The organism is Planococcus sp. ISL-109, assembly GCF_018613655.1.
GTDB lineage: Bacteria > Bacillota > Bacilli > Bacillales_A > Planococcaceae > Planococcus.
This window is the reverse complement of the sequence record NZ_JAGGPW010000014.1, coordinates 113353-169648: the sequence shown is the minus strand read 5'-3', so window position 1 is coordinate 169648 and position 56296 is coordinate 113353. Positions and strand designations below refer to the sequence as shown.

Genomic DNA, 56296 nt, shown 5'->3' with positions numbered 1-56296 from the left:
TGGACGAAGAAATGGAGCATCTCGTCATTTCGCTCGTTGTGGCGATTGACTGCGTAAAAGCGGACCAGGCCGCTGCGGGAAGTTGATGAAAAACTGATGTTTGTCCATATGGAGCCTGATTTCCCAAGCGGTTGCCGTTCATTCGGTGGGGGCTATTTTTTTATAGATATGTTTATTAAATTCCAGAAAATTGAAACTTACTCGCGGGCTCCTCGTATTAATAGTAAAGGAGGAGAGCGGGATGCGTGAACGAACAAACATAGTGAAAATGGTGGGCGCAGCGCTGGCTTTGCTCCTGGTGGCTGTCATCATTTCAGGGTGCATGAAAGCGCAGGCGGATGACCCGAACATGAAGACGATTGAAAGCGTATTGGCGCTTCAATTCAATGGACCGGATGCGGAGCTGATCGATGCGATGTGGAATCCGGCCAATAAAAAAATTGTCGATGGCGCGGAAGTGAACGAGACGTTCGACCGCTACGTGGAAGAAATCTACGGGCAGTATTTCACGGAAAATGAGTTGGACATATTCATGCGGGTATTCGGTACATATTTCATCAGCCTAGCGGACATTTATGGATATGATTTGAGCTTGGAAGACGTGGACATCGAACAAAGTGAGCAAGTCGATAACCGTTACTCGTTCACCGCGGAAGTCGCCTATCAACAAGCAGGCGGCAAGGAGCAGCATTCCAAAGTGGAAGGCGTCGTGCTCTTCTCTACGACTGAAGAAGGCAAGATCGGGAAGTTCACTTACACTAGTGACCAAGGCTTATCAGAGAACTTGAAGCAATAAGTGTTCCAAGATAGGGGAGCGAGATGTTCAACAACTCACCAATATGCAAGCGTATGCGGCTCGGAAATTGAAGGCGGCGTGCCGGTGCATTTGTATTTGCGCTATCCAAAGCGCAAAGGGTTTGCGGAGGTCCAAGCGTATTTGAAAAATGAAGCCGAGTTTACGTGCGATAACTGCTTTTCGCGGGACAAACAATGATCCAAGTTTCGCAGCTGTCGATTTAGCTGCAGAAGTAGTCATGATTCCGCAGAAAATAAGGGCAGCATAGGGGTAAGGGTGAGAAGAGCAGACTTCGATTCGAAGTTCATGCTCTTTTTTCAATGGGCTTCTAAACGGGACATGAAACATTTCAGACCAAAAGAAGCTTGCACAGTTCTCGGCACAGGTATTATGATATAAATCGTAATTATTACTTTTTGTCTTTTGTAATTCTAGAATAAGGAATGGTAAAAGCTGTCTGTACATAGAAAATCACCAGTGCCTTAATGGATAGGGCAAAAAAATTTTCCGTTTTCTAAATCGCAATGGTTACTTTTTATTATCTGCACAACATACCATCTTTGTTTAATTAACCTAAAAGGAGAGATTTTCATGAAAAAACGACCTTTCGTATTAACCATATTAGCCGCTATGGCTTTATTTTTAACTGCCTGCTCGGATCAATCAGTAGAGGAGGGGAGAAATGAAGCGAAACAAGTGAATTTGCTGTTCAATTTTGCGACCAGTTTGCTAGATCCCCACGTGGACACGAGCTATGTACCGGTAAGAGCGGGCATTACCGAAACTTTGGTCTACTTGAATGATGAAACCTTGGAGATCGAACCGTGGCTGGCGGAAAGCTGGTCGAGTGACGACGGCCAAAACTAGACGTTCAAGCTGCGCGAAGATGTGAAGTTTCAAAACGGTAAACTGATGGACGGCGCAGCGGTGAAAGCTTCTTTGGAGCGAGCGATGGCTGATAGCGTGGCGATCAATAATGCGCTGCGCATTGAGTCAATTGCCGTTGAGGGCTCTGAATTGAACATCAAAACGACTATGCCGTTTCCGGAATTTCCTTCCGAATTGGTTCACCCGAACACATCGATCATCGACGTCACTGAGACTAACTTCATCTACAAGCCGGTCGGGACCGGGCCATTCGCGGTCGCATCTTTCACTCCAGGAACAGCGGTAGATCTTGTGCGGTTCGAGGACTATTGGGATGGCGCTGCCAAGTTGGAAAAAGCGAGGTTCTCGTTTAACGAAGACGCCAATGCGCGATCGCTTGCGCTCGAATCTAAAGGAGCGGATATTGTGTTCCGGCCGGAAGTGGAAACAGTCGAGCAATTGGAAGCAATAGAAGGCGTGACGGTGGAGTCCACTTCGACGTTCCGCGTCCACCAGATGACCATGAACCTTCAGCGTGAAGCCTTGAAGGATGTCTACGTCCGACAAGCGATCGATGCGCTGATCGACCGGGAGATGATTGCTGAAACGATTTTAAATGGCCATGCGAAAGTGGCGACAGGCCCGTTCCCTTCTTCTTTCTCATTTGCGCCGGATTATCCGGAAAAGCAGCGCGGAATTGAAGAAACCCGCTCTCTATTAGAACAGGCAGGCTATACAGAAAAGAATGACGTGATGCAAAAAGACGGAGAACCGTTGACCTTGAAGCTGTTGACCTACAGCGCACGGGCGGACTTGCCATTGATTGCCCAAGTATTTCAGTCGGATGCCGGACAACTCGGAATCGATGTGACCATTGAGCAGATCGAAATACCGGAAGAGCATATGGCAGCCAACCGGGACTGGGATTTGACGACCTACAGCAACTTAACGGCACCCTCAATTTCAGTGGCACGGATGACGACGACCTGACGGCGATGATCGATAGGTTGAATGCGGCCGTTGACCAAGCGGAGCGTTCGGATATTGCAGAAGAAATCGCCAGTTATGTCGATGAACAAATGTACAACTCATTTGTCCTGCATCCGAATACACTTGTTGCCTATAATTCCGACAAAGTGAAAAACTGGACGACGACCAGAAGCGAATACTATATGCTGACGAACGAATTGGATGTGGAGTAAGTGATCCGGATTATCACGCGCCGCTTGGTCGAAGTGGCAGTCTTTCTGCTATTGATCACCTTTGTCAGCTTCCGGTTTGCGCGGCTGGCCCCAGGTGACCCGGTGCTGTCCATCCTGAAAGTGGATGATCTTTCGGTATCGAACGAACAAGTGGAAAAGCTGCGTGAAGATATGGGATTCAATGAGCCGCTCTTCGTCCAGTATGGGCAGTGGCTTGCGGATTTTGTCCGGCTCGATTTCGGGAACTCGTATAGTTCCAACCAACCGGTCATGGACATGTTATGGAGCGGGGTTCCGGCTACGTTGGAATTGACGCTCGGAGGGCTTCTCGTCATGGTGCTGATCGCGCTGCCGTTCGGCTCGCTCGCTGCTTTATACAGAGGACGCTGGATCGATCAAGTAAGCAGCGGTGTTTCGCTCGTAGGTGCGGCGGTTCCAAGTTTTTGGCTCGGACTAATATTGATCGATCTGGTCGGCGTGCGCTTAGGATGGCTGCCGACAATGGGGAGGGACGGCTTGCATTCTGCCGTCCTTCCTTCTATTACCTTGGGGCTCGCTAACTCCAGCGTCTATGTGCGCTTGTTGCGCTCGAGTTTGATCGATTCCTTGAACCAGGAATTTATCCGTGCTGCGCGCGCCAGGGGGATTTCTGACACGCGCATCTTCTTCAGCCATGTCCTGCGAGCCAGCTTGCCGCCGGTCATCACGGTATTTGGCGTGAGCCTCGGAAGCTTGATCGGCGGTGTGGTCGTCATCGAAGTGATTTTCGCTTATCCGGGTATCGGTAAAATGGTCGTCGATGCGATTCGGGGAAGGGATTATCCCGTCATCCAAGGCTATATGTTCATCATGGCCATCTTGGTTTTTGCGATCAATAGTGCAGTGGATTTGTCGTATCATTATTTGAATCCGGAACTGCGCTTAAAAGAAAAGGGGAAGGCTGGATGACCAATCGATTTAGTTTGCATAGAACCCGTTATAAAATGCTTTTTTTGATCGCCATCCTTCTTCTGATTGCAGGAGTCGCGTCATATGCATTGCTTTATTTAAAGCACGATCCATCGTTTGTGAACTTGAATGAACGCCTGCTACCGGCGAGCTGGCAACATCCTTTCGGCACCGACCATTTGGGCCGTGACATGCTGACCCGCATTCTGCTCGGATTTCAGCTGACGGTCGGTTATGGCTTTCTGGCGCTTCTCATGGCGGTAATCATCGGGGTACCGATCGGCGTCATCGCAGGATTCAAAGGCGGACTGGTGGACCGCGTGCTGATGCGTTTCTGGCATTTCCGGATACGGTGGTGGCGATTGTCCTCAGCGGTTTGCTCGGTGCAGGCATTGAGAACCTGCTGCTGGCGATTGTTTTGGTCAAATGGGTGAATTACGCCCGTCTTGCCCGCAGCACGGTCGTTGCGGAACGGCAGAAAGATTACATCACGATGGCCAAAGTCAACGGATTGAGCGAATGGCGCATCATGGGCAAGCATATGTTTCCCCATCTCATCGGCCATATTTTGGTGCCGGCAAGTCTTGATTTGGGGAAAATTATTTTATTGATTTCATCCTTGTCCTATATCGGCCTCGGTGCACAGCCGCCTGCTCCGGAATGGGGCGCGATGCTCAACGAAGCCCGGCCGTATTTCCAGTCGGTCCCGGCCTTAATGATTTATCCGGGACTCGCGATTGTGACTGTCGTGCTATTTTCCAATTTGCTCGGCGATTATTTGCGGGACAAATTTGATGTGAAAAAGGAAGTGGCGCAATGACCTTGCTCTCAGTGAATAATTTATCGGTTCAGACCGGGGGCCATTCCCTCGTGACAGACGTTTCGTTTGATATCCAAAAAGGCGAGTGGCTCGCCATCATCGGCCAAAGCGGCAGCGGAAAAAGTTCGCGGCGTCAGCAATCGGGTGGCTGCTCGCCCCGAACTTGAAAGCTGATGGAAAAGTTCTCTATGAAGGAGAGGATTTGCTGCAGCTCCACCCGAAAAAAATGCGCCGATTGCGCGGCACGTCCATTTCGGATGTGTTTCAGGATTATCAAGGTTCGTTTACTCCGTTTCATACAATCGGGCGCCATTTTGATGAATTTCTGAAGGCTCATTTCCGTTTGCCAAAAGCGCAGAGAAAGGACATGGCGGAAAGAGCGCTCGAGTTCGGTTGGGTTGCAGCCGGAGATGTATGGGCGCTATCCGTTCCAATTGAGCGGCGGGCAGCTCCAGCGCAGTTCGATCGCACTGGCTCTCCCCGCAAAACCGGATATCCTCATCGCGGATGAACCAACGGCCGCACTCGACAGCATTTCTGCTTTTAAAGTTTTGCGTTTGCTGGCCGATTTGCAACAAGAAACCGGCTGCGCGATGCTCTTCATTACACACGATCTGCGGCATGTACGGAAATATGCCGACCGCATCGTCGTCATGAAAGAAGGGGTCGTTGTGGAGCAGGGAGAAAAGCACACCATCCTTGAAAACCCGCAGCATCCTTATACGAAAGTATTGATCGCCGCGTCACCCGCCTTGGCGTCGGCAATCGATCTGCTCACCCGGGAGTCTGTCGGATGACCGTACTTGAACTGAAACATGTCCATAAATTTTATAAACAGGGAAATCCGGTGTTGAAAGACATCAATTTCACGTTGAACAACAAGGAGTGCCTCGGGTTGGTCGGCGAGAGCGGCTGCGGAAAAAGCACGCTGGCCCGCTGCATCTTGCAGTTGGAGCAGCTCGACGGGGGAGAAATCATCTTTGAAGGGGCGCCCTTGCACAATAAAACAGAGCGCCCAGTCCGTCCGTACCGGCGCCACCTCCAAACCGTCATGCAAAATCCGGCCTCTTCACTCAACCCGAAACTGAAAATCCGCCACTCTTTAATGGAACCGTTTCGCCAATACGGGGAACAGGCAGCTTTAAAGCAGTTCCAGCACGCTACAGAACAACAAGTGGCGCATCAATGGTTGGAAGCGGTGGAACTTCCGTGTGAACTGCTGTCGCGCTATCCCCATGAATTGAGCGGCGGACAAAAGCAGCGGATTTCCATTGCGCGCGCCATCAGCCTCGAGCCTTCACTCATCGTTCTCGATGAACCGACATCAAGCTTGGATGTGTTGACGCAAGTGGCGATCTTGAAGCTGCTGGACAATCTCCGCCATGAACTCGACTTGTCCTATCTATTCATCTCCCATGACCTATCCGCGATACAAGCCTTGAGCCAGCGAGTCATGGTGATGAAAGACGGTGAGATCGTCGACCGCTTCGACAAAGCGCAACTGTTTTCCGAAGCGCGGCATCCGTATACGAAACAACTGGTTTCGTTATTCGGCTGAATAGGAGCCTATTATGAACCATAAAAAATACTTAGCCTTGGCTTTGCCTTTAACGTTTTCTACCGTGACGACGCCGTTACTCGGGGCAGTGGATACAGCGGTAGTCGGACAGCTGTATCCACTGCCTATCTTGGGGGCGTCGCGATCGGGACAGTGATTTTCAATACGATGTACTGGCTGTTCGGCTTTTTGCGCGTCAGCACTTCAGGGTTTGCGGCGCAGGCACTCGGGGCAAAAGATGAGCTGCAGGAAACCCTGTCGTTTATCCGGCCGTTCTTCATCGCCTTGGCGATCGGGCTCATTTTTTTGGTCGCCCAAAACTCGATCGCATAAGCCGCCATGACATTGTTCAACCCGGCGGCGGACGTGGAAGCCTTGGCGCTGGATTATTTCCATATCCGCGTCTGGGGAGTACCGGTGACATTCATCAATTACGTCATCCTCGGCTGGCTTATGGGCATGTCGCGCATCAAGTTGGCCGTTACTATCCAAATCGCCATGAACCTGTTGAACATTGCGCTCGATCTGCTGTTTGTCGTGGTGTTTTCCTGGGGCGTGGCGGGGGTAGCGTCAGCGACTTTGATCGCCGAAGTGAGTGCGATGCTGCTCGGTGTTTATTTTCTGGTAAAAAGAACACAATTTACCGTGAAGCTGTTGCCGGCGAAACAGATCTTCGAAGCAGCTGCTTTGAAAAAAATGGTATCCGTCAATCAGGATCTCTTTATCCGCACCGTCTGCCTGCTGTTGGTCTTTAATATTTTTACCTACAAAAGCGCTTCGTTCGGCACTGAAACGCTGGCGGCCAACGCGGTGTTGATCCAGATCCATTATTTGATGGGATACTTTTTTGACGGTTTTTCGAACGCCTCGAGCATTTTATCGGGCAAAGCGGTCGGTTCCAAAGATTCCCGCTTGTATAAAAAGACGCTCGCTTTATCAAGCCAGTGGGCGCTTATGACGGCAGCATTTTTGACGCTAGCGTATTGGCTGTTCAGCGAACCGGTCATCCGGCTGTTTACGGGTATTCCGGAAGTCATCGATATCGCAACAACCTATAGCGTATGGCTGTTGTTGTTCCCGATGGCCACGAGCATCGGCATCATTTTCTACGGCATTTTCACAGGCGCGACCGACACTGCCCCCGTCCGAAAATCAATGTTTCTCGCTTTGCTATTGTTTTTGACCGTTTATTTTCTCGCGGTCCCGGTCTTTGGCAATCACGGGCTGTGGCTAGCATTCATCGCGTTCAGCGCAGGACGGTCGATTTTCCTATCTTTGTATATTCCGAAGTTGAACCGGCATTTTTCCACTTGAGGAAATTTTGTTTGAAGGGTGCCAAATATATGGATGAAAATTGCCATTAAGCGTTTCTTTGGTATACCAGTAATGGTAGTATGTAAAAAATGGGAATTTAATACAATAGGGGATGGATAGAAAGGGGCAACCATGGTGAAGGTGTGGACACTAGTTATGCTCCTCCTCGTTATAACAATGGGCGGCTATAGCTTATGGCCGAAAGCGCATGTTAAAGCGCCGGTGGTAGTTTCGGCGCAAGTGGATGAGGAAGCGGGAACTATGACGGTGTCATATATTACAACGAAACGCGACAAGACTTTCTTGACGGATGTCATGGTCGAGGGCAGTGGATTTTATCCAGACGAAACCGCTGTGACACAAGAACTTGCCGAGCAAAATGGCTATCAGCTGAGAGAAGACGAGATTGAACTCTCTGAAGAGGATCTCGCTTTTTTCTACGGATTTTCCGGCTACGCAATACCTGTAAGTATTTCTTATGAAAACCATGCACCTAACGAAACTTTGCTCATCGTCTTAAGCGGTGAAGAAGCAGTTGAAGGGACGATGGAAGAAGATCTCACCTTACGTTATAGTTTCACGGCACCTGAAGAGATGGCTGTGGCAAGTGTCGGCCATTACGATTCTTCTGCCAGCCTCTCTTATGAGCAGAATGGGAAAGTGCCGAAGCTTCCGCTCGAAATGAAAAAAGGCGACAGGTTGGATATCCTGCTCCACGAAACGGTGAAACTGGGCTCTGATGACCGTGTGCTCGTGGAAATCCAGACAACTGAAGATACGTATTACAAAATGCACCTGAAAGAAACTGTGCCGCTCCCGGAAGCTTATTTAAAGCGCCTAGTGAAAGATTTTCAATGAAACCCGTTGAGCATGAGGGGGAATATATGGCTACGCAAGCTGTGGCTTGCGTTTGAAAGGAGGCGGGATATGCTGAAAATCATCCGGATCGTCTTGCAAATAAGTATTGTCGGAGTTGCGGGCTATGTATTATTGACCCAAAACACGGTGTTGACTCCGCTTGTTATGCTGCTGTTAGGTATTTTTATGCTCGTCGCCGGATTCGAGCGGATCGAGAAAAACCGGAAAGAATTTTGGGGATATGCCTTTGTCGTGATTTCGTTATTGCTATTCATGGTATCGTGGCAGGACTTTTTCCTAGGTGCATAAGCTATACATAGCAACTTGCAAAAAGGGGAGACCGGGATGTCGAATATGGAAATGTTCGGAGCGGGAAGTTGGATGGGGATTGTTTGGGTACTGCTATTTGTTGCGAGCTTCTACTTCACGTTGCCGGTTGTTTACCAGTTGTATTTCATCAATGAGATGATGAGATGAGCGGTTGCATTTGGTGGGCATCAAAAAAGTATATTCAAAAAAACTAAATAAAAATAAATATTTTTAACTGTAAAATCAAATGTTATTTGATTCTACACAAAAAGAGAAAGAAACCTTTGCACCATCAAGGGTTTCTTTCTCTTTTTGTTTTACTAGAAAATTTTTCGAAGCAATAAGTTTGTCTTTTAACTTCCTTTTCTTCTGGAAAAAACAACATATTTGTTTAAAGTGTGTTTGACAACTCTGAATTTTCGATATATTCTGTCGTTAGTTATCTTTTGACAATAACCGTTACGCTATATCGGTAAAAGGAGTGGGTAAGATGAGGCAGCTTCAACTTCCAGCGTATGAATTTAACGAGGAAGAAAATCAGTTTCGAAAAGAAGTGCGAGCATTTCTTCATGAAGAAAGAGAAAAAGGAACTTTTAAAACTCATGCAGACTCGTGGCTAAGTGGTTACAGCTCAGAATTTTCAAGCTTACTTGGTGAAAAAGGATGGGTTGGAATTACATTCCCTAAAGAATACGGGGGGCAGGACAAGTCTTATATATACCGTTACATCATTACCGAAGAATTATTGGCAGTCGGTGCTCCTGTCGCATCCCATTGGTTTGCAGACCGCCAATCAGGACCGCTTCTATTGAAGTTTGGAACAGAGGAACAAAAAAACTTCTTTATACCACAAATCGCAAAAGGCGAATGTTTCTTCTCGATTGGGCTTTCAGAACCAAACTCCGGTTCGGATCTCGGATCTTTGCAAACAACTGCAGAAAAAGTGAATGGTGGATGGCTTGTGAACGGAATGAAAACCTGGACTTCAGGTGCTCACCATTCTCATTACATGATTACATTATGCAGAACGAGCCCCCGGCAAGAAGAAAAAAAACATGCAGGTATGAGTCAGTTGATTATTGATTTAAAGTCAGATGGAGTCACCATCCGACCTATCCAATTCCTCACCGGAGAACATCATTTCAACGAAGTATTTCTTGAAAATGTATTTGTTCCGGATAATCGCATAGTAGGTGAAGTTGGAAATGGGTGGGCTCAAGGGATGACAGAATTAGCCTTCGAGCGGAGCGGTCCAGAGCGAATTCTCAGCACCTATCCACTTCTTGAGGAAGCGATAAAGATTTTAAAAGAAAACAAAGATCATAGCGGGCTTGCCATAATAGCCGGTCTTGTTGCTAGGATGTGGTCATTGCGGAATCTGTCCATTGGAATTGCAAACCTTCTTCAAGAAGGTAAGGATGTAAACCTTGCAGCTGCACTCGTTAAAGATTTGGGGAATGAATTCGAGCAATATGTCGCGGAAGTAGTAAGATTGCTAATTCCGACGATGCCAGATAAAGAAGCTGAAGTAACATACTCTCGACTTTTGGCAGAATCCATTTTGCATGGGCCTGGATTTACCCTCCGAGGTGGAACTACTGAAATTCTTAGAGGCATTGTAGCGAAGGGAGTTGTATCGGCATGAGCGAAATGAAAGAGTTTATTATGGATTCTACCGAAAAAATTTTGAGAAACCTTTCCACTAAGGAAATACGTGAGTCTTTCGAGGAGGGGGATTGGGCAAGTTCGTTATGGGATACATGTGAAGAAGCCGGATTGACCTTGCTAGGGATTTCTGAAGAGCAAGGCGGTGTGGGCGGGGATTTTGAAGATGTGCTTGGCGTTTTGTATTTGATGGGGAAGTATGCCGCACCGGTTCCACTGCTGGAAGTTTTATCAGCCAACGCAGTGTTAGCTTCTCAGGGAATGGAATTTGGGGATAAAAAGCGAGTCATTCACTTTATTGGTGAAGCTGAACTTGAACGAATTGAACGTATTCCATTTGCCCGGTACGTAGAGCAAGTAGTTGTAATCAAAAAAGAAGGTGAAACAGCTGCACTCGCACTTCTCGACCTGTCTGAAGCGGACGTGAAGCACCACGAGAACTTAGCTGCAGAGCCCCGAGATTCAGTGAACATAAATGCTGCTTTAAACTGGATATCGCTCCCTGAAAGCTATGAGGAAATGAAAGAGAAAGATTTACTTGAAACCGCTGCCGGAAAGTCAGCACAGATGACTGGAGCTATGGAGGCAGTTTTAAACTTATCTGTCTTTTATTCAAAAGAGCGTAAACAATTCGGCCGGCCGCTTCACAAGTTCCAAGCAATTCAACATCATTTGACGTCCATGGCCGGAGAATACGCTGCTGCATATTCCACTTTGCAAGTTGTTGCTGCCTCTTACGAAAAGCCTTATTTTCCTCAGTATGTCGCAATGATGAAAACGGAATTGTCAAAACAGGCGAATACGGTAGCCAAAGCGGCTCATCAGCTCCACGCAGGTATTGGCATGACCTATGAACATGAATTGCACCACTTTACACGCCGTCTCTGGGCTTGGCGAGATGAAGCGGGGAATGAGACCTATTGGACAAACCGTTTGGCGGAACTTTATATGGCAGAAGATCATGATATTTGGGAGCAAATCACTCACGTGAAGGGAGATCGAGTACATGCCGGATTTACTATTTGAAGTAAACGACAATATTGCAACAATTACCTTGAACCGACCTGAATCACTGAATGCTTTTAGTGGGGAAATGCTGGACCTTTGGATTGATTCGCTTGAACAAGTGAGAGACTCCAATGAAATTGCTGTTCTTATCGTTCAAGGAGCTGGCAAAGGTTTCTGTTCCGGTGGAGACATAAAGGAAATGATGGCTGGCCGAGGATTTTATAAATCTGATGAGGATAATATTTCTAAAGGCGTTAAAAGAAAAAATTCTTTATGGAAAAAAGTGCAGCGAATTCCATTGCTCCTTGAAGAAATTGATAAGCCGGTGATTGCGAAAATTCACGGCGCGGCATTTGGTGCTGGATTGGATATGGCTTTGATGTGTGATATTCGCTTTACTGCTGAATCAGCAAAGCTTTCCGAAAGCTATATAAAAGTAGGACTAGTGCCTGGAGATGGTGGAGCTTATTTTCTCCCAAGACTGATGAACCGTGATATGGCTTTGCATATGTTATGGACAGGAGAAGCTATTTCGGCCCAAGAAGCTTTAGAACGAGGAATGGTTACGTTTGTAATCCCGGATGAAGAGTTAGATCAAGCGGTTCAGGACTATGCCGAAAAATTAGCGGGAGGTCCGCAATTAGCTATTCAATTCATCAAACGGGCAGTCAATCAGAGTGCAGATATGAATTTACGTTCTTCACTGGATTATATTTCTTCAAAAATGGCGATTGTCATGGAAGAGGAAGATCATGCAGAAGGTGTGCAAGCCGTCATGGACAAAAGAATTCCGGTTTTCGGGAAAGGGGAGTAAACAAATGAAAAAATCTTATTTGTTTTTAGCTAATCTTTTAATTTTGGCCTTGGTTGTAAGCGCTTGCAGTGGCGAGGGGGAAGGGAATGCCAATGCTAGTTCCGATCAACTGACATTTAGTACCGGTACTACAAGTGGAGTGTATTATCCCCTCGGTGCATTGCTAGCGACGCATTGGACGAATGGCAGTGAAACGTCAGTTTCTGCACAAGCTTCAAATGGATCAGTCGAGAATTTGAAAATGATGCAGCGAGGCGAATCCCAAATGGCACTCTCAACTGTCAATATTATGTGGGAAGCTTATAATGGCGAAAATAGTTTTGAAGATGGAGCATATGAAGATATTCGAATCTTGGCTAATCTCTATCCTAACGTTAGCCATATTATTGCGTTAAATGGTGCCGGAGTTGACTCTATTCAAGATCTCGCAGGAAAGTCATTCGTTTATGGGGCGGCAGGATCAGCGACAGAACTTGAATCAAAACTTATTCTGTCGTCACATGGAGTTGATTTAGAAACTGTAAATGAGAACTATGTCGGTTTTGGTGAAGCTGTTGATTTAATGCGTAATAAACAAGTAGAAGCGGTCAATATTTATACGGGCGTACCAGCTGCTGGAGCATCTGAATTGATTTCGACAGTAGATTCGAAAGTGATCAGTTTTACAGAAGAAGGAATTCAAACAATGACCAATGAAGAGAATCCATGGAATTTTGAATATCTGATCGAAGCAGGCACGTACGAAGGGCAAGAAGATGAGGTGCGGACAGTTGGACAGTTCAGCTCTATCGCGATTGACGCAAATATCTCTGAAGATGCTGTTTATGAAATGACAAAATCTCTTTGGGAAAGCTTGGAAGAGTTAGAGCAGGGGCATGCGGTAGTGCAGCAATTCAATATAGAAGAGGCAGTGAAAGGAACGGCTGATGTACCACTGCATCCGGGAGCTGAACGTTATTATAAGGAAGTTGGAGTCTTGGAGTAAGAATAATCAAATGTGAACGAGGGGTAGGAGGGGTAGTATGACCAAGCAGGAACAAGCTGCCATTCTGGCAGAACAGGAACAAGGCCAGCGTCATTTTCTAGGAAGTTGGGCTCGGATCATCCTTGTGTTAGCGGTTGTATGGACAATTTTTCAGCTGTATATGAGTAGTTATGGAGTTATGGATGCTATCAAGTTTCGTGCATGGCACCTTGGTTTCTTGCTTGTGTTCAGCTTTCTCTTATACCCAAGGACTAAAAAATCGAAAAGGGCTGCGCCTTCAAAGCTAGACATGGTACTGGTTCTTCTTTCAATCATTTCCATTGGGTATTTCCTGTTTACGTATGATGTATTCGTGAGAGAACGTTATGGGGTAAATATTCCGCTTGATTATGTAATGGGTGCTTTGGCTATTGGTCTTTTGTTTGAAGCGACACGTCGAGTAACCGGGCTATCAATGACTATTATTGCTTTAATATTTCTTGGTTATAACTTTGCTGGACCATATTTGCCTGGCATATTATCTCATGCCGGTTTTAGTGTTGAAAGAATCATCTCCGTGATGTTTTGGGGTGGACAAGGAATATTTGGTACGGCCATTGGGGTGTCAGCTACTTATATTTTTGTATTTGTAATTTTTGGCGCATTTCTAAAAAACAGTGGGTTTTCTGATTTTATTAATGATTTAGCGTTAACGATTGCGGGAAGAACGGCTGGAGGACCTGCTAAGGTAGCTGTAATTGGTTCAGGTCTTATGGGTATGATGAGTGGTTCTGCAGTCGGTAATGTAGTGACCACTGGGGCTGTAACTATTCCTCTTATGAAGAAGACAGGGTATCAACCCAAGTTTGCCGCAGCTGTTGAGTCGGTGGCAAGCACCGGAGGTCTTCTCGCTCCCCCAATCATGGGAGCAGCAGGATTTATTATGGCCGAATTTCTGGGAGTTCCTTATTCCCAGGTAATGCTAGCGGCAATAATCCCAGCAGTACTATATTACTCTGTACTGTTACTAGTAGTTCATCTCGAAGCAAAGCGTCTTGGATTATCAGGAATCTCGAAAGAGAATATTCCAAATGCCGTGAAAGTGTTAAAAGAAGGTGGACACCTTTTAATTCCGCTTATTGTATTGATCGGTACGCTGATGACTGGGGTAACACCTTTATTCGCAGCGATTTGGGCTTTGGCATCCACCATTCTTGCTTCTTGGATCAGGCGTTCAACTAGAATGGGCTTAGGAAGCATTCTTAGGTCAATTGAAGAAGGTGTCCGTGGAGCTATAAATGTCGGTATAGCTACAGCAATCGTCGGTATTGTTATCGGAACGGTCACACTGACAAGTATAGGGCTTACTATTGGTAATAATGTATTGAACCTAGCTGGAGAAAGTGTGTTAATTGCGGCAGTACTGACCATGGTTATTAGTATCATCCTCGGCATGGGAGTTCCAGCCACCGCTGCCTATATAATTGTAGCTACCATTTCTATCCCAATCTTAACAAGAATGGGCGTCCCGCCAATGGCAGCTCATATGTTTGCGTTTTATTACGCAGCACTATCGAGTATTACACCTCCGGTAGCACTAGCAAGTTACGCTGCAGCAGGGTTAGCGAAGGTCAACCCAACTGCCGTGGCGATAGAATCTGTTCGACTTGGAGCAGTAGGGTTTATCATTCCATTCTTCTTCCTTTTTAACCCAGTATTATTATTCGATGGGGGTTCAGTTTGGGAGAGTATAGCGGCTGGCATAATCGCCTTAATCGGTGGCGCTGCTTTAGCGGTTGCAATCGCAGGATATCTGAAAGATTATGTTTCTGTAATAGAAAGACTTTTGTTTGCCGTATCAGGCTTGATGATTATCGATACTTCAGGAAATACAGATTTGGTTGGGTTTGGTTTATTGTTTCTCCTTCTAGTGAACCATATTCGAAAAACTGGATGGAAAAGAAGTGAAGCAAAAATGACGGCGCTGAAAAAAGAAGGTATTGCAGAGAGGTAAGGTGAAGAAATTATGATTCAACCACTACATGATATAAGAGTACTTGATCTTTCTAGAGTTTATGCAGCTCCTGCAGGGGCCATGACATTGGGCGATTTAGGGGCTGACATCATTCGTGTCGAACCACCTGGTGGTTCTGACAGCATGCGGGACTGGGGCCCGTTTCTCCATGGGGAAAGCACTTATTATTTAAGTGCCAATCGAAATAAGAGATCCATTGTTATCGACTTGAAATCAGAAGTAGGAAGAGAACAATTTCTTGAATTGGTAAAAAAATCCGATGTGGTAATAGAAAACTTTAAATCCGGTACGATGAAAAAACTAGGAATTGATTATAAAAAATTAAAACAAGTTAACCCAAGAATCATTTTGTGCTCGGTCACTGGCTTCGGACAGAATGGGCCGCTTGGTGAGTTGCCTGGATTTGATCCAGTCATACAGGCAATGAGCGGATTAATGGATGTGACAGGGCAACCTGATGGAGAGGCCACAAAAGTAGGAATTCCAATTGCAGATATTATTACTTCTGTTTATGTAGCACTTAGTATAGTCGCAGCTATTCGACAAAGAGACTTTACGGGTGAGGGACAGTCAATTGATTTGTCGCTATTGGATGTGCAGATTGCGAGTATGGCGAATGTCGCGAGTGCTTACTTAAATACTGGAATGATCTCAGAGCGAAAGGGCAACCAACATAATAACGTGGCTCCTTATCAAGTTTTTCAAACTGGTGATTATCCGATTATGATCTGTGCGGGTAATGACGGGTTATATAGAAAGTTATGTATAGCTCTGAATCATCCTGAATGGGCTGATGATAAAAGATTTGAGAGTAATGCGCAGAGAAAAAAACATGAAAATGAATTAGCTGAGATGATTGAAACTGAGCTTCAAAAAAAATCATCTGAACAATGGGTATCGTTATTAGCAGAAGCTAAAGTTCCTGTAGGGCGAGTGAACACAATCGAACAAGCATTGAAACAAGAGCAAATCTCTTACAGAGAAGGAGTAGAGTCGCTCGAAAGTAGTTATGGTACTGTAAAGTTATTGGCTAGTCCACTTAAACATAGCGGACTTAATATCAAAACTCGTTATGCCCCTCCAACATTAGGAGAGCATAGTGAAGAAATTCTTAAAGAATTACAGAGCAGTAATGAGCGTGTTTCTTCATTGAATGTCCGAAATCAGTTAATATGAAGATAACACGTTTAAAAGAGGTGCATCTATGGAGCAAGAAGCATTCAAAACAAACTATTCTATGTCAAGTATTCATCGTGTAATACAAGTGCTTCGTGCATTTAAGGTCGATCAACCTTATATGTCTTTAACGGAGTTATCGCGCAGTACAGGAATATCCATTTCTAGCTTACAGCGAATTGTAAATACACTAGTTTATGAAGGGTTTTTAATGAAAAATGAAAAGACGAAACAGTACAGTCTTGGTCTTGAACTAATGTTTTTAGGGCAGATGGTTCAAAAGAGTGATGCCTTGCTTTCAAAAGCCATTCCAATTATGGAGAGACTCAATGAAGAAACGAAAGAAAACATTTCCTTAAATATTATCGAAGGAAATCAAAGAAGATGCATTTACAACTTAGCGAGTCGCCATGAATTATCAGCTTTGACATTTGTAGGTCATACAGCGCCTTTGTATGCAGGTGCTTCAGCAAAGGTATTGTTAGCCTATCGAGAGCAGGAGTTTATTGAGTCATATTTAGATGCGATTGAATTATCTAAGATAACTGATCGCACTATTAATTCCAAAGAAGAGTTAAGAAAGCAGCTTACAGAAATTCGAGAGCAAGGTCATTCCATCACCTATGGCGAGCGAGTAAAAGGGGCCGTTTCAATAAGTGTTCCTATTCTAGCTCAAGGAAATTTTTTGCTGGGTACTTTATCGGTGACGTTCCCTTACATTCGGCAAGAAGAGTATGATTTTGAAGGTCTAACAAAGAAAATGAAGCAAGCTGCTCAAGAAATAGCTTAAGATAGTTAAGAAGTTAATTATAGTAGCTTTATAATACAAAAAAAAAAGCCGAAATCCTTTAGGAAAACAGGATTTCGGCTTTTTTCATTTTAGAATGGTATACGTTTACTGAGCCGTATAGCCGCCGTCGACGACAAGGCTCGCGCCGGTCATGAAGCTGGAGTCGTCGGATGCGAGGGATAGGACAGCTTTCGCCATTTCATCCGATTCGCCGAGGCGTTTCATCGGCGTCATTTCTTTCAAGATGTCTTTGCTTTCTTCCGTAATGATCGGCGTGTCGATGAACCCTGGGCACATCGCATTGACGCGGATGTTCTGGTCCGCATATTCAAGTCCGAGCGAACGGGTCACTTTGCCGATGCCGGCATTGTTGAAGACGATATCGATTGGCCATATCTTCCCATTGCCTGTGCGTAGACATTCTGGACTTGCGCTTCGTCGGTAATATCCGCTTTGATGAATAAAACATCCGGTAGTTCCGCTGCAAACACCTGTCCTTTTTCTTCATTCAAGTCGACGAGTACGAGTTTAGCGCCTTCTTTCGCGAAAAGCTGAGCTGTAGCTGCACCAATTCCTGAAGCGCCACCTGTAATGACTGCTGTTTTCCCTTGCAGTTTCCCATTTGATCTCCTCCTGAATTTGTATTCATGTTCCGCTGTATAGGTTCTTCACGAGCAGGACAAGCTCTTTCTTCGGAGTTCGCTTGAATTGGCAGTTTTTTGTGCGCAATGCCTCGTGCAAGTCCGAAAAGGGTTTCCGAGAAATCTATAGAAGTTAGTATTCATGTAAAAGGGGTAACTATAATTGTGACAGACATAACAACGTACAATACAGGAGATATCATCGCGACAGTAATAATTGGCGGATTTTTTTTACTGATAATCGCTGTTGTTATAACGATGATCGTGAATTCAGGTAAAAAGAACAACAAACAGAAAGCATCCGGAGCAGATACGAATACCCGCATCGAAGAGTTGGAGAAACGGGTGGAGCAGCTGGAAAACAAGCGCTAAATGAACCAAGGGAACAGCGAAGAGAGGGGGATATATGCAATGGAATTTAATGGAATTACAATAGCAATCATCATCTTTGTCCTTTTTCTTCTCATTACGGGGCTACTTGTCGGCAGCATCTTGATGGCGCTGCGCAAGAGCAAGTCACAAAAAGTGGACGATGTACCGTTAAAGCAGCAGGCAGAATTTCAGCGGGATGTCGAAGTAGAAGAGTTGGAGAAGCGTGAAAAGAACCAAGAAGATAAATAAGTTTCAGAAAGAAGAGGAGCGATTGAATTGCTCCTCTTCTTTGCATTTATACTGAATGCAAAGACCGATGCATTACAGGTGAAGCCGGGAAAGAAACCGAATGAAGGAGGTGTTGAAATGACGCAATGTGCATGGCCGAAAGGCGGCGAACGGATGCAGGCGTATCACGACGAGGAATGGTGCCGGCCGAGCCGGGATGAGCGCTATTTGTTTGAATTGCTGACGCTCGAAGGGGCGCAAACGGGCTTGTCGTGGCAGATCGTCCTGTCAAAACGCGACAGTTATAGGCAAGCGTTCCATGACTTTGATATCGATTATTGTGCCGCTCTGACGGACGAGGATTTGGAGGCGATCAAAGAAACATACGGCGTCATCAAGCACGCCGGCAAAATCAAATCGGTGCGCTCGAACGCACAGGCGGTGCAAAACCTAAAAGCCGATTATGCGAGTTTCGCCGATTTTCTGTGGAGCTTCACGGATGGCGAGCCGATTATTAACGACTGGCAAACGGACGCACAAATTCCAGCTGAATCTCCATTATCGGTGCAGCTCAGCAAAGAAATGAAAAAACGCGGCTTTAAATTCGTCGGGCCGGTCACAACATATTCGTTTCTGCAGGCAATCGGCATGGTCGATGATCACCTGAAGACTTGCCGATTCCATACAACGAACCGTAGGCAGCCTTCATAATAATATGGAAAATATTGGATTATATTTTTTTCAGAAAACACCCTTTATGCTAAAATATGGAAAAGGGGGGTGAGCCGGATGAAACTTTTGTGGCAGGCTGTAGTCGGGGCATTTTTAGTCCATGTTCTGTATTGGATGACGGCGTTTCTAATCGGTTACGTCAAAACGGTGATGTATCAGCCGAATATCGAAGCGCTGTTCGGCAATGAACAAGTGCTGCAGGCAGAAGTGCATTCGGCTACGCGGTTTCCCCGCTATGGTACGGACTAAGTTTTTTGGCAGCCACGCTAGTGTTGTGGGGCCTGCTCGCGATGTACAAGAAAGTTGCATCCAGACCGAGTTGGTGAGGGTATTCAGTCCATATAAAAAAGCGAAAAAGCCGCCGGAAATTAGGCTGTCTTTTTTTCGTTGCGGGGAAGCTCCCCGTTGCCCTGTGCGATAAAATTTCATGCCTTCAGTAGGCAAATCTGCTTTTTCAGCGGGCTGATGCAGAATAAAGACTGCTTTTCTTTAATCCGTACGCACAATGGTATATAATTATGTGTTAGTAGTAGAAATTTTGTGTCAAAGAGGCATACAATAGATGATGGATTTAAAACGGCAGCGGTGGAGTTTGAATGCCGCTAATACTTACGTAGAAAAGGACGGTATATATGAGCAATAGAGAAACTGATACAGATGTAATCTTAATCGGTGCCGGTGTTATGAGTGCGACTTTGGGGATCCTATTGAAAGAATTGTCTCCCGACATGACGATCAATGTCTTTGAGAAACTTTCAAGTCCTGGCGAAGAAAGCTCGAATGAATGGAACAATGCCGGTACAGGGCACGCAGCCCTATGCGAACTCAACTACACGACCGAAAAGCCTGACGGAACGATGGACATCAGCAAAGCCATCAACGTCAACGAGCAATTCCAAGTGTCGACGCAATTCTGGTCTCATTTGGTCAAAACGGGTCTTTTGAAAAACCCGGAACAGTTTATCCGCCCATTGCCGCACATCAGCATGGTGCAAGGTGAAGACAATGTCCGTTTCCTGAAAAACCGCTTTGAAGCGATGGCGGCAAACCCGCTCTTTACGGGCATGGAATTCTCTGATGACCCGGCTGTCCTGAAACAATGGATGCCACTGATCATGGAAAACCGCACAGATAACGAGCCGATTGCGGCAACGAAAATCGATACAGGAACAGACGTCAACTTCGGTGCGTTGACGCGCATGCTGTTTGACCGCCTCGTCAAAGAACAAGTCAAAGTCCACTACCACCATGTGGTGCAGGACTTGAAACAAATGAAAGACGGCCGCTGGTTATTGAAGATCCGCAACTTGGAAACCGGCAAAGTCGATATGCATACGGCGAAATTCGTCTTTATCGGCGGCGGCGGCGGAAGCATCCATTTGCTGCAAAAATCCGGCATTCCGGAATCCAAGCAAATCGGCGGATTCCCAGTCAGCGGTTTGTTTATGGTCTGCAAAAATCCGGAAGTCATCGAACAGCACCACGCGAAAGTGTACGGCAAAGCGAAAGTCGGCGCACCGCCGATGTCCGTGCCTCACTTGGATACGCGCTTTATCGACGACAAGAAATCACTGTTGTTCGGGCCGTTCGCAGGCTTCACGCCGAAGTTTTTGAAAACCGGCTCATATCTTGACTTGGTCAGTTCGGTTAAACCGAATAACTTGTTGACGATGCTGTCAGGCGGGGCGAAAAACTTGTCCTTAACGCAATACTTGATTCAGCAAGTCATCCAGTCGAAAGAACAGCGCATGGACGAGCTGCGCGATTTCATCCCGACCGCCAAGAGTGAAGATTGGGACCTCGTCGTAGCCGGACAGCGCGTTCAAGTCATTAAAGATACCGAAGCAGGCGGCAAAGGCACGCTGCAATTCGGCACTGAAGTCGTCAGCTCGGCAGATGGTTCGATCGCGGCATTGCTCGGCGCATCTCCAGGGGCGTCCACGGCCGTCCACGTTATGCTTGATATACTCAACCGCTGCTTCCCAGAAGAGCTCGAGAAATGGGAGCCGCAGATCAAGGAAATGATTCCGTCCTACGGCAAATCGTTGATGAACAACCCGGATCTGTTGAAACATGTCCACAAGTATACAGCAGAAGTGCTGGATTTGAATGAAGTGAAGCCGGCAGACCATTCACCGGAAGATTTGACTCATCAAATTTAATAAAGAGAAACTTCAAACCGCCGGGAATTTCCCGGCGGTTTGAAGTTTTGAAAGAGGGTGCTTTTCAAGAGACTTGACTGGCGCCGCAATAGAAAACCCGCTTCCGGAATTCTGGAAGCGGGTTTGTTCATATCAGTTTCTGAAATATGGTGTTTTCTTCAATGCCGCGACGAGTGGAATTGCGAGAAGCAACCCGACTGCGTTTTGCACGAGGTTGCCTGGGATGGATGCAGCAGGGATGATCCAGCTGCTGAAGATGACCGCTTCGCCCAGATAATAGATGGCGACCATCACCGGTATCGACAGGGCACAGGCAAGAATATTAATGCCTAGGCTGTCGCCGCCGCGCCCGCCCGACCAGGCGATTTTCCCGACCAGGTAACCTTGAAGGCCGCGCGCGATAATCGTGATCGGTGCCCAAAGCGTCCAGCCGGACACCAAATCGAAGAGACCCATGCCGGCTGCACCGGCGATTGCACCTTTTTTCGGCCCGAACAAAAGCGCCGCTGTGAATAGCATCGTCGTGCCGAGGTGGACAAGGCCGCCGTTTGCTGCAATCGGCAGGCGGATATTGAGCAGCAGCGTCGCAACGAAGACGAGCGCGATGAGCATCGATGTGATGATCATGCTATACGTGCGTCCGCTGGAGTAAGTCGTAGTTCTTTGCATGAAACGATTCCTTCTTTCCGGTCACTCATTGAGCAAAATGCCTGTAAGTAACGTCATGTAGTTTTTGATTACTTTAGCAAGGAATTGACCCAGTTAAAAGTATCAATAATGAAGAATTTTTAGGGGTCAGTTTTTAACAAAGGAGAGTATTGGCTTGTTTTGAAAGACGGGGCAGTGGCAATTTCCTCCTTTTGCTTTTAACATGAAGAACAAACAGAGCATTGAGAAGGGATCGGTTGTATGATCGCGACGCTATTGATCGGGTTGACCATTTTGTTTATGCTTGCGAATCTCTGGTTCTTTTTCACGGGCCGCAAATTCCGCAATAGCCATTTCCATCCACCGCTGTTTCAGAAATTATTCTATTCTTTAGGCGGCATTACGTTCGGGTTTGCGGTGCTTTATCAAATACTCGGCACTCAAAGCGATATTTTGCGCATCGCGACTGCAGAAGGGGAAGACGGGGCGGATGACTTTTGGGATTATTTGTACTTCAGCGGCACGACAATGCTGTCGGTCGGCTACGGGGATATTGTACCGGTCGGCAGTGCGCGCTTTTTCTCTCTAGTCCAGGCAGCGATCGGCTTGTTGTTGCCGGCGGCGTATTTCGCTAAAGTTTTGACAGATAGCGGAAAGCAAGGCGAAGTCGGGCAGGAAGAAGCGGAAGGATCGGATAAGACCGGGGAAAAGCAGGACTGAAAAAGCAAAAGATTGACAGAATGCCGCCCATCCGTTATTGTTAACTACGCGATGAGCTAAGCTGCATAAGACGGACAGGCACCCCCCTTTTAAGGGAACACGTTGTGGAGCGTGGCCTGATACGCCGCAGCTATCGAAACACCCCGCCCTTGTGGCTGGGGTGTTTTTTAATGGAAAAAAACCCGTGCACCGAATTTCGGCGCACGGGTTTTCAATTATATAATTAATAAGCGATCCATCCAGAGTCCGCGGTGATGACGGTGCCGTTGACGAAGCTCGATTCATCGGATGCAAGGAACAAGGCAACGTAAGCAATTTCGTCCGGCTTGCCCATGCGTGGATTGACGCCCATGCCGGATTGGGTGCGGCCCATGCCGAATTCGTTGATATGGGTCATCGTGGAGCCGATATTCGTCTCTACGCCGCCCGGTGCAATCGCGTTGCAGCGGATGCCACTATTGGCATACATAAATCCGGTGTTTTTCGTGAACCCGACGACCGCGTGTTTCGATGCGGTATAGGTGGCACCGGCGCGTGAACCTTGCAAACCGCCGATAGAGGCGATATTAATGATATTGCCGGAACCTTTTTCGAGGAACACTTTCAGCGCTTTCCGGGTGGCGCGCATGACGCTTGTCGTGTTGACGGCGAAGATGCGTTCCCAGCTGTCGTCTTCGATATCTGCAGCGGGTTCGAAATTATCCATGATGCCGGCGTTGTTGACGAGGATATCAAGCGTGCCATACTGTGCGACCGCGCTGTCGACTAAGTTTTGGATGTCTTCTTCTTTCACGACGTTGCAGGCGGCGGCGATCGCTTCGCCGCCATGGGACTTGATATCTTCGACGACAGCATCCGCGCCTTACTGGTTAATATCGGATACGATGACTTTTGCGCCTTCTTTTGCATATAAAGTGGCGATGGATTTGCCGATGCCGGATGCTGCACCGGTGACGATGGCTACTTTTCCTTCTAATCTCATTTGCTTCATCCTTTCTAACTGAGTAATAGAATGTATGGTTTTTCATTGTTGAGATTCCGTAAAAGTCCTTCAGAAGAGACGATTGCTCTACTTCCTTTTTCATGCAGCGTGCATAACTTCATTTATTCCATAAAGGAAAATTGTTAACGCTCCAACTCACAGGCGGCTTTGAGGTTTTCGAGTGTGTGGCGGAGCGTGCTTCTTTCCAAGCGGTCGTAGACGAGGCGTTCTGTGAAGCGGTCGAATGCGCTATCGGGCAAGTCGATTTCAAGTTCGAACGTTACTTCGGTTCCGCCGTCCATCGAGCGATAGTGGCTCTTCTGATGGGCGATAAAGCTGCCGGTGATGATGCCTTCCCAGAATCCTTCATCGCCGATGCGTTCGCAGCGGACTACGTTGATGGCCACCGGAAAGCGCAAGCCGATAATGGAAAACACCGTGTCGACCTCTGTTCCCGCATCCCCGGTACCGTCGATTTTTTCCGGTGTCGATAAATGGTTATAGAAACTGGTCCAGTTCTCGGGCTTTTTGGCAAACTGAAAAACGTCATCGATCGGTGCTTGGATAAATAGGCTTTGATGGGCACGAGCCATTCTGTTTCCCCCTTTAGAATCAATCTAGTAAAAAATATCTGAAAATTAAGTCTATTATAAGTCAAAAGCACTGCTTGTGTAAAGCCCATCCGCTTGAAGACAAGCGCGGCATGCCGGATAATGAAGGCAACAAACTATTACTCAGTGGAAAGGGGCAGCTATGGAATTTTGGATCAGCGACAAACATATCCGCAAATTATGCGGCCAGGCTGCCTATAAAAAAGGCCAAGCTTTTCAAATGGCCGGAAAAGTCCGCATCGCAGAAGCTGACGATCAGTGCATCAAAGGCGTCGTCGATGGGCGCGATTCGTTCCACGTCACATTGACCCGCTCACAAGCCGGGACAGTGGGCGCTGAATGTAGCTGCCCGCCTGTCGGGTTTATCCATACATATTGCCACCATATCGCCGCTGTCATGATCGCCGCAGAAGAACTCGGGCATCGGGAGCGGCCACTGGCCGAACAGATGATGGGGCTGTTCCAGGAAGAAGCCAAGCCATCAGCCCGTCTGCACCGTTTTGACCGGCGCATGCCGTATCATGTCGAAGCTGTCGTTCGAAGCGGAGGCCACGGCGAACTGACACTCGGATTTCGCAGTGGGACGGCAATCTTGAAAAACGTCAGGCACCCAAAGAGCTTTACCGCTGCACTGGCAAATGGGCAAGGCTCAGAGCTGTATGACCCGGTCCGCCATTCGCTGGAACAACCGATCGTGGAAGTGCTTCAGTATTTGCACAAAAGCAATTCGCAACCGGATGACAATGGCGCCTTAATCATTTCCGCAAGCGATTGGGAACGCCTGCTGCCGCTGTTGTGGAAAATGGCCCACGCCAAGTTTGAAAATCCGGTTGGGGAAATGCTGCCGCTTCGTGTAACCGACGCATTGCCTGTGTCGTTTCGCTTGGATCACCGGGACAATGGGTACCGACTCATCGTCCGCGGCTTGGACCGGCTCCAGATTTTTCCGAAATACGGTCTCGCAATCACCGAAGAGGCGATTGTCCAGCCGGCCCCGACCGACATGAAGCGCTTATCGGGACTCCAGGAATTGATGAAAGACGCGGGCGAAGAGCTGCCGATTGGCGAAAGCCAAGTCGGTCATATGATGAAGACTGTGCTGCCGGGGCTGGAAAAGCTCGGCCCGGTCATCGTGACGGAAGGGGCAATTGAAAAATTCGGCGAAACCCCGCTGCGCGCCAAACTGTATTTGGACCGCGTGCGAAACCGCCTGCTGGCAGGGCTGGAATTTCATTACGGCCAGCTCAACATCAACCCGTGCGAAGAGCCGGAAGGAACATACCGCCAGTATCCGGGAGTGTTTCGCCAGCTCGCAAAAGAACAGGCAATCATGAAATTGATGGAATCGGGGCGGCTCACCCAGACAGACGGCGGATTTTATCTGCAGGACGAGGAAGCGGAATATGAATTTCTCTATGATACCGTGCCGCTGCTGGAACAATGGCTCGACGTTTATGCGACGATTTCGGTGAAATTGCGTATCGAGAAAACTTTGCCCGGTCCGAAAATCCGCGTCAATTTGCCGAAAGACCGGACCGATTGGCTGGAGTTCCGTTTCGATCTCCAGGGCATACCGGAAGAAGAACTGCGCGGCATCATCCGTGCCATTAGAGAGAAAAAGCGCTATTTCCGGATCCCTAACGGAACGTTAATGTCTCTTGAAACGCCCGGTATGGCGGCGTTCGAAGAGTATTTAACAACTATGAACATCGATGAAGACAATTTCGAGCGTGTGCAGCGGGTGCCGCTGCTTGAGGGCATGCGCATGGCAGGCACGTTGGAACAATATGAGCTGTCGGAAACCGGGACAGAGTTTGCGCGTCTGCTGAAAAACTTGCACGACCCGTGGACACGGACCGAACAGCTGCCGCCACTCCTGGCGCCGATTTTGCGCGATTACCAACAGCGCGGATTCAGCTGGTTCCGCCTGCTTGCGCAGTATGGTTTTGGCGGCATATTAGCCGATGAGATGGGGCTCGGAAAAACCGTCCAGAGCATTGCCTTTTTGCAGTCGGTATTAGACGACATCCGGGCAAGCGATGAGCCGGCGTTGATCGTCGCGCCGTCGTCTCTTATGTACAATTGGCGCGCAGAATTCGAGCAGTTCGCGCCGGACATCCGGACGGTCATCGTCGATGGATCGAAAGCGAAGCGGAAAGGGGCGCTCCAACAGCCGGGAGACGTCTATATCACCTCGTATCCGGCGCTGCGGATGGACCGCGGCTCGTATAAAGATTGGAAGTTCCACACGGTTTTCTTTGATGAAGCCCAAGCATTCAAAAATCCGGCGACGCAAACGGCGAAAGCCGTCAAAGAGTTGAACGCGCGGCACCGTTTTGCCTTGACCGGGACGCCGATCGAAAACTCGCTCGATGAACTTTGGTCGATTTTCCACGTCGTGTTTCCGGCACTGCTGCCGGACCGCAGCCAATTCGCGGAAATGCGCAATGTGGATATCGCGAAACGCGTGCGCCCATTTCTGTTGCGCCGCACGAAAGCGGAAGTGCTCGGGGAAGTTCCGCAAAAAGTCGAGCGCATCGAGCATTCCGTGCTCCATGACGAACAGAAAAAACTCTACACCGCTTATCTTGCGGAGTTGCGCCACGAAGCCTTGAAGCATCTGCGCGACAATAGTATGCGCAAAAACCGCATCCGTATTCTCGCGGGACTGACGCGCCTCCGTCAGTTGTGCTGCCACCCGTCGTTGTTTGTGGAAGACTACTCGGGCGGTTCGGCAAAATTCGATCAGTTGATGGAGATTCTAGAGGAAGCGCGGTTGACCGGCCGGCGCGTGCTGGTGTTTTCACAGTTCACGGGCATGCTCAGCCTTATCGGGCAGGCTTTGTTGCGCTCCGGCCGTTCGTACTTCTATTTGGACGGGGCGACGCCGCCGAAAGAACGTGTGGAATTGTGCGACCGCTTTAACGAAGGGGAAGAGGATCTATTTTTGATTTCCTTGAAAGCAGGCGGCACCGGACTCAATTTGACGGGCGCCGATACGGTCATTTTGTATGATCTGTGGTGGAACCCGGCAGTCGAGCAGCAGGCGGCGGACCGTGCACACCGGATGGGGCAGACTAAGGAAGTGCAGGTGCTGCGTTTGGTGGCGGAGGGTACAATCGAGGAGAAGATGTACGATTTGCAGCTGCGTAAGCAGGATTTGGTGGATGAGATGATCCAATCAGGGTCGGAAGCTGTGAAGGCGATGAGCGAAGAAGACATTCGGGAGATCTTGATGATTTGATAGAGCAGAAATGGTGAAGGCGTGAGATTGCGCTCTAGGGGCACGCTTGCCGGGGGGCGTCGAACCAAGTTGCCGCAAAGGACGCGCCACCATTGTTTCGCCAGTCCCGCGCGGTCCCCCAGGCGTCGGCCCCTTCCGCTCCATCTTTAAATTTTCAGTAGTAGAAAATTTCATCGCCTTCACAAATTTTCTAGAAATTTTGGCAACTGCTTTTTGAACAGTAAAGGGGTAGCTAGTACTTATTCCACCAACAAAGCGGTTTTCCAGCCATGCGAACAGAAAAGAAGTGGACACCCTTTCACATACTGGACCCAATGAAACCACAGAGCAGCCTCGTGCTTACGGGTGAAGCGAAGCTGCGGATACTTATGTGATAAATGTACAGTGAGGTCACGGATAACCAAAAGGATTTTAGCTACTACGTCCACTAAGTTTCCAAATCCAATTCAACTCAAGAAACCTAAAAAGCTCTTCCTATGCGGAAGAGCTTTTTAGGTTATTTCTTAACGATATAAGCCATGTGCCGGCCGCATTGCTTGTCTTCGCGGTACGAGAAGCCGTCCGGGCTCATGTAAGTGCAGCTCCGGTCGATCTCGATATACTCAGGTAGGACGCCGGCGCGTTCCAGCTGGGTTTTGACGGTCAGTTGGTTGTCGATATGGTATTTCCCGGTCGCCTCGTTAAACTCGATAAACGGATCGGCATAGCCGAGTGCTTTGAACTTCAAATAGACGTCTTCATCCACTTCAAACTTCTCCTGGCTGAGCGCCATGCCAATCTGCACGCGGAAGCCTTCAGGAGCGCATCCCTCGCTACCGGTCAAATGCACAAGCATGCGCGGCACGAGTTCTTTCACAGTCCCTTGCCAGCCCGAATGGACAGTGCCGGCCAACCCTTCCGTAACGTGATAGAATGTGACAGGCACACAATCAGCGGTGAAGCTCCCGAGAACCAGCCCGGCTTCCCGAGTATAAAGCGCATCGGTGTCCGGAATCGCGTCTTCTGTCGTGCGCACGCCTTTTCCCCCGTCTGCACGCGTTACTTCGCGGAAATGGTTGCTGTGGGTTTGATTGGCGCACACCAAGTCATCAAGCGTATAGCCGAGAGATGCCAGCAATGCTTCGCGGTTAGCCAGTGAATGCGCGCGCTCGCTTCCGGCGTGGAGCGCCAAGTTGTTATGGCTGTTTGTGTGCAGGTCTTTGACGGTAATGCCTGCTGTATAGGAATCGTTGTCGATATAGGTTTTTCGGTTCAAATCTATCCCCTCCGCTTACATTGTAGCGGCTAAGGGACCGGTTCGCCAATGAGCCGGAGAGGACTTTGAATTTTTCTCTTTGGTAGAGCGAACAATAGGCCTTGTTCGCCGATTGTTTGGTAAGATAAGAGGAAAGAAAGTCGAGGTGATGGCATGGAACCGGAAAAGATTTTGAAAAAGGTCAAAGGACGGGTGCCGGAAGTTCTCGGCAACCGGGATTTCTCAAAATACGCCATTTTGCTTCCGCTCATAGAAAAAGAAGACGGCGTCCATATTCTGTTTGAAGTGCGCTCATTTGAGATGAGGCGGCAGCCGGGGGAGATTTGTTTTCCGGGCGGCCGGATCGACCGCGGAGACGATGATGAAGAAGAAACCGCTTTGCGTGAGACGATGGAAGAGCTCGGCATCGAAAAGACAGCGATCAGCAATGTCTTTCCGCTCGATTATATTGTTTCGCCGTTCGGCATGATCGTCTATTCGTTTGCAGGCTTTATCGATCCTGAAACGGACTTTGTGCCGAACCCACCGGAAGTCGACAGTGTCTTCACGGTACCGCTGAAATTCTTTTTGGAGAATGAACCGCGTGTTTACCGCATCGATTTTGATATCCAGCCGGAAGAGAGTTTCCCGTACGATTTGATTGCAGGAGGCGAAAACTACAGTTGGCGTGCGCGCCAAGTGGATGAATTTTTCTATTTATACGAAGACCGCGTCATTTGGGGACTGACTGCGAAAATTCTGATGCATTTCATGGAAGTGATACGCTGAGCCGTTTGTCCGATATTCGGTGAATTTCGCTCACAGCCTTTTCAGTGACCCGAAACACGTGTATGATTATGCGAAATAGTGAAAAAATCATTGTAATAAAAGGAGATATGACCATGACGACTTATCAATTGGAAGTAATCGAGAATAGCACGAAAAAAGACAAGCCGGCACAGGACCAGATTGCATTCGGCCAAACCTTCACTGATCATATGTACATCATGGAATATCATACCGAAAAAGGCTGGTATGACCCGAAGATTGTGCCGTATGGTCCGATTTCCTTGGATCCAGCAGCAATGATTTTCCATTACGGACAGACGGTTTTTGAAGGCATGAAAGCATACCATACAGAAGACGGGCGCATATTATTGTTCCGTCCGGAGAAGAACTTTGAGCGCCTAAACTTGTCGAGCGAACGCTTGAGCATTCCGCCGATCGATGAAGAATTGGTGCTGGAGCATCTGAAGCAATTAATCAAGCTCGAGCAGGATTGGGTGCCGAAAACACCGGGCACTTCGCTTTATATCCGCCCGTACATCATCGCGACCGATGCGAATTTGGCGGTCAGCCCGTCTGCGACTTATAAATATATGGTCATCTTGTCACCGGTCGGCTCTTACTTCACAGGCGGCTTGCAACCGGTCGTCATCCATGTCGAAGACCAGTTCACGCGCGCGGTCAAAGGCGGCACGGGGATGGCCAAGACAGCGGGCAACTATTCTTCCGGTTATCAGGCGCAAGCAAATGCCAAGAAAGAAGGCAATGCGGATGTATTGTGGCTCGATGGCATCGAAAAGCGCTATATCGAGGAAGTCGGCAGCATGAACATCTTCTTCAAAATCGACGGTGAAGTGTTCACGCCAGAACTCACCGGCAGTATCTTAAAAGGTATCACACGCATGTCGATCATCGAATTGTTGAATTCATGGGGCATCCCGGTGACCGAGAAGCGCATCGCCATCGATGAGTTGTACGAAGCGTACCAAGCCGGAAAAGTAGAAGAAGTGTTCGGCACCGGAACGGCAGCGGTCATTTCACCGATCGGCGAACTCAACTGGCAAGGCAAGAAAATGATCGTCAACAACCACGAAATCGGTGAATTGTCGCAAAAACTTTATGACACAATCACCGGCATCCAGACTGGGAAGTTAGAAGACAAGCTCGGCTGGACAGTCGAAGTGAAATAAAATACAGTGCAAAAAAGCCCGGACATCAATTGTCCGGGCTTTTTTGCACTGTTCAAATTTCTTCAGCAAATACAACAGCCATTTGGCGGGCGCATAATCGTAAACATTCGCATGCAAGCCGTGCAAAATCGCGCGCCGCGGAATAAATCACTTGTCGATCAAGAAGAATAATCGGCACACCAGCTTCCTTTGTATAGAAGAAATGAGACAACTGGCTTTCTTTATTGGAGCCGGTTGTCTCTGTTAAAAAACAAATGATTTACTTAAGTCTTTAAAAGTCTGAATTATTAGATCTCTTTGTTGAATTTTCCAAATAAATCCTTCATGATTAGACTGACAATCAAACCTCAAAGGAGATGGGGGCATGAAGCTACGTGAACGGTATATCTACGCGGTGCTCGAACGGCTGCCGAAAGACAGGCGTGAGAAAGCAGAGGCAGACCTTAGGAGCAAATTAGCGGAGCGACTGACGGATGACAGTACGGAAAGCGAAGAGCGGACAGTGCTCCAGGAACTCGGCCATCCGGCATTGATGGCGGAGCAGTACGGAAGGGTGCGGCGCTATTTGATCGGCCCGCGTTATTTCGATCTCTATGTCCGGCTATTGAAGCTGGTCATTCCACTCGCCGTGCTGATCACGCTCATTGTCGTGACCGTCGTCGGCATTGTCTCAGGAATTGGGCAGGACGAGACGCTGTTCAACGTGCTCGGCTCACTCATCGGCAATATCATCAGCGCAATCTTCAATACGATTATGCAAACCTTGTTCTGGATTACGCTCGTCGTCGCCTTTATGGACTGGGCGGATAAATCGGGGGCAGAGACGCCGCTCGGGCTGACGATGGAAGAATGGACGCCGGAGGATCTGAAGCAATGGGAAAGTCAGGAAAGTTTATTGGAGCCTGTCGAAGCGAAAGTGGCGAAAAGCCAGATTTTCGGCAGCTTGATCTGGATGGTCATTTGGACGACCGTCTACTTCAATGCGGATAAAGTGCTCGGCATCTACACTGACGATGGGGAAGGCTTGCGCTTTCAAATGGCAATTTTCAACCAGGACGTGCTGATATCCTACTGGCCGTTCGTTGCGCTCGTCATCGTTCTGGAATTGGCGCTCGCCATCTGGCAATGGCGCGCAGGCTATTGGAATTATCGGCTCGCTGCATTCAATGCCGCCGTTCAGACAGTGTCGGTATTGGTCTTTATTCTCGTGTTCACCAATTCTGAACTGCTCAACCGCGAGTTTTCCGAGTTCCTGACTAATACCTTCGGCGGCACGAATGCGCTCACATGGATTTTCGGCGGCATTCTGGTGATTATGATTGCGGGGGTGTTAAGCGACATCGTCCAAGGCTACCGCCGCGCAGCGAAGCGCCGGAGCGAGGACATGCCGCCACAGTAAACGGTGGAGCAGCAATGCAGTTTCAGCTAAACTGGAAAGGATGAAAAAAACTTTCGGAGGTTGGCTGCATTAATGAAGAAAAGCACACTTGCTTTGACGCTGACACTGTTTTTGGCGGGCTGTTCAGGCGAAGATCATAAATTGCACGAATATGAAGAATACGACCGGATTGCCGAGCATATCGATGTGTCGGAATATGAAACAGAAGTGGAAACTGATAACGACGGAAGCCGCGTATTGTTCTTTGCGGACGAGGCGGGAGCAAAAGTTTACAAAAGTGTCTACGTAAAAGACACGCAGCGCTTGGAATTGATTCATCTGGATGAACAAGGCGCTTTATTTAATGGTACTTTAGAATGAAATAGCGCCACTCGTATGGAAAAAGCCCGAATCCCTTATGGTTTGGGCTTTTGTTGAACCCCTAACAATACTTTATACCTATTTAAAAGGATGGATGTAAGCCCTTTCATAAGGCGAAATCCCCTCCTTAAACTTGATATACCCTCTAGTTATGTTACACTTGCTACTTACTATCGGCGTGTTGCGGCCATAGAAAATTTATCGCATATTGCCGATGATGGACTTATTTCGCACGTGTCGACTCCGGAACCAGGAATGGTTAAAATGAAACGTGCATACTTGAATAAATATACACAAATATGCAAGTTCGCAATTTCTGAAAACTGTTTTGTAAGTATTTGTGGAATTAAAGGTTGACTTAAAATGCATATAAGTGCATAATAATTCTTATTATCAGAAAAACTGAAATCAGCCATTGTCTAGCGTTTTACGGAGACCGAGTTCTTCCGCTTTTGATCATTAATGGGAGAACTCATTTATTTATCAAAAATCGGGTGGTGACTGTAACAATGGAAAAGAAGAGAATCGTAGTAAAAATTGGTAGCAGCTCGCTGACGGACAGTCATGGAAAATTGTCCATCACGAAGTTGCGGGAACATGTCGGAGCATTGGCTCGAATAAAAGAAGAAGGCCATGACGTCATTTTAATTTCCTCGGGGGCAGTTGCAGCCGGATGCATGAGCATGGGCTATCTGTCGCGTCCGGATACAGTAGTAGACAAGCAATCGGCCGCAGCGGTCGGGCAAAGCCTGCTGGCGCAAGCATATGCGACAGAGTTCAAGAACCATGACATCGTCTCGGCTCAATTATTATTGACGAAAGATTTATATCTGAAAGCGAACGATACCATTTCGAAATTGTTGGAGCGCGGCATGATGCCGGTCCTTAACGAAAACGATTCGGTAGCGGTCGAAGACTTGACGTTCGGCGACAACGACATGTTGTCAGCACTTGTCAGCGGACTTGTGCGCGCCGATCAATTAATCATTTTGACAGACATCAACGGCATTTATGCAGACAATCCGAAAACCAATCCGGCAGCGGAGAAATACACGCATCTGGCGAACATTCCGGATGAACTGATAGAAGCAGCGTCCGGTGCCGGGTCCGATGTCGGGACGGGTGGAATGAAGACCAAAGTCGAAGCTGCGAAAACAGCGCACAATTTCGGCGTTGACGTCTTTATCGGAACAGGTGAAGGCAGTGAAAAGCTCGTCGACATCCTCGAAGGAAACGGCGACGGTACGTATATTGCAAAACCAATGAAAGAATTGGCATAAGCTACGGAAATTCGAAAGGAGAAGATTGGATGACAGAAGTTCTTCAAAAGGAAGAAGCTTTGGAAACGGAACTAATTCAAAAAGCGAAAAAGGCGAAAGAGGCAGCGGGGGAACTCGCAAAAGCCGACACGGCCGTTAAAAATAAAGCATTGGAACTCATATCCAAGCAATTATTGCTTGAAAAAGAATTCATTTTGGAAGAAAACTTGAAAGACATCGAAGCAGGACGTGCGAATGGGATGAGCGAATCGCTCGTTGACCGACTCAAGCTCGACGCGGATCGTTTAGCGGATATGGCGGATGCGCTCGTGCAATTGACGAAACTTGCTGACCCGGTCGGTGAAGTGCTCGAACATTGGCAGCAGCCGAACGGACTCGACATGTCGAAAATCCGTGTGCCGCTCGGTGTCGTAGGCATGATTTACGAAGCTCGCCCGAACGTCACAGTGGATGCATCGAGCTTGTGCCTGAAAACTGGCAACTCGGTCGTCCTGCGCGGCAGTTCGACAGCGATCTACTCGAATACAGCAATTGTGGCGGTCATTCACCGTGCACTCGAAAAAAGCGGGCTGCCAGTCGATTCGGTGCAATTATTGGAAGACACGAGTCGCGAAGCAGCTTCTGCAATGTTCAAGCTGAACGAGTATTTGGACGTATTGATTCCGCGCGGCGGGGCGAACTTGATCAAGACAGTTGTGGCGAACTCGACGGTACCGGTCCTTGAGACCGGCGCAGGCAATTGCCACATTTATATTGATGAGACAGCGGATAAAGACATGGCGATCAACATCGCACTCAACGCTAAAACCCAGCGGCCTTCTGTCTGCAATTCCTGTGAAACAATTCTCGTCCATGAAAAATGGGCCGAGCAGCATTTGCCGGAATTGATTTCGGCGCTTCAAGCGAAAGACGTGAAAATCCACGGTGATGAAGCGTCGCAACAGGCAGGGAGCAACATCATCCCGGCCGAAGAAGCGGACTGGGGTACAGAGTACTTGGCTTACGAACTTGCGCTGAAAACGGTAAATGGTGTGGGTGAAGTGGTCAAGCATATCAACCAGTACGGCACGAAGCATTCCGAAGCGATTATTTCGGAAAACGCGGAAAGCGTCCAGCAGTTCTTCACAGAAGTGGATGCTGCAGCGGTTTACCATAACGCATCGACACGCTTTACGGACGGTTTTGAGTTCGGTTTCGGCGCCGAAATCGGCATCAGCACGCAAAAGCTCCACGCGCGCGGACCGATGGGCTTGCCGGCACTGACTTCGACAAAATACATCATTAAAGGCAACGGACAAATCAAATAAGAAAAAGGCGGCTGTCCCGAAATGTCATGAAAATGACTTTCAGGGGCAGCCGCCTTTTATTAAAGTAAGAGAATTGCAAGAAAAGAAGAGTTGCTCCCACATCTGCTAGGCAGATGCGTCGCAAATGAATGAGCAAGAAAATCGCGCTCATTCATTCGCAGCTTACATTACCATCAGTAAGTTTAAAAGTAGGATTTTCAATAAAAAAACAGCCCCGAAGATATCTTCGGGGCTGTTTTTCGTTCGATCAAAAATCCGTTTTCGTCCGGCGATGTTTCCACATGAGCAGCTGATAGCGCACGCTGCAGCCGATGCAATAGCCCATGAGCGCCACTCCTGCAGCGATGATGACCATAGCTGCAAATACAGTGGCTAAACTTGGCATGCCGAGTGCGAAGAAGGCGAGCGCGAGCCCGAGGCAGACCGTCGCAATCCATTGGTTGAATAATTGCTGGTCGCGGTCTTCCTGAGCATAAGCACTTGGGGGCTTTGGCAAAAAGCGGCGGCTATTGGCGATGAGTGGATTCTTTTTCGTCAGCAAAGTGATGACGCCGATCCCGAACGGAACGAGCAGGATGGACGGATGGATGATAAGACCAGCGAGAGCGGTTGTGACGAGGAAAGCTTGATTGAGTTGGACGAGCGGTTTTGGAATCGTCATATGTATACCTCCGAGCTTTTTTTATCTATTATACATAGTTGTTTACTCGGAATAAAGAAAAAAGTGTTGAAATGAAAAAACGCTGTTCACATCAAACGAGAGATGAACAGCGAAGCAAGCCCGAAATAAATGAGCAAGGACAATATATCATTGATGGTGGTAATGAGCGGTCCCGACGCTACAGCCGGATCGATTTTCAGCTTGTATAAAATCAACGGAATGATCGTGCCGGCGAGTGTGCCGATGATCAGCGTCAACAGAAGGGAACTGCCGACGACCAGGCCGAGGACGATATTGCCTTGCCACACGTAAGCGATGAGCATAATCAAAATCGCACACGTCACGCCGATGATGATGCCGACCCACAGTTCGCGGATAATCAGCTTGATTATCCCTTTGCGGTCAGGCTGCTCGGCAACCAGGCCACGCACAACGACGGCGAGCGATTGGGTACCGGTGTTGCCGGTCATGCCGGCGATCATCGGCATAAAGAACGCCAAGGCGACGACCGTTTGCAGCGTATTTTCGAAGCGGCTGATGATGCCGCCGGATATAAGTCCGATAAATAACAGCAGAATAAGCCAGGGCAAGCGGCGGTAAGCGGCAACGAGCGGTGGAGTCTGGAAGTCGATCGCTTTACCGGATGCGGAAAGTTTTTCGATGTCTTCGTTTGCTTCCTGCAAGACGACATCGATGACATCATCGACGGTGATGATGCCGAGCAGCCGATTTTCAGTATCGACGACGGGCAAGGTGATAAAGTCGTAGCGGCCGATAATGTCAGCCGCGATTTCCTGGTCGGTCAGCGCATCGACTTTGACGACGCGCGTATACATGACCTCTTCAATTTCATCGTCAAGCTGACCGAGAATCAAGTCTTTATAAGAAACGACGCCGACTAGCTGTTTGTCTTCATCGACGACATACAAATAGTTCAAGTACTCGGCAATTTCCGCGAAATCGCGGATTTTGTCAATCGCTTCACGGATCGTATAATAGCGAGGAATCCAGACGTAGCGGTTGTTCATGATGCGTCCCGCTGTTTCCGGTGGATAACTCATCGTTTTTTGGATATAGGAAGATTCCTCACGGTTCATCCGTGATAGGAGTTCTTCAATCAAGTTCGGCTCGAGATCGGACAATAGCGAGACAAGGTCGTCATTGTCCATCAAATCGAGCACTTTCGTCGATTGGTCAACCGTCATGCGTTCGAGCAGTCGGACTTGATCATCACGGTGAAGTTCCTGCATGAGCTCGGTCAATTGCCGGATGGTCAAGTGCAGCAGGAAGCGTTCCCGGTGTTTTTCCGGCAAGTTGCGATATTGCACGGCGATATCATACGGCTGCAGCTCTTCCAAAATCATTTGGAAATCATTTGTGCGGCCTGCTTTTAAAGATTGGATCAAAGCTAAAGAAATTTCATTTTCTGTCATCGCGCGGGCGACTCCTTTCGGGCAGACCTTAATCAAAAGAAGGTCTTGTTTGTTCTTTCCCCAAAGGGAAGTAACAATACTATTATGCCCGCAAAAACGAAAAATATGCAATCAACGTTCGGGGGCGTAGTTGGCGATCAAGACGCCCTGGTCGGTTGCAAAACTATTCAACAGCTTAAACGCTTTCGGCGCGACGCCGTCACGGAATAGCTTTTTGCCTTCGCCGAGGATGAGCGGAAACGTCATCAAATGCAATTCATCGACCAAATCATGGGCGATCAGCGTATCGATGAGCTCTGCGCTCCCGTAGACGAGCAGGCGCTGGCCGGTCTTTTTCAGCCGTTTGATTTCGGCTACTGCATCGTGGTTGATCAGGCGTGTATTCCATTCGGTTCGTTTCAATGTGTTCGACACAACGTATTTCGGCATTTCATTCATCCGATCGGCAAATCCGCGGCTATCTTCGGCGGTCGGCCAGGTCGCGGCAAATCCATCATACGTGACACGCCCGAGCAGCAGCGCATCGTTGCCGTATAGCTGGTCTAATTGAAACTGGGCGAGTTCATCGTCCCAGTAAGCGGCAGTCCATGACGGCTCTTCCATAATACCGTCGAGTGTCACATACATGGAGACAGTCAATTTTCCCACGTTCATCTTCCCCTTTCCATATTATGGCCGGGAGCACAGCGATATCGGTACTCTTCGATGCATGACTTGATTATTCCTGCTTCAGACTATTCCGAAGCCCGAAAAACCCCTGTAATCTGAAAATTTTTATGGTAAAGAAAACAGTATAGTGGCAAAATAAATACAAGTATTTATTCTATCTTTACAAAGGGGCTTAAACATATGGAAGAGAAGAAAAAACGTCCGAAGCAGCAGGAGATTGAAGTGCCTTTTGGGCTCGCTTTGCTGCCGCTGATCTTCATGGTGACGGCGATGGCCATCACCATCATCATTTTCGAGGGAAGCCCGCATATTCCCTTGCTTCTCGGCACTACAGTAGCGGTCATCATTGCCTGGCGATTGGGGTATCGCTGGCACATGATCGAAGAAGGGGCTTATAAAGGAATACGCCTCGCGCTTCCAGCTTTGGTCATCATCATCATGGTCGGGATGATCATCGCTTCCTGGATCGGCGGAGGCATCGTCGCGACAATGATTTATTATGGCTTGAAAATCATTACGCCGTCCTTATTCCTCGTCACAATCTGTTTGATCTGTGCATTAGTTGCCGGTGCGATCGGCAGTTCCTGGTCAACGATGGGAACAGTCGGCATCGCTGGTATGGGCATCGGGGCGAGCATGGGCATTCCTGCCGCCATGGTCGCTGGTGCCGTCATTTCGGGATCTTACTTCGGCGACAAAATGTCACCGTTGTCGGACACGACGAACCTCGCGGCTGGGGTCACGAACACCAATTTGTTCGTCCACATCCGCCACATGGTTTATACGACGATTCCGGGGCTCATCATCGCGCTGATCGCGTATTTCTTCCTCGGCCGCCAGTTCGGCGGCAATGCCATCGACGCACAGAATATCAACGCCATCTTGGCGTCGCTCGAAGAGAACTTTGTCATCTCGCCGCTATTGCTGCTCGTGCCGCTCGCAGTCATTGTATTGGTTATGAGAAAAGTGCCGGCATTGCCGGCGCTCGGTGTCGGCATCGTTCTTGGCTGGCTGTGCCATATCCTTGTGCAGGGCGGTTCAATCGCAGATGCAGTCAATGCGCTTCATGACGGTTACGTCATCACATCCGGCAACGAAATGGTCGATTCGCTGTTTAACCGCGGCGGCATCGATTCCATGATGTTCGTTATTTCCTTGACGATTTTCGCCATGACTTTCGGCGGCGTGTTGGAACATACCGGTATGCTGAAATCGATCGTCACCAAGATTTTGATGTTGGCAAAAACCGCCGGCAGCCTCATCGCCGCGACAGTCGCATCAGCATTTTTGACGAATGTCACTGCGTCCGAGCAGTATATTTCGATTCTCCTGCCAGGCCGGATGTACGCCCGGGCATATCAAGATCAGGGATTGCATTCGAAAAACTTATCGCGCGCCTTAGAGGACGGGGGGACGATCACGTCGCCATTCGTTCCGTGGAATACGTGCGGGGTATTCATCTTCGCGACGCTTGCCGTGCATCCTTTCGCTTATGCGCCGTATGCCGTCTTGAACTATTCGGTGCCGATCATCGCAATCATCATGGCATTCCTCGGCTGGAAAGTTGAATTCATGAGCGATGAGGAAATGCAGAAAATCAAAGACCGTGAAGCTCGCATGGAACTGGAATCACAGCAAAGTGAACCAGTATAACGACATAAAAAAACGGCTAGTGCTCATCGTGAGCGCAAGCCGTTTTTTATTTATTTTTTCATTAACAAGTAAACGAAGTAAGGAGCGCCAATCAGCGCTGCCATGACACCTGCCGGGATGCCGGACGGTTCAAGGATATTGCGGCCAATCGTGTCAGCAACCAGTAGCAGCCAGCCACCCAGCAGAATCGCCACGGGCAGGAACAATTGATGGCGCGGCCCGACGAGCGCTTTCGCGAGGTGTGGGGCCATCAAACCGATAAAGGCGATGCTTCCTGTGACTGAAACAGCGGAAGCGGCAAGGGCGACCGCCGCAAGCAAAAGAACCGCGCGTTCTTTGCCGATGTTGAGCCCGAGCCCGATGGCGGCCGGTTCCCCGAGCCCTAGAATATTCAGGCGATTGGCTTTATACAAGACAAACGGTATGAGGATGACGAGCCATGGCAACAACGCTAGAATAAAGGGCCAGTCGGTGCCCCAAATCGAGCTAGCCAGCCAGCGCGCGATAAAGTCGACTTTTTCACGGTCGGCCGATGAAATGAGCACGATCATGACACCGGATAAGGCCATTGAAAAACCGATGCCGACCAGCACGAGGCGGACCGGCTGGAGGCCGGTCCGCGGATCGCGGGAAAACAAGTAAATCAGTATGGATGTAATAAACGCACCGATAAACGCAACGAACGGGAGCATGAATGTAAAAGATCCCGGGTCGACCGGCATGAACAAAAAGAACACGGAAATGGCAACGCCAGCACCAGAATTGATGCCGATGATACCCGGATCTGCCAAATCATTGCGGGTGATGCTTTGCAGCACAGCACCTGATAACGCAAGCGCCATTCCGGCCAGGAACGTGATCAATAGCCGAGGCATCCGCACAGAATACAGCACGAATTCTTCTTTAAAGTCGCCTTGGCCAAACAGAACCGGTAAAATCCGATCAAAGCCGAGTGTAGAATAGCCGAGGCCTAAGCTGAGTATGGCGGTTACGATGATCAACGCGCCAAGTACAGCAAGAGTGATGCGTTGTTTTCGAATCACGTATTGTTGAATCATGAGAACGCACCTCCTCCTTTACGGACGATGAGTAGGAAGAATGGCAAGCCGAGCACAGCAACAATCGCTGCGACCGGCGTTTCAAAAGGCGCATTGATGGTGCGGCCGAACAAGTCGGCGAGTAGCATGAAAATTGCGCCTGTTACAGCAGACATCGGGATGATGAAACGGTAATCGCTCCCGACGATGGCGCGGACGATATGCGGAATCATCAAACCGATAAACGCCAAGTTTCCGGCGAGCGCAACCGCGGCGCCGGCAAGCAGCGTAACAACGACAAACAGCATCGCCTTGATCTGCCCGGTCTTCTGGCCGAGCCCGATTGCTGCTTCCTCACTCAAACTCAGTACCGCAAGTTGGCGGGATAAGAGTAGCGCTGCCAGCAGTGCGAGTGAGATAAACGGCACGATAATCTGGAGCTGTCCCCAAGAGGTACCGATCAATCCGCCCGCAGTCCACATCGAGACATCTTTTGAGATTTTAAACAATAAGCCGATTGCTTCTGCGATAGCCGTCAAAAAAGCAGATACTGCAGCACCGGCAAGAATGATGCGAAACGGCGAAAAGCCGCCGCGGTGGGATGCTCCGATGCCAAACACAAGACCAGCCGCAAGTGCAGCACCGATAAAGCAGGCGATCATAATGCCGAAATAATTGACTCCCGGAATAAAAGCCAAAGTTGCCGCGAGCGCCGCATTGGCACCAGCCGTCAATCCGAGCAGGCCGGGGTCAGCAAGTGGGTTGCGGGTCATGCCTTGCATGATCGCCCCGGACACAGCAAGCGCTGCGCCGACAAAGACAGCCGCCGCTTCACGCGGCAGACGGATTTCCCGGATGACTAAGATTTGCTGTCCGGTGCTGTCGGAAAACAAGGCGAGCCAAAGGTTTTTCAGGCTGACATCGGCTGCGCCGAAAATCATAGACACGACAAAAGCCAGCACAAGTGCTAGCAAGCTCATTCCTAATATGTAAGTGTAACGGACGTTATAACGCATGCTTCATCATCTTTTCCATAGAAAGGATAAAGGGATTCCGCTGAGCAGAGCAGAATCCCCTTTGGTATTATTGGCCAAGGAATTTTTCTTGGAAGTAATCAAGTTGGTAGTCGAGTGAAATTGGATCGTTGAAATAGAATTTCTTCGCATCGACTTCAAACACACGGTCGTTTTCAACAGCTGGTGTGTTCTGGAAAAGCGCAGTTTCTTGGAATGAATTGTCCTGCTCGGAGTCTTTGCTGAAGATTACATAGTCGCCCATGTATTCAGGCAAAACTTCTTGTGATAAGGCATAGAAACCGTCAGCAAGTGCCATTTCTTCGACTTTTTCAGGCATTTTCAACTTCATTTCCTGATATAGGATTTCAGTTCCTCGGCCCCAGTTATCGCCGAATACATACAATTGCTTGTCAAAGTTCTCGATGACCGATACGGTCGCATCTTCGCCGATTTCAGCGCGGACTTCTTCTCCAGCCGCTTGTGCGCGCTCTTTGAAATCGTCCACCCAGTTTTGTGCTTCTTCTTCTTTATTAAGTAATTTTCCAATTTCTACATGCTGTGTCAAATAGTCAACTTTTCCGTAAGTGTAGGTTACAGTTGGAGCAATTTGTTCGAGTTTGTCAATGTTTGCAATGGTAGAATAACCGATAATCAAATCTGGGTCCAATTCGATGATTTTCTCCAGGTTTTCTTCTGATACTTCTTCAACGCCTTCTAAATGATCCTGATAGTTTGGGTTATCGATTGACCAAGCGTCAATACCGACAAGAGGGACATCAAGTGCCATGACGTTGCCACCGTAAGCCAGAACAAGGACGCGTTGTGGATCTGCAGGAACTTCAACCGTGCCGTTTTCAGATTCGTATTGGATTGTGTCAGCTGCGCGTTCAGTTCCTTCCGCACCGCCGTTTTCTTCCGTTGTTTCTTCTTCTGTAGAACCGCAGGCGGCAAGCGCCAGCATAATAAGTAAGGCGATAGACAATACGATGAGTTTTTTCATGATCAGGTCAAGCTCCTTTAATTAAATTGTATGTGAGGCAAATCGGTTTTTGCGTGCGCGGGTCCAGGCCGATTTCCGCGTCGATGCGGAACACTTCCCGCAGCACATCCGGTACAATCACTTGTTCTGGAGAGCCCGCCTTGATGATCTGGCCGTCTTTCATCGCGACGATATGGTCGGCGAAGCGGGCGGCATGATTCAAATCGTGCAGCACCATGACGATGGTGCGCTCTTCGTCTGCGTTCATTTGCTGAAGCAGCTCCAAAATTTCCAACTGATGCGCCATATCGAGGTACGTAGTCGGCTCGTCGAGGAAAATCATTTCCGTTTCCTGTGCGAGTGCCATTGCAATCCAGACGCGCTGTCGCTGGCCGCCCGATAATGCATCGACGGGGTGGTATTTGAAAAACTGCGTGCCGGTCACATTGAGTGCCCAGTCGATCATCTCGTAATCCCGTGCACTCAGCTTGCCGAATCCCTTTTGGTAAGGGAAGCGGCCATAGGATACGATCTCACCAACGGTCAGTCCGGACGAATTTTCCGGTGACTGGGGGAGAATCGCCATTTTCTTCGCCAATTGCTTTGTTTTCTCTTCAGCAATTAGCTGGCCGTCGAGAATGACCGAGCCGGCTTCATGCGGGATGACGCGCGTCATCGCTTTTAAAAACGTCGATTTACCGCAGCCGTTCGGGCCGATAATGGCGGTTATTCTTTTATCAGGAATCGACAGGGACAAGCCTTTGACGATTTTCCGTTCGCCGTAGCTGACTTCCAGGTTTTCGGTAAAAAGCCGTCCCATCGGCAGCCCTCCTTTTCTGGAAAATGTATTTTTGCAGCCGAAAAATAAAAAATAATATGTATTGATAATGATTATCAATTTCATTACAATGAATACTATAAAGCTATTGAGAATCATTGTCAATCAGAATTACTATAGAACGGGGATGGAAATAATGGCCAATCACGACATTTATGACGTAACCATCATCGGGGGAGGTCCAGCCGGCTTGTATTCCGCTTTTTACAGTGGCCTTCGGGGCATGAAAACGAAAATCATCGAGTTTCAGCCGCGCCTTGGCGGCAAACTTCACGTCTATCCGGAAAAAATGATTTGGGACGTCGGCGGACAGACGCCAATACGCTGCGAACAGCTCATCACCCAATTGGTCGAACAAGGCTTGACCTTCGAGCCGACCGTCTGCTTAGGTGAAAAAGTCGGAAGCATGGCCAAAAACGAAGACGGCTTGTTCGTGCTCGCCTGTGCATCCGGAGAAATCCATTACTCGAAATCGGTCATCGTCGCTGTCGGCGGCGGTATCCTGAAACCGCAAAAACTCCAAATCGAGGGAGCCGAACGATTCGAAGTGGCGAACCTCAATTATACGGTCAAAACACTTGAACGCTTCCGCGGCAGTACCGTCCTCATTTCAGGCGGCGGCAATTCAGCGGTCGACTGGGCGAATGAACTCGAGCCGATCGCAGAAAAAGTCTACGTCGTCCACCGTAAATCCGAAATGACCGGCCACGAAGCGCAAGTGCGCCAACTGCTCGAAGGCCACTCCGAATGCCTGCTCGACTCAGGCATCACAAGACTCGTTGCATCGGACGCAGGAGACCGCGTGGAACTGGTGGAAGTCATGAACCAAAAAACGGGTGAACGGCGTATGCTGGCGGTCGATCAGCTCGTCATCAACCACGGTTATGAGCGCGATGCGAGCCTCGTGGAAAACAGTCCGCTCGATTTGGCGATTTCGGAAGGCTTCTATATTAAAGGAACCCCGGCAAGCGAAACGACCGTTCCCGGATTGTTTGCGGCAGGGGACATCCTGCAGCACGAAGGCAAGCTTAATTTGATCGCCGGCACGTTCACAGATGCCGCCAATGCAGTCAATAAAGCGAAGCAATTCATCGATCCGGACGCTGCGCGCAGCGCGATGGTGTCGTCCCATAATGATGTTTTCAACTCACGCAACCAGGCGCTGAAACAGAAAGCGCTGCACTGACCGGTTTGTTTACGGCTGATGCTTCAAGGGTAGAGAAGAAGCAGAACAGTACAATAAATCGGAGGAGGAATAGAAATGGAATTAAAAGATTACGGCGCCGAATCCTTTGTCGTCAATATCGAGGAAGCGACAAAACAAAACGACACTTTCCGGACAGCTCTTTGGACCGGGAAAAACTTGCAAGTGACATTGATGAGCATCGCAGCAGGCGATGACATCGGCCTCGAAGTCCATGAACATGGCGATCAGTTTCTTCGCATCGAAGAAGGAAAAGGCCTCGTGCAAATGGGAGACAGCAAAGACAACTTAAGCTTCGAAGAAAAAGCGGAAGACGATTACGCCATCCTCATCCCCGCAGGCAAATGGCATAACGTCACGAATACGGGCGACAAGCCGCTGAAAATCTATTCCATCTATGCACCGCCTGAACATCCGCATAGCACCGTGCACGAAACAAAAGCACAAGCGGATGCAGCGGAAGAAGAATAAAATATAAAACAAAGACCGGACGACAATTTGTCGTCCGGTCTTTTCTATGAATCAAATCAATGGGCAGAAGCGGAGCGCTGAGCCCGCTCCTTTTTTCCGTGGAGGAAATAATACGGCACAATCAGCGCGAAAACGACAAGCCCGAGCAAGCCGTAAAGCGCACTGTATCCGGTGAACGGAATGATGAAGCCGAGCACATAAGGCCCGACGCCGAGGCCGCCGTCCATCGCAACAAAAAATGTCGACGTCGCGAGTCCCATGCGGTGGGGAGGCGTCAACTTGATGGCGACCGCTTGCGTCGTCGATTGCATATTGCCGAACCCGAGTCCGATCAAAGCCCCGGCGAACAATAAGCTCCAGCTCGAATCAGCACTGCTCAATAGCAGCAACCCGGCGGCGAGCGATACCAAAGCCGGATACATAATGTAATTGGCGCCATAAAGATCCATAATCCGCCCGGTGAAAGGACGTGTCAGCAGAATGACGATAGCATACACTAAGAAGAAGAAACTCGCCGCTTCCACCAGCCCTTTGTCATTGGCATAGAAATTGATGAACGACAGCACGCTCGAATAGCTGAGCGCCACCAAAAACATCACGATGGCGATTGGCACTGCGTTCGCCTCCAAATAATTGGAAAGGCGGAAACCGCTTTTCTGGTCGCTGACTGGCGGTTTTTCCACCGGTGGCACTTGGACGAAGCGACTGAGGATGAGCGCGGACAGCGCGATCACCGTACAAACGGCGAAAATCATGTTATAGCTCGTCCACTGGCTCATCATCAACCCGATAAACGGGCCGAACGCAGCGCCAAGCGTTGAACTCATGCTGAAATAGCCGATGCCTTCACCTTTACGCGAATGCGGAATGATTTGCGCGGCGATCGTCCCAGCGGCCGTGCTCGCAATGCCGAGTGTGGCGCCGTGCAAAAAGCGGTTGAGCATCAAAAACGGCAAGCCGAGCGGCAGAAAATACAGCGCGGTCATCCCGACGAACAAAGCAGAACCGAGCATGAGCGCCCGCTTGCGTCCAATCATATCGAGTGTGCGGCCGATGACGAGGCGTCCGGCCAAGGCACCCAAGATGAAAATCCCGGTCACCAGTCCAGCTTCACTTGTCGAAGCCCCGTATTCATCTACAGCGTACACGGCCATCGTCACAATCAATAAATAAAAGACCAGCAGCAACAGAAAGTGGACAATCGAGACGCCGATAAAGTCCCGCGTCCACAATTTAGGTTTATTGTTACTCAAATGTAAGACTCCTTTAAAAGCATAAAAATAGATCTGTATGTAATATATCTATCTGTTAACCGTAGCAGAAGGCGGGGGTATCGTCCAATAATGGTATGTAAAAAGCGCCCGCGAAATAGGCGGCGCCGTGTGCTGGCAGCTGGAGTTTTGGTGTTTTAAAGTAACGCGGTTATTCTTTTCATCATCAATCAATCCGCCGCCTCGCTTGGGGTTGAGCTTTCGTAGTAAGCCAGGAAGACCAGCTGTTTTACTACTTCGCTTCACCCGTAAGCGCGAGGCGGCTTTTACATTTCGCTGGTAGGTAGGGGACAGTGAATTAGTGTCGTCTTCTATTCGATGCGCATGACTGTAACTGGACACATAAAGGGGAATGAGGGCTTGAAAATGAGTCGTTACTGGTGATTTAGCAACGGGCTCATTCCCTCTATTATAACTTAAAGAAATGATGAAACTTATTTCTACTTAAAAACTAGAGATGGAGCGGAAGTGGCCGACTCCGCGAGCCCTCCGGAAAGCGTGCCACTGTAGCATAATCTCCAGGCACACACTTTTTAATTTAATGATTATAATTCACTTTCACCCCGAAGCAATATCCCCATAAAAGGTCATCCGGTTCTTGCCGTTTTCTTTCGACACGTACAATGCTGCATCCGCATACGACAACAGCGTATACAAATTCTCCGCATCATCCGGGTAAATCGAAATTCCGATACTGCAGCCGAGCTTTACGTGTCCGGCCTCCACCGTAATCGGCATGCTCAATTTTTCGATCAGCCGATCCGCCAATTTGCGTGTCTGGGTTTCGCCAAAGCTTGAGCAAGGGGACAACAACACAAACTCATCGCCGCCGATTCTGGAAATGAATGCACCCTTAGGTAGTTCCGCTATCAGCCGGTCCGCCACTTTCTGCAGCACATGATCGCCCGCCAAATGCCCTAACGTATCGTTAGCCTTCTTGAAGCCATCCAAATCCAAATAGAAAAACGCCAACTTTTCTTTTTCTATCTGCGTTTTTTTCATCATTCGGTCAGCGGCCTCCTCTAGTGCGATGCGGTTCGGCAGACCGGTCAATGGGTCGCGCTGCGCCAAATCCTGCATGCGCACCAAGTCGGATTCCGTCATTCCGAGCGTTGCGACAAGGCTTTCCAACGAATTCGACAAGTCCTCGATTTCGCGGACGCCGGTATTTTTCGGCAAGTTCAGCTCTTGTCCTTTACGGAAAGCTTTCGCCTTTAGGGAAATATCATTCAACGGACGTGAAATGCGTCCGGCGACAAGCCAGCCGCATATTGCGAAAAGAAGCGCACTGGCCAATCCGCTGAGCATGATCAAACGGCTCAAATCGCGAGCTGTGGCGAAGGCAGTATCTTCCGGCTGGCGGACAAGCACAGTCCATTCCAAGGCGGGATAATCCCAATTGGTGTCGCTGCCGGTATAGCCGGTCAAATACGATTCGCCGTCCGGCCATTCTTCCAACACCCAGCCGGCAGTCGTTCCTTGTGCAAGTGAAAAGGAATCGTTGGAAAGCTTGTTGCCGAGATACTCTTCGGGACCTAAAATGACGCGGTGGTCACGGGGGCTCAGCACGAACACTTCGAGTTCATTTTCACTGCCGTTCAGCGGCCGCAGCACGAACTCCATGACTTCTTCTGCCCAGACCCAGCTCAAATGAGCCGCGACTACGCCGCCGAATGAACCATTCGGGTAAATGATCGGCACGCTGATGTCGATAAATTCAAGATTACGGCCGCCAGGGTTCGGCAGCAGTTCGGCCAATAGGAGGGCTTCGTGGACATCGCCGATAAAGTCGGATTTTCGGGCTTCAGTGTAAACCGGCCGCTCCGATAGGTCCATCCCCTCGAGCATTTCATTGGTCGAAGCAATGAGGGTGCCTGCTGAATCGGTAATGCCGATCCAGGAAAAAGCAGGGACTTGCTTTTGCAGCAACTCGATTTTAGCACGTCTTTCTTCCGGCACTGCGGTAAGTTCGAGTTCTTCGATTTCCCCGAAGGTTTTGATTTCACTATAACGTCCCCACATGTATTGATCCAAGCGGTCTTTCATCTGGAATGCTGTACTCGACAGCGCGTTGCCGCGTTCTTCCTTCAGTCGGCTTGTGCTCACTTCGGACACGAGGAGGCTGAGAACGGCCGCAAACAGCAGGATGAAGACAGCGAATATGAGGCCCCAATAATTTCTAAGTGATAATGGTTTCATATGAATTCCTTCCGAAACAGGCATTTTTAACGAATATGGCAATTATATCAAAAGTCCTGTATAAAAGGTGAATGAAGGCAAAAAGAAACAGGCAGCAAAAGCTGCCTGTTGTTCGTTATTTTGCTGCTTCGATGACCGAAGCAATCTTAGTGATGACAAGCTCACTGCCGAGCATTGGCGATTCTTTTTTCTCTTCGCCTGCATCAGCGTCAGCTTCCGGGCGTTTGTGCGCTTGTTTGAAAACATCGCTCGTTTTCCACGCTTCATAGTTTTCTAAATTTTCCCAATACATATTGACATTCAATTCATCGAATTCTTCCAGGTTTTGCGTGATGGTCACTTCAACTTTATGGAAGCCTTCCATTTCCTGCAATGCGCCGGGACGGGTGAAGTTCGGGGCCATCTTTTCAGCAAAGCCCGGTTTCATTTTAATGCGGTTCGTAACGATATACATATGAGCATGTCTCCTTTTTTGGTGGGATACGAGATACTCCCACTGTATCACAAGGATCCGCACTTTGTCCGTATAGAGGCGGATCAAGCATTTGCCGAGCGACGGCGTTTTTCGCTTTGGTCGATCAACTTCGAGCCGGCCAAATCGCCTGTGACGTTGAGCATCGTGGCGCCCATGCCGACTAGCGCATCGATCGCAGTTAGGAGGGCGACCGCTTCCATCGGCAATCCGAGTTGGACGAAGACAGTGGCGATCATGACGATTCCAGCACCCGGAATGCCGGCGGTGCCGACGGTTGCGAGTGTGCCGATTAGGACGACTAGGAACATTTCGGACAAGCTCAGCGGGTCACCGATAATATTGGCGGCGAAAATGGCAGAAACGGCGATGCGGATTGCCGCGCCGTCCATATTGATCGTCGCGCCGAGCGGCAGGCTGAAGCCGTACAAGCTTTTCGGTATGCCGAGGCCGCGCGCCGCTTCAAGCGTCAACGGCAAAGTGCCGGAGCTGCTTTGTGTGACAAATGCCGTCAGCATCGGCGTACGTGCATGTTTAAAGAAAGTCAGCGGATTGACTTTGAACAGCAGCATCGCCACTGTGTAAATCGCAATCTGGACTGCGATGGCGATATAAAGAACGACGACCATGCCGCCGAGTGATACGAGCGTAGCCATTCCCTGTGAACCGACCGTCTCCGCCATGATGGCGAAAATGCCGATCGGCACGTATTGAAGAATGGCTCGTAAGACGAGCAATGTTGCTTCGTTTAAAGCGTTCACGGTTTTCATCAAATGATTGCCGAGCTCGCTAAATTCCGCAGAGCTTCTCATATAAGAAAGCGCGATGCCGAATGCGAATGCAGTGAAGATGATGCCGAGCAAATTCATCTCACTAAATGCCGCGATGATATTCGACGGGACAATGTTCAAGAGAACACTGGTGAAGCCGGGGTTTTCCGGTACGTCGAAAGTTTCCGATCCGTCGAGCTGCATGCCGGATCCCGGCTGGAAGATGCTCGCGACCGATAAGCCGACGACGATGGCGAATGCGGAGCTTAGCGTATAAAACAGAAACACTTTCCCGCCCATGCGGCCAAGGTCGCCGATACGCGACTGGTTGATGCCGACAATCAGCGTCAGAAAAATCAGCGGCACGATCAGGAAGGTCAGGAGCCGCAGCAATAGATCACCGAGTGGCGCAAGCACCGCGGTCTGTTCGCCGAACACGAGTCCTGCGGTGACGCCAAGGATGAGCGCGATGGTGATTTTTACGATAAGGGATGTATTTGCATAAGATTTCCAAAGAGTTTTCATAAGCGCCTCCTGTATATTTTTTAAAAACCTTATAAACTTAGTCGGGTTTGACTTTATTACGATAGCGTAAGCTTTTTGTTTTGTCAAAGAACGGAACTTGGCAGGAGAACGGGACACGCGCGACGAACATAGCGGACAGAAGATAGGAGGTATCGGTTATGCAGAGTGGACTGATAGGACTAGGAAAAATGGACAGCAATCTTAAGCACAATTTAACGGATCACGGCTATAAAGTAATCGGCTATGACGCCTATACAGCAGGAGATTCGATGCAAGCGGTCATGTTGGACGAGATTAAAGGCGTCATGCATGCATCCGGTGAAGGGCGCTGGACGGTGGAGACCGTGCTCGAACTGGAAGTGCCGGCGCCGGTCATCGCCATGTCGCTCATGATGCGCGACCGGTCGCGTGAAGTGGACAGCTTCTCCGGCAAAGTGGTTGCGGCGATGCGCCGTGAATTCAGGGGACATGCCATAGAAGCGAACACGGAGAAGGAGTGAGCGCGATGAACCGGCCGATCGCTTATTTGGGTGTCGATGTCGGCACGTCCTCGACCAAAGCAGTGATCTACGGCGCCGGCGGCCAGCTGCTCTCACAAGCGCATCGCTCGTACCCGCTCGACACCCCAAATCCGTTCACTGCCGAAGTGGATCCACCAAAAATTTTCCATGCGCTAATGGAAACGATTCAAGAAGCAGTAGAGAAAGCCGGCGATGTCGAACTGCGCTTTCTGTCGTTCTCCGCCGCCATGCACAGCGTCATCGCCGTCGACGAACACGGCGATTTGCTGACGAAATGCATCACTTGGGCAGATACGAGGAGCCAGAAAGCGGCTGCGGAAATCCGCTCGGCACACGGCGGGCTGTACCGCAAAACCGGCACGCCGATCCACGCGATGTCGCCGCTGACGAAAATCCTTTGGCTCAAGCAAGACCAGCCTGATTTGTTTGACAAGACGGCGAAATTCATCGATTTGAAAAGCTACCTGCTCCACCGCTTGTTCGGCGTTTGGCTCATCGACGAATCGCTCGCCAGCGCAACGGGCCTCTTTAATCCGCTGACACGGGACTGGGAAGAACAAGCACTCGAGATTGTCGGCATCACCCGTGATCAGTTGCCGCATATCGTCCCGGTTACGCACAGTTTGACGGGCATGGATCTGCGTCTCGCCGAGGCGATGGGAATCCCGGTCGGCACCTGTGTGATCGTTGGAGGGAGTGATGGAGCGCTGTCGAATATCGGACTCGGTGCTGCGCGAAAAGGGACGCTAGCGGTCACAATCGGCACGAGCGGCGCGGTGCGGACGATAACGAATCAACCGGTGCTCGATCCACTTGGACGCACCTTTTGCTATGCAATCAGCCCGCATCAGTTCTTGGTCGGCGGTCCGGTCAATAATGGCGGACTCGTCTTAGGATGGCTGATAGATGTCTTCGGCGACAGCGACACGTCCTACGAACAATTGGTGGAACTGGCGCGTCCCGTTCCGCCTGGCGCGGACGGCTTATTGTTCCATCCGTATTTGACGGGGGAGCGTGCGCCGCTCTGGAACGCTTCGGCGCGCGGTTCGTATTTTGGGCTGAGCATCCATCACACGAAAGCGCATCTCATCCGGGCCGCTTTAGAGGGTGTTTTGTTCAATTTACACGAAGTGCTGTTGACGGTGGAATTGTTGACCGGCAAAACCAATCATATTCAAGCGTCCGGCGGCTTTTCCAGGTCCCCCATTTGGCGCCAAATGCTCGCGGACATTGTCGGCGTGCCGGTGAATTTTCCGAAACAAATCGAAAGCGGCTGCCTTGGTGCCGTATTGCTTGGGCGTTATGCTATGGGTGAACTGCAGGAACTCGGGGAAAGCGATTGGCCGGAAGCGGAAGTCTACCGGCACGAGCCGGATGCTGCTGCGGCGAAGGTGTACCGGGAATTGATGACGATTTATTTGGGTGCCGGCAGGCTTCTGCAAGAAGGCTATGCGGAAATCGATGAATTCCAGCGCCGCCACGCAACCGATCAAGACGATGCTATTGATGGATGATTATCAGAAAAATTAAAAAATATTCTATAATTTCCCAAAAACTCATGATACGATAGTCGTATGTATAGAAGATTCTTAGCGAGTAGAGCAAAGGCTATCGGTCAGGGGTGAGGGAATGAACAGGATGGACGGAATGGTGGGCTACTATTTAGCGCCAACCAATTGGATGTGGGAATTGGCCGGGTTTTTAGTTGTCACCGGTGTCGCCATCTTTGTCGTGAATTGGATGCTGCGGAAGATTTTGAGGGTTGAGCGCAAGAAGTTCTTTTCGGATTCTTCGAATTACGTCAATGACCGCCACCAGAAAGTGGATGGGTATTTCCGCTGGGGAGGAGCAGCAATCTCCCTCGTAGCGCTTTTTACATTTTTTGAACAAGGCCCTTGGGTTCCTTTGGCAGTGATGATGGTCATCGGGGGAATTCAGGAGCTGTTCACCGCTCATATGGAAAAAAAGCATTCCGATAATCCGAATGATTATAAATTTACATTAATACAGATGCCGACTGGGCTGGTCATTGTGTTTACGTGCGCCGTTGCATTTTTCCCGGAATTTATCGAAATATTTTTTAAGGACGATTAAACCAATCGACCGTAAAATGAAATGAAAAAGGAGGAGAGCGAATGGTTCATCAAGGAAAAGTACAGCGCTGGCTGATTGTCTTCATGTTATTGGCGGTCAATTTGCCTCCGCTTTTTCTCGGTTCATTCCCGACCGGGTTTGCGCTGTATTTTCAACTGTTTATCTCCGTCTTGATTGTGCTGGCTTTATTTATCAAAGCACACGTAAAGGTCCGCAGAGACAATATCGTCTACCGTGTCGAATGGTGGAGTGTGCCGCTTTACTATAAAACGGTGTATGCGGATGAAGTCCGGCGCATTGATTTCAAGCGCAGCAATTGGACAGCGAAAGTGGCGATCGTCCGTGTGAAAAAAGGAATCGACCTGCGTTTTGCGTTGTTTCCGGACGAGTTGTATAGCGAATTGGTGCAATTTGCGGAACGGAATAAGGTGAAAATCCGCAAATCCAAAAACTATGAAACGGTGGAAAAACTTGACAGCAACCGTTTACGGTAATTTGAATTTTAGAAAATGTTTCACGTGAAACGCTTGGAAGGGGCAGTGAAGATGAAGCTGGAAAGCGAGCGATTGCTGTTGCGCCGTTATCGTGACGAGGATTTTGAATTTCTTTTCTCGCTCGTGAAGCAGCCGGATGTCATGCGCTATATTGGAGACGGCACAACGAAAAATCGCCATCTCGCGCTGGAGTTTCTCTATTGGATTTACCGCTCGTACCGGGAACATCCGCGCAATGGCCTGTTGCTGCTCGTCCGAAAAGAAGACGGTAAGCGCATCGGGCATGCGGGGCTCGTCGAGCAAACCGTGGACGGGACAAAGGAGCTTGAAGTCGGCTATTGGCTCGCGCCGGAATTTTGGGGTCTGGGTTATGCGCGGGAGGCGGCGGCCGTTTTGTGTCAGGAAGGGTTCGGGGAGCACGGGCGCAATCGGCTGATTTCACTGATCCAACCCGAAAATTCGGCTTCCCGCAAAGTGGCGGAAGCGATTGGCATGACCTGTGAGAAAAAACTAATGCGAGGCGGGCAATCCGTGCTTGTATATGTGCTAACAAAGGAGAGGTGGCATGGAGTTTCCAATACTTGAGACACAACGCCTGAGATTGACGGAAATTACAGAGCAGGATGCGGAATGCTATTACGCTTTGTTGCAGCGGAAAGATGTGACCTTTTATTACGGCATGGACCGGCTGCTGGAAAAAGAAGAAGCGGTCGAGATGATCCGCGCTTTTCGCGTGGTGTTCGAAGTGATGCGCGGCATGCGCTGGGGCATCCGGTTGCACGGGGGCGAAGAATTGATCGGCACCATCGGGCTGAACCAGCTTCACTTGCGCTCGAAGAAAACCGAAGTCGGCTATGAACTGCATCCTGATTACTGGCGCCAAGGAGTAATGGAAGAAGCGTTGGCGGCGGTGCTTGCTTACGCGTTCGATGAGCTCGGCTTATACCGTATCGGTGCTACCACATATCCAGAGAATACCGGTTCGAACAGGCTGCTGGTGAAGATGGGGTTCGCGCAAGAAGGGCGGCTCCGCGGGTATTTGCATCAGGGCGGCGAGTCGCACGACGCACTGGTCTTTTCGCTGCTCGCCCCGGAATGGCAACAGCAGCAATCCGAAAAACGACGCCCGAAAAATGGTGACGCGCTATGAACTTTTCAGCACACGACATGAGCGAAACGGATGTGCAGGCGCTTACTGCTAATGGGGGGTTCTGCTATAGTAAAACTAGGGCGGTATCCTACCGGAACTGCACCTGCACAATCTTCACCAACCGAATAGATCTGCCTTGATCTGAAATACGACAGGGACGGAGAAACCGAAGCATTCAAATTCTGTCCGTCCATTCAAAAGCGGCGGGCTTTTTTCAAAGGTTTCCTTCCCGGAAGGAGAAAATGATGGAAAATACAGCCTCATTGATGAAAATGAAAAAACAAGGAAACAAAATCGCGATGTTGACGGCGTACGATTACCCGTCTGCAAGCATTGCAGAAGCCGCCGGGGTCGATGTGCTGCTGGTCGGTGATTCGCTCGGCATGGTTGTGCTCGGCTATGATTCGACCGTCAAAGTGACCGTCGATGACATGATTCACCACGGCAAAGCGGCACGGCGCGGCGCACAGGACACGTTCCTCGTCGTCGATATGCCGTTCGGTTCGTTCCACGGCGGCTTTGACCGGACGCTCGGTCATGCCATCCGGATATTCCAGGAAACCGGCGCACAGGCCGTAAAGCTTGAAGGCGCAGGAGACGTAATTGAAGTGACGCGCAAGCTCACCGAGACCGGCATTCCAGTCGTTGCACATCTCGGCTTGTTGCCGCAAAGCGCGGCTGTGCTCGGCGGTTACAAAGTGCAAGGAAAAACCGCAAGCGCTGCGAAGCAATTGATCGAAGACGCAAAAGCGTGCGAAGTGGCAGGCGCATGCATGCTCGTGCTTGAATGCATACCGCATCAACTGGCCACACAAGTGACAAAAGAACTCAGCATCCCGGTCATCGGCATCGGTGCAGGCAGCGAAACCGATGGCCAAGTGCTCGTCTACCATGACACGGTGAAATACGGTTCGCATCACGTACCGAAATTCGTCCGTTCCTACGCAGAAGCGGGTGATGCGATGAAGCAAGGTCTTGAGCAATACGTCCAAGAAGTGAAAACGGGCGTGTTCCCAGCAGAACAACACCACTTTACGATGAAAGAAGAAGAGCTCGAGCAATTATACGGCGGATCGAAATAAAAAGAGGGATTGTCCTTAAAAGCCATTTCATGGCCTTAAGGACAGTCCCTCTTTTTAACTATCATGAACAGCTTTGGAAGTATAACCGATAATCAATGTGGCGATTCCGAAAATCAGGCCGATGAAAGCGACCCCGATTCCGGAACCGACCATAGGGCCGATGATATTGAGGAAGACAACATATATGAGAAACGGCAGTAAAAATGCAGTGAAATAGCCGGACTGATTCCACCGGTGACGCTTGTCTCCGGAGAACATTTTTACAGCAACACTTAACAAGGCTATATAAGCAGCTAAAATCAGTATCATGTCATCGCCTCCAATCCTATTCCTTATGGCTGCTGAAAGCCGAACCGGGTGACGAACAGCAAAACAGCATAGAGCACGAAGAGAATTCCGTGGCCGTTCATGAGTAGCATGCGATAGACACCTTTCATACCGAATGCGGCAGCCGCGAACCCGATGACAGCCAACATCAGCGGCGAGTAAAAGCCGAGCGCGGTCACTCCTTCTAATAGAGAAGTCCCGAACCGACTGGAGGAATAGGCGAGCGGAATCAGCAGTGCGAGGAATAGTAAGAAAGATAATGTAGACAGCAGTTTTTGTTTCATTCGATTGCTCCTGCACTGAATAAAGCGCTAAAAATAAATGGAGAAACTAGCAGAAGTAAAGAAGCGGAAAGCAATAGAATCGTGACGGTGCGCGGCAGTTTGTCACGGCCTTTTCCCTTATACCAG

At 49.1% G+C, this 56296-nt stretch carries 58 protein-coding genes and 5 pseudogenes (2 of these 63 running past the window's edge); 44 read left to right on the top strand and 19 right to left on the bottom strand.

Annotated elements, in window-relative coordinates:
- The 21 genes and pseudogenes from J7E21_RS11290 to J7E21_RS11210 form a co-directional block, all read left to right on the top strand.
- Positions 1 to 86, top strand: the final stretch of a protein-coding gene (locus tag J7E21_RS11290; protein ID WP_215107678.1) for an LURP-one-related/scramblase family protein. Its footprint begins 400 nt before the window's first position; the window shows 86 of its 486 coding nt (coding positions 401–486); its start codon lies beyond the left edge, outside the window; it ends in the stop codon at positions 84 to 86.
- Between the two features lie 155 nt (positions 87 to 241).
- Positions 242 to 796, top strand: a complete 555-nt coding sequence (locus J7E21_RS11285; protein WP_215107674.1) for a hypothetical protein — start codon at positions 242 to 244, stop codon at positions 794 to 796.
- Positions 797 to 1387: 591 nt separating this feature from the next.
- Positions 1388 to 1663, top strand: a complete 276-nt coding sequence (locus tag J7E21_RS16600; RefSeq protein WP_353047783.1) for a hypothetical protein — start codon at positions 1388 to 1390, stop codon at positions 1661 to 1663.
- A gap of 21 nt (positions 1664 to 1684) precedes the next feature.
- Positions 1685 to 2653, top strand: coding sequence for an ABC transporter substrate-binding protein (locus J7E21_RS11280; RefSeq protein ID WP_353047782.1), 969 nt, complete (start codon positions 1685 to 1687; stop codon positions 2651 to 2653).
- Between the two features lie 5 nt (positions 2654 to 2658).
- A complete protein-coding gene (locus J7E21_RS16595) occupies positions 2659 to 2865 on the top strand; it encodes a hypothetical protein (protein ID WP_353047781.1) in 207 nt (68 codons plus the stop codon).
- Positions 2866 to 2868: 3 nt separating this feature from the next.
- Positions 2869 to 3813, top strand: a complete 945-nt coding sequence (gene nikB / locus J7E21_RS11275) for a nickel ABC transporter permease (RefSeq protein ID WP_483313493.1) — start codon at positions 2869 to 2871, stop codon at positions 3811 to 3813.
- Between the two features lie 35 nt (positions 3814 to 3848).
- Positions 3849 to 4633, top strand: a pseudogene (gene nikC / locus J7E21_RS11270) (nickel transporter permease).
- Positions 4630 to 4800, top strand: coding sequence for an ATP-binding cassette domain-containing protein (locus J7E21_RS16590; protein WP_353047780.1), 171 nt, complete (start codon positions 4630 to 4632; stop codon positions 4798 to 4800). The pseudogene nikC and the gene J7E21_RS16590 overlap by 4 nt, the downstream one beginning before the upstream one ends.
- 243 nt (positions 4801 to 5043) lie before the next feature.
- Positions 5044 to 5430 (top strand): ABC transporter ATP-binding protein, encoded by a 387-nt coding sequence (locus J7E21_RS16585; RefSeq protein ID WP_353047779.1) that lies wholly within the window; start codon positions 5044 to 5046, stop codon positions 5428 to 5430.
- The gene (locus J7E21_RS11260) at positions 5427 to 6191 is read left to right on the top strand and encodes an ABC transporter ATP-binding protein (protein ID WP_215107672.1); all 765 of its coding nucleotides are present in this window, start codon (positions 5427 to 5429) and stop codon (positions 6189 to 6191) included. Before J7E21_RS16585 ends, J7E21_RS11260 begins: the two co-directional genes overlap by 4 nt.
- Before the next feature lie 13 nt (positions 6192 to 6204).
- A pseudogene (locus J7E21_RS11255) lies at positions 6205 to 7505 on the top strand (MATE family efflux transporter).
- Positions 7506 to 7637: 132 nt separating this feature from the next.
- Positions 7638 to 8363 (top strand): hypothetical protein, encoded by a 726-nt coding sequence (locus J7E21_RS11250; RefSeq protein WP_215107671.1) that lies wholly within the window; start codon positions 7638 to 7640, stop codon positions 8361 to 8363.
- Between the two features lie 69 nt (positions 8364 to 8432).
- Positions 8433 to 8672, top strand: coding sequence for a hypothetical protein (locus J7E21_RS11245; protein ID WP_215107670.1), 240 nt, complete (start codon positions 8433 to 8435; stop codon positions 8670 to 8672).
- Between the two features lie 36 nt (positions 8673 to 8708).
- Positions 8709 to 8840, top strand: coding sequence for a hypothetical protein (locus J7E21_RS16430; protein ID WP_285228747.1), 132 nt, complete (start codon positions 8709 to 8711; stop codon positions 8838 to 8840).
- A 322-nt stretch (positions 8841 to 9162) separates the two neighbouring features.
- The gene (locus J7E21_RS11240) at positions 9163 to 10317 is read left to right on the top strand and encodes an acyl-CoA dehydrogenase family protein (RefSeq protein ID WP_215107668.1); all 1155 of its coding nucleotides are present in this window, start codon (positions 9163 to 9165) and stop codon (positions 10315 to 10317) included.
- A complete protein-coding gene (locus J7E21_RS11235) occupies positions 10314 to 11363 on the top strand; it encodes an acyl-CoA dehydrogenase family protein (RefSeq protein ID WP_215107666.1) in 1050 nt (349 codons plus the stop codon). Before J7E21_RS11240 ends, J7E21_RS11235 begins: the two co-directional genes overlap by 4 nt.
- Complete coding sequence (locus tag J7E21_RS11230; RefSeq protein WP_215107664.1) at positions 11344 to 12159, top strand: enoyl-CoA hydratase/isomerase family protein; 816 nt, start codon at positions 11344 to 11346, stop codon at positions 12157 to 12159. Before J7E21_RS11235 ends, J7E21_RS11230 begins: the two co-directional genes overlap by 20 nt.
- Before the next feature lie 4 nt (positions 12160 to 12163).
- Complete coding sequence (locus tag J7E21_RS11225) at positions 12164 to 13144, top strand: TAXI family TRAP transporter solute-binding subunit (RefSeq protein ID WP_215107663.1); 981 nt, start codon at positions 12164 to 12166, stop codon at positions 13142 to 13144.
- A gap of 37 nt (positions 13145 to 13181) precedes the next feature.
- Positions 13182 to 15137, top strand: a complete 1956-nt coding sequence (locus tag J7E21_RS11220; RefSeq protein WP_215107655.1) for a TRAP transporter permease — start codon at positions 13182 to 13184, stop codon at positions 15135 to 15137.
- 12 nt (positions 15138 to 15149) lie between these two features.
- The gene (locus tag J7E21_RS11215) at positions 15150 to 16334 is read left to right on the top strand and encodes a CaiB/BaiF CoA transferase family protein (RefSeq protein WP_215107653.1); all 1185 of its coding nucleotides are present in this window, start codon (positions 15150 to 15152) and stop codon (positions 16332 to 16334) included.
- A 28-nt stretch (positions 16335 to 16362) separates the two neighbouring features.
- Positions 16363 to 17124, top strand: coding sequence for an IclR family transcriptional regulator (locus tag J7E21_RS11210; RefSeq protein ID WP_215107651.1), 762 nt, complete (start codon positions 16363 to 16365; stop codon positions 17122 to 17124).
- A gap of 105 nt (positions 17125 to 17229) precedes the next feature.
- On the opposite strand, the pseudogene J7E21_RS11205 reads toward J7E21_RS11210, so the two are convergent.
- A pseudogene (locus J7E21_RS11205) lies at positions 17230 to 17738 on the bottom strand (SDR family NAD(P)-dependent oxidoreductase).
- A gap of 192 nt (positions 17739 to 17930) precedes the next feature.
- Here J7E21_RS11205 and J7E21_RS11200 point away from each other — a divergent pair.
- The 5 genes from J7E21_RS11200 to mqo all read left to right on the top strand — a co-directional run bounded on the left by J7E21_RS11200 (position 17931) and on the right by mqo (position 21259).
- The gene (locus tag J7E21_RS11200) at positions 17931 to 18137 is read left to right on the top strand and encodes a hypothetical protein (protein WP_215107649.1); all 207 of its coding nucleotides are present in this window, start codon (positions 17931 to 17933) and stop codon (positions 18135 to 18137) included.
- A gap of 39 nt (positions 18138 to 18176) precedes the next feature.
- Positions 18177 to 18386 carry a hypothetical protein gene (locus J7E21_RS11195; protein WP_215107647.1) on the top strand — a complete coding sequence of 70 codons (210 nt, stop codon included), beginning with the start codon at positions 18177 to 18179 and terminating at the stop codon, positions 18384 to 18386.
- Positions 18387 to 18503: 117 nt separating this feature from the next.
- Positions 18504 to 19076, top strand: a complete 573-nt coding sequence (locus J7E21_RS11190) for a DNA-3-methyladenine glycosylase I (protein ID WP_215107645.1) — start codon at positions 18504 to 18506, stop codon at positions 19074 to 19076.
- Between the two features lie 78 nt (positions 19077 to 19154).
- On the top strand, positions 19155 to 19346 hold the full coding sequence (locus J7E21_RS11185) for a hypothetical protein (RefSeq protein WP_215107643.1): 192 nt from the start codon (positions 19155 to 19157) through the stop codon (positions 19344 to 19346).
- Between the two features lie 383 nt (positions 19347 to 19729).
- The gene (gene mqo / locus J7E21_RS11180; protein ID WP_215107641.1) at positions 19730 to 21259 is read left to right on the top strand and encodes a malate dehydrogenase (quinone); all 1530 of its coding nucleotides are present in this window, start codon (positions 19730 to 19732) and stop codon (positions 21257 to 21259) included.
- A gap of 132 nt (positions 21260 to 21391) precedes the next feature.
- Here mqo and J7E21_RS11175 read toward each other — a convergent pair whose 3' ends face one another.
- Entirely contained in the window at positions 21392 to 21928 is a 537-nt protein-coding gene (locus J7E21_RS11175) for an ECF transporter S component (protein ID WP_215107640.1), read from the bottom strand.
- 240 nt (positions 21929 to 22168) lie between these two features.
- Here J7E21_RS11175 and J7E21_RS11170 point away from each other — a divergent pair, with 240 nt between their 5' ends.
- Positions 22169 to 22627: a potassium channel family protein gene (locus tag J7E21_RS11170; RefSeq protein WP_215107638.1), complete on the top strand. Its 459-nt coding sequence runs from the start codon at positions 22169 to 22171 to the stop codon at positions 22625 to 22627.
- A 223-nt stretch (positions 22628 to 22850) separates the two neighbouring features.
- Here J7E21_RS11170 and J7E21_RS11165 read toward each other — a convergent pair.
- Positions 22851 to 23609, bottom strand: a pseudogene (locus J7E21_RS11165) (SDR family oxidoreductase).
- Positions 23610 to 23752: 143 nt separating this feature from the next.
- Positions 23753 to 24202: an SRPBCC family protein gene (locus tag J7E21_RS11160; protein WP_215107636.1), complete on the bottom strand. Its 450-nt coding sequence runs from the start codon at positions 24200 to 24202 to the stop codon at positions 23753 to 23755.
- Positions 24203 to 24362: 160 nt separating this feature from the next.
- Between J7E21_RS11160 and J7E21_RS11155 the strand changes: the two genes are divergently transcribed.
- A complete protein-coding gene (locus J7E21_RS11155) occupies positions 24363 to 27464 on the top strand; it encodes a DEAD/DEAH box helicase (protein ID WP_215107634.1) in 3102 nt (1033 codons plus the stop codon).
- A gap of 496 nt (positions 27465 to 27960) precedes the next feature.
- On the opposite strand, the gene J7E21_RS11150 is transcribed toward J7E21_RS11155, so the two are convergent.
- On the bottom strand, positions 27961 to 28719 hold the full coding sequence (locus tag J7E21_RS11150) for a purine nucleoside phosphorylase YfiH/LACC1 family protein (RefSeq protein WP_215107632.1): 759 nt from the start codon (positions 28717 to 28719) through the stop codon (positions 27961 to 27963).
- A gap of 153 nt (positions 28720 to 28872) precedes the next feature.
- On the opposite strand from J7E21_RS11150, the gene J7E21_RS11145 reads away from it, so the two are divergent.
- From J7E21_RS11145 to J7E21_RS11120, 6 genes are all read left to right on the top strand, one after another.
- Positions 28873 to 29487, top strand: a complete 615-nt coding sequence (locus J7E21_RS11145; protein ID WP_215107630.1) for an NUDIX hydrolase — start codon at positions 28873 to 28875, stop codon at positions 29485 to 29487.
- A 113-nt stretch (positions 29488 to 29600) separates the two neighbouring features.
- Positions 29601 to 30674 carry a branched-chain amino acid aminotransferase gene (locus tag J7E21_RS11140; protein ID WP_215107629.1) on the top strand — a complete coding sequence of 358 codons (1074 nt, stop codon included), beginning with the start codon at positions 29601 to 29603 and terminating at the stop codon, positions 30672 to 30674.
- Positions 30675 to 31038: 364 nt separating this feature from the next.
- Positions 31039 to 32073 (top strand): hypothetical protein, encoded by a 1035-nt coding sequence (locus J7E21_RS11135; protein ID WP_215107627.1) that lies wholly within the window; start codon positions 31039 to 31041, stop codon positions 32071 to 32073.
- A 72-nt stretch (positions 32074 to 32145) separates the two neighbouring features.
- Positions 32146 to 32433 carry a lipoprotein gene (locus J7E21_RS11130; protein ID WP_215107625.1) on the top strand — a complete coding sequence of 96 codons (288 nt, stop codon included), beginning with the start codon at positions 32146 to 32148 and terminating at the stop codon, positions 32431 to 32433.
- A gap of 509 nt (positions 32434 to 32942) precedes the next feature.
- Positions 32943 to 33713 (top strand): glutamate 5-kinase, encoded by a 771-nt coding sequence (gene proB / locus J7E21_RS11125; RefSeq protein ID WP_215107623.1) that lies wholly within the window; start codon positions 32943 to 32945, stop codon positions 33711 to 33713.
- A gap of 29 nt (positions 33714 to 33742) precedes the next feature.
- Positions 33743 to 35020: a glutamate-5-semialdehyde dehydrogenase gene (locus tag J7E21_RS11120; protein WP_215107621.1), complete on the top strand. Its 1278-nt coding sequence runs from the start codon at positions 33743 to 33745 to the stop codon at positions 35018 to 35020.
- Between the two features lie 247 nt (positions 35021 to 35267).
- Here the strand turns inward: J7E21_RS11120 and J7E21_RS11115 are convergent, their stop codons facing one another.
- The 3 genes from J7E21_RS11115 to J7E21_RS11105 all read right to left on the bottom strand — a co-directional run bounded on the left by J7E21_RS11115 (position 35268) and on the right by J7E21_RS11105 (position 37762).
- On the bottom strand, positions 35268 to 35681 hold the full coding sequence (locus tag J7E21_RS11115; RefSeq protein WP_215107619.1) for a DUF4395 domain-containing protein: 414 nt from the start codon (positions 35679 to 35681) through the stop codon (positions 35268 to 35270).
- Between the two features lie 86 nt (positions 35682 to 35767).
- Complete coding sequence (gene mgtE, locus J7E21_RS11110) at positions 35768 to 37114, bottom strand: magnesium transporter (protein ID WP_215107617.1); 1347 nt, start codon at positions 37112 to 37114, stop codon at positions 35768 to 35770.
- Positions 37115 to 37225: 111 nt separating this feature from the next.
- Entirely contained in the window at positions 37226 to 37762 is a 537-nt protein-coding gene (locus J7E21_RS11105; RefSeq protein WP_215107615.1) for a dihydrofolate reductase family protein, read from the bottom strand.
- 201 nt (positions 37763 to 37963) lie between these two features.
- On the opposite strand from J7E21_RS11105, the gene nhaC reads away from it, so the two are divergent.
- Positions 37964 to 39436: a Na+/H+ antiporter NhaC gene (nhaC, locus tag J7E21_RS11100; protein WP_215107613.1), complete on the top strand. Its 1473-nt coding sequence runs from the start codon at positions 37964 to 37966 to the stop codon at positions 39434 to 39436.
- A gap of 50 nt (positions 39437 to 39486) precedes the next feature.
- Here nhaC and J7E21_RS11095 read toward each other — a convergent pair whose 3' ends face one another.
- The 4 genes from J7E21_RS11095 to J7E21_RS11080 all read right to left on the bottom strand — a co-directional run bounded on the left by J7E21_RS11095 (position 39487) and on the right by J7E21_RS11080 (position 43288).
- Positions 39487 to 40494, bottom strand: coding sequence for a FecCD family ABC transporter permease (locus J7E21_RS11095; RefSeq protein WP_215107611.1), 1008 nt, complete (start codon positions 40492 to 40494; stop codon positions 39487 to 39489).
- Positions 40491 to 41453, bottom strand: a complete 963-nt coding sequence (locus J7E21_RS11090; protein WP_483313492.1) for a FecCD family ABC transporter permease — start codon at positions 41451 to 41453, stop codon at positions 40491 to 40493. The genes J7E21_RS11095 and J7E21_RS11090 overlap by 4 nt, the downstream gene beginning before the upstream one ends.
- Positions 41454 to 41556: 103 nt before the next feature.
- Positions 41557 to 42489 (bottom strand): iron-hydroxamate ABC transporter substrate-binding protein, encoded by a 933-nt coding sequence (locus J7E21_RS11085; protein ID WP_215107608.1) that lies wholly within the window; start codon positions 42487 to 42489, stop codon positions 41557 to 41559.
- Between the two features lie 7 nt (positions 42490 to 42496).
- A complete protein-coding gene (locus tag J7E21_RS11080) occupies positions 42497 to 43288 on the bottom strand; it encodes an ABC transporter ATP-binding protein (protein WP_215107606.1) in 792 nt (263 codons plus the stop codon).
- Positions 43289 to 43442: 154 nt separating this feature from the next.
- Between J7E21_RS11080 and J7E21_RS11075 the strand changes: the two genes are divergently transcribed.
- Both J7E21_RS11075 and J7E21_RS11070 read left to right on the top strand, forming a co-directional pair.
- A complete protein-coding gene (locus tag J7E21_RS11075; RefSeq protein WP_215107605.1) occupies positions 43443 to 44492 on the top strand; it encodes an NAD(P)/FAD-dependent oxidoreductase in 1050 nt (349 codons plus the stop codon).
- Positions 44493 to 44567: 75 nt separating this feature from the next.
- Positions 44568 to 44981 (top strand): annotated as a pseudogene (locus J7E21_RS11070) (cupin domain-containing protein); the annotation flags it as partial.
- Between the two features lie 56 nt (positions 44982 to 45037).
- Here the strand turns inward: J7E21_RS11070 and J7E21_RS11065 are convergent.
- The 4 genes from J7E21_RS11065 to J7E21_RS11050 form a co-directional block, all read right to left on the bottom strand.
- Positions 45038 to 46234 carry an MFS transporter gene (locus J7E21_RS11065; protein WP_215107602.1) on the bottom strand — a complete coding sequence of 399 codons (1197 nt, stop codon included), beginning with the start codon at positions 46232 to 46234 and terminating at the stop codon, positions 45038 to 45040.
- Between the two features lie 576 nt (positions 46235 to 46810).
- A complete protein-coding gene (locus tag J7E21_RS11060; RefSeq protein WP_215107600.1) occupies positions 46811 to 48451 on the bottom strand; it encodes a diguanylate cyclase domain-containing protein in 1641 nt (546 codons plus the stop codon).
- Between the two features lie 115 nt (positions 48452 to 48566).
- Complete coding sequence (locus J7E21_RS11055; protein ID WP_215107591.1) at positions 48567 to 48905, bottom strand: heme oxygenase; 339 nt, start codon at positions 48903 to 48905, stop codon at positions 48567 to 48569.
- A gap of 83 nt (positions 48906 to 48988) precedes the next feature.
- A complete protein-coding gene (locus J7E21_RS11050; RefSeq protein WP_215107589.1) occupies positions 48989 to 50218 on the bottom strand; it encodes a dicarboxylate/amino acid:cation symporter in 1230 nt (409 codons plus the stop codon).
- Positions 50219 to 50376: 158 nt separating this feature from the next.
- Between J7E21_RS11050 and J7E21_RS16425 the strand changes: the two genes are divergently transcribed.
- The 7 genes from J7E21_RS16425 (at position 50377) to panB (ending at position 55559) form a co-directional block, all read left to right on the top strand.
- Complete coding sequence (locus tag J7E21_RS16425) at positions 50377 to 50718, top strand: NAD(P)-binding domain-containing protein (RefSeq protein ID WP_215107587.1); 342 nt, start codon at positions 50377 to 50379, stop codon at positions 50716 to 50718.
- A 5-nt stretch (positions 50719 to 50723) separates the two neighbouring features.
- The gene (locus tag J7E21_RS11040; protein ID WP_215107579.1) at positions 50724 to 52253 is read left to right on the top strand and encodes a gluconokinase; all 1530 of its coding nucleotides are present in this window, start codon (positions 50724 to 50726) and stop codon (positions 52251 to 52253) included.
- Between the two features lie 115 nt (positions 52254 to 52368).
- Complete coding sequence (locus J7E21_RS11035; RefSeq protein WP_215107577.1) at positions 52369 to 52833, top strand: DUF4181 domain-containing protein; 465 nt, start codon at positions 52369 to 52371, stop codon at positions 52831 to 52833.
- Positions 52834 to 52874: 41 nt separating this feature from the next.
- Positions 52875 to 53327, top strand: a complete 453-nt coding sequence (locus J7E21_RS11030) for a hypothetical protein (RefSeq protein WP_215107570.1) — start codon at positions 52875 to 52877, stop codon at positions 53325 to 53327.
- A 51-nt stretch (positions 53328 to 53378) separates the two neighbouring features.
- Entirely contained in the window at positions 53379 to 53912 is a 534-nt protein-coding gene (locus J7E21_RS11025; protein WP_215107568.1) for a GNAT family N-acetyltransferase, read from the top strand.
- Positions 53893 to 54477 carry a GNAT family N-acetyltransferase gene (locus J7E21_RS11020; RefSeq protein WP_215107566.1) on the top strand — a complete coding sequence of 195 codons (585 nt, stop codon included), beginning with the start codon at positions 53893 to 53895 and terminating at the stop codon, positions 54475 to 54477. The genes J7E21_RS11025 and J7E21_RS11020 overlap by 20 nt, the downstream gene beginning before the upstream one ends.
- A 245-nt stretch (positions 54478 to 54722) precedes the next feature.
- The gene (panB, locus tag J7E21_RS11015) at positions 54723 to 55559 is read left to right on the top strand and encodes a 3-methyl-2-oxobutanoate hydroxymethyltransferase (protein WP_215107741.1); all 837 of its coding nucleotides are present in this window, start codon (positions 54723 to 54725) and stop codon (positions 55557 to 55559) included.
- A 54-nt stretch (positions 55560 to 55613) separates the two neighbouring features.
- Here panB and J7E21_RS11010 read toward each other — a convergent pair whose 3' ends face one another.
- The 3 genes in view from J7E21_RS11010 to J7E21_RS11000 are tightly spaced (at most 23 nt apart) and all read right to left on the bottom strand, a layout consistent with a single transcriptional unit that may run on beyond the window.
- Positions 55614 to 55868, bottom strand: a complete 255-nt coding sequence (locus tag J7E21_RS11010) for a hypothetical protein (protein WP_215107564.1) — start codon at positions 55866 to 55868, stop codon at positions 55614 to 55616.
- 23 nt (positions 55869 to 55891) lie between these two features.
- Positions 55892 to 56170: a hypothetical protein gene (locus tag J7E21_RS11005; protein ID WP_215107562.1), complete on the bottom strand. Its 279-nt coding sequence runs from the start codon at positions 56168 to 56170 to the stop codon at positions 55892 to 55894.
- Positions 56167 to 56296: the final stretch of a hypothetical protein gene (locus tag J7E21_RS11000; protein ID WP_215107561.1), read on the bottom strand. Its footprint extends 185 nt past the window's final position; the window shows 130 of its 315 coding nt (coding positions 186–315); the start codon falls outside the window, past its right edge — the gene reads right to left on this strand; its stop codon occupies positions 56167 to 56169. Before J7E21_RS11000 ends, J7E21_RS11005 begins: the two co-directional genes overlap by 4 nt.

Bases quoted from the DNA above. Each gene is read 5' to 3' on its own strand.
- J7E21_RS11010 (WP_215107564.1), bottom strand. From the start codon at position 55,868: ATGATACTGATTTTAGCTGCTTATATAGCCTTGTTAAGTGTTGCTGTA.
- J7E21_RS11260 (WP_215107672.1), top strand. From the start codon at position 5,427: ATGACCGTACTTGAACTGAAACATGTCCATAAATTTTATAAACAGGGA.
- J7E21_RS16585 (WP_353047779.1), top strand. From the start codon at position 5,044: ATGTATGGGCGCTATCCGTTCCAATTGAGCGGCGGGCAGCTCCAGCGC.
- J7E21_RS11220 (WP_215107655.1), top strand. From the start codon at position 13,182: ATGACCAAGCAGGAACAAGCTGCCATTCTGGCAGAACAGGAACAAGGC.
- J7E21_RS11225 (WP_215107663.1), top strand. From the start codon at position 12,164: ATGAAAAAATCTTATTTGTTTTTAGCTAATCTTTTAATTTTGGCCTTG.
- J7E21_RS11160 (WP_215107636.1), bottom strand. From the start codon at position 24,202: ATGGCTCGTGCCCATCAAAGCCTATTTATCCAAGCACCGATCGATGAC.
- J7E21_RS11075 (WP_215107605.1), top strand. From the start codon at position 43,443: ATGGCCAATCACGACATTTATGACGTAACCATCATCGGGGGAGGTCCA.
- J7E21_RS11250 (WP_215107671.1), top strand. From the start codon at position 7,638: ATGGTGAAGGTGTGGACACTAGTTATGCTCCTCCTCGTTATAACAATG.
- J7E21_RS11215 (WP_215107653.1), top strand. From the start codon at position 15,150: ATGATTCAACCACTACATGATATAAGAGTACTTGATCTTTCTAGAGTT.
- J7E21_RS11145 (WP_215107630.1), top strand. From the start codon at position 28,873: ATGGAACCGGAAAAGATTTTGAAAAAGGTCAAAGGACGGGTGCCGGAA.
- J7E21_RS11235 (WP_215107666.1), top strand. From the start codon at position 10,314: ATGAGCGAAATGAAAGAGTTTATTATGGATTCTACCGAAAAAATTTTG.
- J7E21_RS11195 (WP_215107647.1), top strand. From the start codon at position 18,177: ATGGAATTTAATGGAATTACAATAGCAATCATCATCTTTGTCCTTTTT.
- J7E21_RS11175 (WP_215107640.1), bottom strand. From the start codon at position 21,928: ATGCAAAGAACTACGACTTACTCCAGCGGACGCACGTATAGCATGATC.
- J7E21_RS11230 (WP_215107664.1), top strand. From the start codon at position 11,344: ATGCCGGATTTACTATTTGAAGTAAACGACAATATTGCAACAATTACC.
- J7E21_RS11005 (WP_215107562.1), bottom strand. From the start codon at position 56,170: ATGAAACAAAAACTGCTGTCTACATTATCTTTCTTACTATTCCTCGCA.
- J7E21_RS11040 (WP_215107579.1), top strand. From the start codon at position 50,724: ATGAACCGGCCGATCGCTTATTTGGGTGTCGATGTCGGCACGTCCTCG.
- J7E21_RS11060 (WP_215107600.1), bottom strand. From the start codon at position 48,451: ATGAAACCATTATCACTTAGAAATTATTGGGGCCTCATATTCGCTGTC.
- J7E21_RS11085 (WP_215107608.1), bottom strand. From the start codon at position 42,489: ATGAAAAAACTCATCGTATTGTCTATCGCCTTACTTATTATGCTGGCG.
- J7E21_RS11170 (WP_215107638.1), top strand. From the start codon at position 22,169: ATGATCGCGACGCTATTGATCGGGTTGACCATTTTGTTTATGCTTGCG.
- J7E21_RS11130 (WP_215107625.1), top strand. From the start codon at position 32,146: ATGAAGAAAAGCACACTTGCTTTGACGCTGACACTGTTTTTGGCGGGC.
- J7E21_RS11050 (WP_215107589.1), bottom strand. From the start codon at position 50,218: ATGAAAACTCTTTGGAAATCTTATGCAAATACATCCCTTATCGTAAAA.
- J7E21_RS11135 (WP_215107627.1), top strand. From the start codon at position 31,039: ATGAAGCTACGTGAACGGTATATCTACGCGGTGCTCGAACGGCTGCCG.
- J7E21_RS11185 (WP_215107643.1), top strand. From the start codon at position 19,155: ATGAAACTTTTGTGGCAGGCTGTAGTCGGGGCATTTTTAGTCCATGTT.
- J7E21_RS11035 (WP_215107577.1), top strand. From the start codon at position 52,369: ATGAACAGGATGGACGGAATGGTGGGCTACTATTTAGCGCCAACCAAT.
- J7E21_RS11210 (WP_215107651.1), top strand. From the start codon at position 16,363: ATGGAGCAAGAAGCATTCAAAACAAACTATTCTATGTCAAGTATTCAT.
- mgtE (WP_215107617.1), bottom strand. From the start codon at position 37,114: ATGACAGAAAATGAAATTTCTTTAGCTTTGATCCAATCTTTAAAAGCA.
- J7E21_RS11140 (WP_215107629.1), top strand. From the start codon at position 29,601: ATGACGACTTATCAATTGGAAGTAATCGAGAATAGCACGAAAAAAGAC.
- J7E21_RS16600 (WP_353047783.1), top strand. From the start codon at position 1,388: ATGAAAAAACGACCTTTCGTATTAACCATATTAGCCGCTATGGCTTTA.
- J7E21_RS11090 (WP_483313492.1), bottom strand. From the start codon at position 41,453: ATGAGCTTGCTAGCACTTGTGCTGGCTTTTGTCGTGTCTATGATTTTC.
- J7E21_RS11080 (WP_215107606.1), bottom strand. From the start codon at position 43,288: ATGGGACGGCTTTTTACCGAAAACCTGGAAGTCAGCTACGGCGAACGG.
- J7E21_RS16595 (WP_353047781.1), top strand. From the start codon at position 2,659: ATGATCGATAGGTTGAATGCGGCCGTTGACCAAGCGGAGCGTTCGGAT.
- J7E21_RS11120 (WP_215107621.1), top strand. From the start codon at position 33,743: ATGACAGAAGTTCTTCAAAAGGAAGAAGCTTTGGAAACGGAACTAATT.
- J7E21_RS11115 (WP_215107619.1), bottom strand. From the start codon at position 35,681: ATGACGATTCCAAAACCGCTCGTCCAACTCAATCAAGCTTTCCTCGTC.
- J7E21_RS11025 (WP_215107568.1), top strand. From the start codon at position 53,379: ATGAAGCTGGAAAGCGAGCGATTGCTGTTGCGCCGTTATCGTGACGAG.
- J7E21_RS11155 (WP_215107634.1), top strand. From the start codon at position 24,363: ATGGAATTTTGGATCAGCGACAAACATATCCGCAAATTATGCGGCCAG.
- mqo (WP_215107641.1), top strand. From the start codon at position 19,730: ATGAGCAATAGAGAAACTGATACAGATGTAATCTTAATCGGTGCCGGT.
- J7E21_RS11245 (WP_215107670.1), top strand. From the start codon at position 8,433: ATGCTGAAAATCATCCGGATCGTCTTGCAAATAAGTATTGTCGGAGTT.
- J7E21_RS16590 (WP_353047780.1), top strand. From the start codon at position 4,630: ATGACCTTGCTCTCAGTGAATAATTTATCGGTTCAGACCGGGGGCCAT.
- J7E21_RS11240 (WP_215107668.1), top strand. From the start codon at position 9,163: ATGAGGCAGCTTCAACTTCCAGCGTATGAATTTAACGAGGAAGAAAAT.
- J7E21_RS11055 (WP_215107591.1), bottom strand. From the start codon at position 48,905: ATGTATATCGTTACGAACCGCATTAAAATGAAACCGGGCTTTGCTGAA.
- panB (WP_215107741.1), top strand. From the start codon at position 54,723: ATGGAAAATACAGCCTCATTGATGAAAATGAAAAAACAAGGAAACAAA.
- J7E21_RS11095 (WP_215107611.1), bottom strand. From the start codon at position 40,494: ATGATTCAACAATACGTGATTCGAAAACAACGCATCACTCTTGCTGTA.
- proB (WP_215107623.1), top strand. From the start codon at position 32,943: ATGGAAAAGAAGAGAATCGTAGTAAAAATTGGTAGCAGCTCGCTGACG.
- J7E21_RS11285 (WP_215107674.1), top strand. From the start codon at position 242: ATGCGTGAACGAACAAACATAGTGAAAATGGTGGGCGCAGCGCTGGCT.
- J7E21_RS11190 (WP_215107645.1), top strand. From the start codon at position 18,504: ATGACGCAATGTGCATGGCCGAAAGGCGGCGAACGGATGCAGGCGTAT.
- J7E21_RS16425 (WP_215107587.1), top strand. From the start codon at position 50,377: ATGCAGAGTGGACTGATAGGACTAGGAAAAATGGACAGCAATCTTAAG.
- J7E21_RS16430 (WP_285228747.1), top strand. From the start codon at position 8,709: ATGTCGAATATGGAAATGTTCGGAGCGGGAAGTTGGATGGGGATTGTT.
- nhaC (WP_215107613.1), top strand. From the start codon at position 37,964: ATGGAAGAGAAGAAAAAACGTCCGAAGCAGCAGGAGATTGAAGTGCCT.
- J7E21_RS11030 (WP_215107570.1), top strand. From the start codon at position 52,875: ATGGTTCATCAAGGAAAAGTACAGCGCTGGCTGATTGTCTTCATGTTA.
- J7E21_RS11020 (WP_215107566.1), top strand. From the start codon at position 53,893: ATGGAGTTTCCAATACTTGAGACACAACGCCTGAGATTGACGGAAATT.